The organism is Thermococcus sp. (genome assembly GCF_027063845.1).
In the GTDB taxonomy this organism is placed as follows: domain Archaea; phylum Methanobacteriota_B; class Thermococci; order Thermococcales; family Thermococcaceae; genus Thermococcus.
In genome coordinates this window covers 1-41,684 of record NZ_JAMOQU010000029.1, presented here as the reverse complement: position 1 = coordinate 41,684, position 41,684 = coordinate 1, and the positions used below count along the sequence as shown (strand labels likewise).

Below are 41,684 nucleotides of genomic sequence, written 5' to 3'. Positions count from 1 at the left end.
CCAGTGCTGAGGAGGTTAGTTCTGCTGTTGAAGAGCAGACTGCTGCCACTGAGGAACTCGAGAGAGCAGCAAACGACCTCAAAAACATCGTGGCCCAATTACGCGACATCATCAGCAGATTCAAGCTCTGATATGGTTCCTCTCGTATTTTCTTTTTCTTCTGACCTCTTCCGAAAGGTCTTTTTGGAGAAGATGCGTACCATAATCCATGAAGCCCTATCGAGGACTGGCGATAATATTCGGTTTCTACGCGCTTGGCGAGATAGTCAGTTCTGCCCTTCACCTTCCAGTTCCGGGTAGCGTTCTCGGGATGCTGTTCCTGCTCTCGGCGCTTCTGAGCGGTGCCGTGAAGCTTGAGTGGGTTGAAAACGAAGCCGAGCTCTTCGTGAAGAACATGAGCGTCCTCTTCATCCCGCCGGGACTCGGGATAGTCACTTACCTCGGCCTGATAAAGGCCCAGCTCGTTCCGATATCGGTCGCTCTGGTTATCAGCTTCGTCGTCACCCTCTTCGTGACCGCAAAAACCGTGGAGGTCGTTCGGAGATGAACCCCTACGGGATAGCCCTAACGCTCGTGGTGTTCTACGTCTTCTCGGAGCTCCACGCGAGGAGAAAGGCGTTCTACACGAACCCAGTCCTGCTTTCGATAATCACAATCGCCGTGGTTCTCAAGCTCGGAAACGTTTCCTACGACTCGTACATGGAGAGCGCGGTCTTCCTCAAGTTCCTGCTCGGACCTGCAGTTGTGAGCCTGGCAATCCCTGTTTACAAGAACAGGGCGCTTATAGCCAGGTATGCAAAGGAAATCTCGCTGGGAATTCTAATCGGCGGAACCACCGCGGTGCTGAGCGCCTACTGGACGGCCCAGTTACTCGGCGCGAGTGAAACCGTTCTTCGAAGCATAGCCCCCAAGAGTGTAACGACTGCCATAGCCATAGGCGTGAGCGCGAAGATAGGCGGAATCCCATCGCTGACGGCAGTTCTGGTGATAACGACCGGACTGCTCGGCAACGCCTTCGCGCCGGAGTTGCTGAACGTCTTTGGGGTCAAGGACAGAATAGCGAGGGGTTTGGCAACGGGGGTTTCCTCACACGGCCTCGGGACGGCGAGGATAATAACCGAGGACGAGTTGGCCGGAGCCGTGAGCGGGTTAGCCATGGCCCTGAACGGGGTCTTTATCGCCCTCCTTCTTCCGTATCTCATCGAAGTCATCTAAGATGCACTCGCTGACGCGAAGCCTGTCGTTGGCGTCGAGGAAAAGAGTGAAGTCCCTCTTCGCCAGCCTGTCGTCAACCGGTGCGTGCTCGACGAGAAAGGCTATTATCTCGGCCGTGCTGTAGGGCACCTTGACGCCGAGCTCGTCGGCCTTGCTGAAGAGCTTGTCGGGAACGTCAAAGATATCCTCGCCGCGTTTGACCTCGACGCTCACCTTCGAGTTAATCTGCTCCCAGATTAGGAGGGTGTTCCGGGCCTTCTCAATCTTCTCCAGGGCCCTTCTCTCCAGTATGCTGACGTTGGCCCTGCTCGTGCCGAGAAGCTCGGCAATCTCGCTCTGCTTGAGGCCCCTCGCGCGGAGGCGGAGAATCTTAATCTGCTGTTCGGTTAGAAAGCTCTTCATTGTAAACACCAAAGCTTAACAGAACGTAGAAGGTTAAAAGTTTTTAGGTCTGGGTAGCGGTGGGGCATTCTCAAGGGCACCTCTAACTCTGATGAAACTTTCACCCCGCCTTTGAGAAAGGCTGCGAACAAGCTTTAGGAAAGCTTGACCAAAAGGGTTAAGCCCCCAAAGGGGGCAAAGATAAGTTGCATGCTTCTCCAAGTGACCCGTTGGTTTTTAGGTTTGCTTTAATTGGGAAAGGTGTTTGACCTGAAATGCGCCTGAAGGGCGCTAAGGGTGAAAACACGCTCGAGAACAGCAAATTTAAGAGCAAACCTACCCGAAAATGAACCCTCTAAAACGCATGCCTAATTTTGATGAAACTTTTCACCAGAAAAGTTTCCCCGCCAGCGCTTGCGCAAGCAAGGGCTGTTATGGGGCCGGGGCCGGGATTTGAACCCGGGCTAGGGGATCCACAGTCCCCTGTGCTGACCAGGCTACACCACCCCGGCCACGTCCAGCTTAAGCTTTTGGGTTAGCTTTATAAAGTTTTCGTCAGATGGCGGGAGCAGAGGTGGTAAATCCCGCCTTCACCTGAGATTAGGGCGCGCGTGCAGTTAAACACCGATTGAAAACCTCGCCGGGGGCTGAGGAATGAAGGCAAAGCGGGAAGCGCTGGTCAGCCTTTTCACGGCAATGAGAGAAGGTAAGGTTGACGAGGACATAATAGACCTCCTTCTGCTCATCAACTCCATCAGGGGAATCTACACGACGAGCTCGTGCTCCGGCAGGATAGGAATCATCGAGGAGCCAGCCTTAGGCGCCAAACCCCTGAGCAGGTGGCTGATTAAGGTTCACCGCGAGATGACGTTTCCTGAGGCAAAGAAGGCCCTTGAAAAAGCCAAGGAAGGACTGATATTCCTCAAAAGCCAGCCCCCGATTTTCCACGTCGTGGCTGAAGACCTTGAGCGGGCTAAAAAGCTCCACGAGCTCGGTTTAGCCAGCGGTTTCAAGTACACGACCTTCAAGGTAATCTCCAACCGTTACCTCGTCGAGATAAACGCCACAGAGTATCTCACGGCACCGCTCGGCAGGGATGGAAAAATCCTCGTAAGCGACGACTACCTGCGTTTCGCCCTCGAAATAGGCAACTCGATGTTGAGACGCTCGAAGGGCAGGCTTCCGAGGCTGATGAAAAACTTCGAAAAACTCCGCGAGGAGCTCGGTGAGGACGAGCTGTTCTACGAGCTGGCGGAGGAGTTTAGTGTGAAGGTATGGACTGCGTAAACTTTATCCCTCCTTAATCAAACTCTCAACCATGAGGACATTGAAGGAGATTGAGGAAATCCTGAGGGCCCACAAGCGTGAGCTTGAGGAGCGCTTCGGCGTCCGTGAAATCGGCATATTCGGGTCGTACGTACGAGGGGAAGCAACCGAGGCGAGCGACGTGGACATTCTCGTGGATTTCTACGAGGTGCCATCCCTTCTGAAGTTCATTGAGCTTGAGGAGTACCTTGAGAGTCTCCTCGGGATTAGGGTAGACCTCGTCCTGAAATCCGCCCTCAAACCAAAGATTGCCGAAGGTGTGGGCAGGGAGGTCGTCTACGTATGAAGAGGACCCACGAGGATTATCTTAACGACATTGTAGAAGCGATAACTCTCATTGAAGAATTTACTAAGGGAATGTCCTTTGAAGAGTTCCAACGGGATAAAAAGACTCAGTTTGCCGTTATCCGTGCGTTGGAGGTTATTGGAGAGGCATCAAAAGCAATCCCGCCCGAATTTAAGGAACTGCACCCTGAAGTGCCCTGGCGGGAGATGGCACGAATGCGGGACAAGCTCATCCACGCGTATTTTGGCGTTGACCTTCGAGTTGTGTGGAGAACAATTAAAGAGGACATCCCTCGGTTGAGAGAGATTTTTGAGGGACTCCTTTAGCGTGTCTCACTTCATCTCGTTCCACTCTGGATTTCCGTAGCGCTTCTCTATCAGCTCCTCTGCGAGTTCAAGCTCGTAGTCGGTGAGCTCACCCTCCTCAAGCTCGAATGCGTTGAAAAAGCTCTCCTTCAAAAGCTCGTAGGCCTCCCAGCGGTTCAGCTTTATCCCCTCGCGCTCGAGGGTTGTTACCCTTTCCCAGATGCTCGAAACGCCCTTGTCAGCGAGCTTGGCCTTGGAGACCCTCAGGACTTTTCCGAGGAGTTCAACGCGCGTCGCGTACATGAACGTGCCGTGCTGAAGGATTACCCCCTTCCTCCTCGTTTGAGCGGAGCCGCTTATCTTCTTCCCGTTGGCGACGATGTCGTTGAGGCCAGAGAAGCCCGCTTTAAGCCCGAGGTCGTTGAGGGCATCTACAAGCGGACCGGCTAAGTAGCGGTAGCTCGTCTCGACGTTTTTCAAAGCCGGGTGAAGGTCCTCGCCGACGACGACCGAATAGGTTATCTCGCCGAACTCGTCGTGGAAAACGCTTCCTCCGCCGGTTATCCTGCGCACGACGGGAATACCGAGCCTTCTGGCTTCATCAAGGTTGACGTCGTGAACGACGCTCTGGAAGCGGCCTATCGTCACGGAGCTCGGTGAAAAGGTGTACAGCCTGACGGTGTCGGGAACCCTTCCCTCGATTCTGGCAATCATTATCGCCTCGTCTATCGCCATCTGAACCTCCGGTTTAGCGACGATGAGCGGGATGAAGCGCATGACCACCACCACTGTTAAAAACCCGGGAGTGTTTTTAAGCCCAGCGATGATGACGCCCAAGCCCTCCTGAGGGTGTGATGAGAGCGGTCACCACTGAGCACATGGCATATACCAAAACTTTTTAAAACCCCGGGCACTCCACTATAACCGGGAGTGGGCCGGTAGCTCAGCCTGGTACGAGCGCCGCCCTCGCAAGGCGGAGGCCGCGGGTTCAAATCCCGCCCGGTCCACCACAAAACGTTTTTACGCTTAACTACGGACTTCATAATTAGGTGGTGGGATGGTAGACCTTGAGTTGTTTTCAAAGCCCGACGAAGTTGAGAGGCTACTCCAACAGCTTAAGGACGTTTCTAAATTGTCCCCTGGAGAAATCTTCTCGTACTTGATTGAGCTTTCTGAGGCCACGTTGTCCCTTTACATCGTTATGCGAGATTCACTTCCCAGAAGTTACGGCAGGGTCAAGTTCTCGCGTTTTGTAGAAAAGAAAAGGAAACAAATCGAGAACATGCGCCACATTGCCAGAGAATTGTACCCGGGGCTGAAGACGAGGAAATTTGAGTTTTCTGAGGAGTTCAAAGTGGAGACGGTTGAAGACTACGTTAAAGTTCTCAGAAGTGCCATGAGCTTAGAACTGATGGGTTTGAAGGCCTTTGAATACCTTTCTGAGTTTTCTGAGGAAGGGTTGCTCTTCAGAGACCTGGCCGAGGAAATAGAAAACAACGTGAATGAGCTAAAGAAGGAGCTTGAAAAGGTTGAAACCTTTGAGCGGAAGGCCAAGTTCGCTGATTTCGTTAAGGAGCTGGTTGGTGATAGGGATGGACGAGTTTGAACTCCTTAAAAAGCTCGTTGCCATTGAGTCTCCCTTCGGCAGGGAAGGGGAAATTTCACGCTTTATAGCGTCCCTGCTGGAGGAGCATGGCTTCGACGTTGAAACACTTCCTGTTGAGGGCTTTGGTGACGACGTGCTGGCATATCTTCCAGGGAGGGGCCTAACGGTCGTCCTCAACGGCCACATGGACACGGTAAACCTCTCGCCGGGCTGGACGAGGAACCCGAAGGGCGAGCTCGACGGTGACCGCTTCTACGGCCTTGGAAGCGCGGACATGAAAGCTGGCCTGGCCGTTCTGCTGAGCCTCTTCGTTGAGATGGGTGGGCTTTCAAAGCGGGAGAGGCCGAACCTAATCTTCACCGCCGTCAGCGACGAGGAAGGTTACTCGCGCGGAACGTGGGAGCTGATAAAGAGCGGGAAGCTCGAGAAGGCCGACCTGGTTCTCGTGGCAGAGCCGACGCGTGAGAGGCTGATGCTCGGCGCAAGGGGTCGCTTTGTAATCACAGTTAGGGCCAGAGGAAAGAAGGCCCACGCCGCGAGGCCATGGCTTGGTGTAAACGCCATCGAGGAGCTGGCAAAGCTCGTTTCGAACCTTGAAAGGATAAGGCCGAAGAGCCACATAAAGCTCGGCAGGGGCTCGTACTGCACGCTCTATATAAGGGGCGAAGCCGACGGCCTGAGCGTTCCTGACTATGCAGAGGCGATAATCGATAGACACACCGTCATAGGGGAGGACTGGAAGCGCGTTGAGGCCGAGCTGAGAAAGCTCGCGGAGCGGGTTGGCGTTAAAGCTGAGCTCGAAATCGAGAAGTTCCCGAGGCCAACGCCGAACATGCTCCCCTACGTTGTGAGGGAGAACCTCCACGAGGTCAAGCTCTTTAAGAGGGCCTACACCTCGGCGACGGGCGAGGACCCTGAGGTAACCTACGGCAGGAGCGTCGGCGACTTCAACTACTTCGCGACCTACCTCGGTAAGCCAACCCTCGTCTTCGGGCCAGAGGGAGGCAACTGGCACGCGAGCGACGAGTGGGTGAGCGTTTCGTCGATGAGAAGGGTGAAGGAAACATACAGGGCCTTCCTCGCGTCGCTGGTGTAGCCTCGGGAAAGCCGGTCTCATCACCGCTCAGGGCAGGGAGTTATCCTCATCGGCGCGAAGACTTTTAAGCTTCCCCTTTTAACCCCTTCCATGTTCACCATTATAGCCCGAGCCAGAAAGGACGCGAAGGCTCTAAGCTACATAAACGAGAGGAACTACGGGGGCTTTCTTAGGGTTGAGAGCCTCGGCGGGGGCAGAACCAAGGAGGAAGTCCTCGAGAACCTTGAGAGAGCCCTCGAAGGGCCTTACATCCCGGTTCTCCTCCTTGGCGAGAAGGAGAGAGACCTCATGGAGGAGCTCCTCCCCGTTTTGAGAGAGTCTGGGAAGCCCTTCTACGCGAGAGTTCTGAGGACGAAGCGCGTTAGAAACATGCGCGTTGACGAGCTCTACTCCCACATCGAGGAGATAAAGGCCCTCTTTCGCCTCGGCATCGAGTGGCGGGGAACCTACGCCCTCAACCCCGAGAACCCCTTCGGCCTCGAAATTAACCCGGACTACGACGTTTACCTTGCCCTCGGCGACGGCTTTAGAAGGGCCATGCGCTCGCTCCTCGACGTCGAGCTCGGCGAGAACTCGCTCGTCCTGAGGAAGACTATGAACCAGGAGGTCTATTTCTCGGGCCCGAACAAGGTGGCCGAGGTGAGCAAAAAGCTCGGCTTTCCGACCGAGGTCCTCTGGAAGTGCCCCTGCATCGAGGACGTCTCGCTCGACTCGCTCATCTCAGCTAACAGGGACTACATAGAGGCCTTTGCCGAGGCTTCGAAAGCATTTCTCAGGGCTTTTGAGGACTATGACATCGTGGTTCCATGGAGCGGAGGAAAGGACTCGACGGCCACACTTATCTTAGCGAAAGAGGTCTTCGACGAGATTACCGCTGTCTACGTCAGGATGGAGTACGAGATGCCAGGAACGGACGAATACGTTGAAGAACTCGCGGAAAAGCTTGGCGTTAACCTCGTTCGCGTCGACGTTCCGATGCCCGTTGAGAAGTACGGCATGCCGACCCATGGGAACCGCTGGTGCACGAGGAAGAAGGTCGAGGTCCTCTATTCAGTTGTTTCGGAGTTTGAAAACCCAGTTCTCCTCGTCGGCGACCGCGACGGGGAGAGCGCGAGGAGAAGGCTTAAGCCACCGGTCGTTGAGAGAAAGACGGATTTCGGAAGAATCCTTGAGGTTATGCCCATAAAGTTCTGGAGCGGGCTCATGGTTCAGCTCTTCATCCTCATGAGGGGCTTTAAACTGCACCCGCTCTACTACGAGGGCTTCTACCGGCTCGGCTGTACAATCTGTCCGAGTCTGGCGGAGTGGGAGGTCGAGCTGTTAAAGAAGAGGGGAGTGAGGGCGCTCCCTCAGAGCTTCCTTCCAACCACCAGACCGACGACGAAGGCCACAACAGCGAACAGGCCGATGAGCCCGTAGTCCGAATCGCCCGTTGCAGAGCCGGGGGAACTCTGGGTCGGTGAGTTGGTTGCAGTCGGAACGATGACCTCTGGAACGGTCACGTTCTCCTCTGGAACGTTTGGAACCGGGCTGAGGGGCGTTGAGAGGAACAGGTTTGCGGTTTCCTTGGCGTAGGTGTAGAAGGTCATTGCTGTTTGCAGGTCGTCCGTGCTCTGGTTCTTCTTTGCGAGCTCTTCAAAGCTCTGGGCGAACTCGTAGTAGGCTATGGCAAGTATGGGGGTTATTCCCTTCTCCTCGGCGATGCCTATCGCGGTCTTGGCGTCGCCCTTGACCATGTTGAGCTTGTCCATCAGAACTGTCCAGTTGGTTATCGCGAGGGTATCGAGGAAGACCTCGCCCTGAACGCGCGCCTGCATGGCCGTGAACAGCGCCGCGGAGTACTTTCCGTCGTCATAGTACTGCTGGGCCTTCTCTATCGTGTCGGTGAGGCTGTTTCCGAGGATGTCGCCGTACATGGACTCGATGTAGGCGACGATTAGGTCGGACTCGTCTATGTAGTCCCTCGCCGTGGCTTTGATTAGGTCTTTCTTGATGGGCTCGCCCTTGGCGAAGCGCTTTCCGAGGTCTGTCCAGAATATGGCAGTCTTGGCCCTCTCGTAGGCGTAGGCCGCCTTTCCTATTGCGTCCCAGTAGTCCCCCGAGTAGTAGGACTTCCACGCCTGGTCAAGGTTGCTCTTCGCGTCCTCAACCCTCTGTTCGGCCGCGGCAACTGCCTGGAGCATGGTGATTCCTCTAATGCTCTGGTTCTCGACGTGGGCTTCGGCGCTCTTGATGGTCTCGCCGGTGTTCTTCAGGAGCTCCTCAACGTCCTTCGGAGTGCTGGTCTGGAGGTACCAGTCAACGTGCCTTATCACTATCCTCGCCTGGAAGTCCTTGCTGAGGGCGGTGTAGTAGAGACCTTCGTCTATGTACCCCTTCGACTGGTTGAGCAATTGCCCGGCGTTGTTCAAAGCCGCGAGGAGCGTCATGTAAGTGTCGTAGCCGACGTTGCTTTCCTTCAGTTCCTTCATGACCCTCTGGTAGTAGTCGGTTGTGTTCTTGTAGTCGCTCAGGGCGTCGTTTCTGAGGAAGGAGGTGTCAATCTGGACGTTCTGGGGGGCCTTCGGTTTCGGGAGCCTGTGTCCAGTGAAGTAGTATACCGCCTCGTAGATGTCCTTAACTTCCACCACTTTGAGTCCCCAGCGCTCTTCCGCGTACTTGACGACGTCAACGGGCTTGGTCTCGGTGTTTATCTCAATAACGCCACCGATTTCCCTCTTCTGGGTTTCCTGGACGTACTGAATCCTCTGGCCTTCGGGAATCAGGAAGAGCTTTACCCCTGCCTGGTGGGCGGCGGCCGCCTTCTCAAGGATTCCGCCGACGGGACCTATGCTGCCGTCCGGGTTAATCATTCCCGTCATCATGACGTTTGGGTTTACCTTCCAGCCCCTCAGCGCCGCGATTATTCCGACGGTCATTGTTCCGCCAGCCGAAGGGCCGCCGATGATTGAGGTGTTCGCGCGAACCTGGATAAAAACGTCGTAGTGACTCATGTTGACTCCGAGAACCCTTCCCGCCACTCGAGTGGCCAATCTGGCGCTGGCCTGCATGTCAACCTGAGCCAGTGGCCAGGTCTCTATGTAGACGTGTCCGCTTCCGGGGGTTACTGTAATCACGAACTCCGTGACGACACCGGTCAGCTCTCCAGTTGAGGTCTTGGCGACGGCTGGAGCGTGCATTATCACCGTGTGCCCCTCGCTCGGGCACTGGGCCATCACTGGCGTCGCTAACGGAAGCAGAAGGAGCACTGCCAGAACTAAAACGACCGCTCTCTTCATCCTTTCACCCGTTTGGAGAATTAGAAAGGCCAAATAAAGCGTTTGTGGTTCCCCCCTCTATGGCAAGCCATATTAAGGTCTTCCCCTTTATGCCCTGCGGTGGGAGCATGGAGTGGCTGATTAAGAGGGCCGAGGAGCTTGCGGGAAAGCACGGCGTTGACTACTATGAAATCAGGCTCGTTAAGGTAACTTCAAGGAGGCTCGTCATGAGCAACGGCCAGCTGAGGGAGCTCTCAAGCAACTCCGAGCTCGGCATCGGCGCGAGGGCTTTTAACGGGACCTGGGGCTTTTCGAGCGCCAACGACCGCGAGAGGTTTGAGAAGGCAATAGAAACGGCGATGAAGATAGCCAAGCTGTCGCGCGGGGACGCGGAGATTTACCTCGGCGAGCCCGTGAGAGACGAGGTTGAACTTAAGGTCAAGAAGCCCTTCACGGAAGTTGACATCGAGGAAAAGCTCTCGCTCGTCAAGGAAATCGACGGCCTCCTCAGGGGCGAGAAAATCGTCAGCAGGACCGTCAACTACGGCGACTCAATCGTCGAGACCTTCTACTTCAACTCCCTCGGGAGCGAGATAAGAACCGTCGTCCCGAGGATACGGCTCGGCTTCTCGGTAACGGCCAAGGAAAACGGCGAGATGCAGGACTTCTGGAAGAGCTTCGGCGGAACCCTCGGCTGGGAGTTAATTGAGGGGATTGACCTCCACTACTGGACGGCCCACGTAAAGGAGAAGGCCCTTGAGCTTCTGAGGGCATCTTCACCGCCCTCCGGGGAGATGGACGTCATAGCCGACCCCGAGCTGACTGGGGTTTTCATCCACGAGGCCCTCGGCCACGCCGTCGAGGCGGACTCCGTTAAGAACGGCGACAGCATCTTAGCTGGAAGGCTCGGGGAGAAGATAGCGGTCGAGGGTTTGAACGTCGTTGACGACCCCACTCTGCCGGGCAAGTTTGGGAGCTACCCGTACGACGACGAGGGGATTAAAGCCAAACGCGTTGAGATTATCAAGGACGGCGTTCTCGTCAGCTACCTCAACGACAGGGAGACGGCCGAGTATTTCGGCCTCGAACCCAACGGCCACGCGAGGGCGGAAAGCTACTCCCATCAGCCCCTCGTGAGGATGGGCAACACCTACGTCGAGCCCGGCGACTGGTCGTTTGAGGAAATCCTTGAGGAGGTTAAGAACGGTCTCTACATGCTCGGCGACAAGGGTGGTGAAGTTGATACAGCCAACGGGACGTTCACCTTCGGAGCGAAGCTTGGCTACATCGTGGAGAACGGAGAGATTACGGAGCCCGTCCGCGATGTTGCGCTCTCGGGCAAAATCCTCGACGTTTTGAAGAACATAATGACCATCGGAAACGATACGCGCGTTGAGTTTCCTGGCTACTGCGGAAAGGGCCAGTGGGTTCCAGTGGATGATGGCGGGCCCCACATACTGACAAGGGCCCTCGTGGGGGGATTGAGATGATTGAGGCCGTTGAGAGACTCGTGAAGCTCCTTGAGAGCGAGAACGTCGAGTGGGAGGTATTCTACCAGTTCGGGCGCTCGGGCTCGTTCAGAATCGAGAGGGAAACCCTTGAGCGCTCCCAGCGGAAGTTCTACTCGGGAATAGGCCTCAGGGTTGGGTTAAAGGGCAGGCTCGGCTTCTCTTACATAACGGGCCTTCACCCGGGCGAGGAGGAACTTAAGAAGCTGGTGGAGAGGGCGGTAAAGCTGGCGAAGATAAGCGAGGTTCCCTTCAGGGGCTTTCCTGCAGGTGAAAGGGTGAACCGCGTCAAGGGAATCTACGATAGGGCAATAGACGAGATTCCCTTCGAGGAGGCTCACAGGCTCGCCCTCGAATACGCCGAGCTGATGCGGGAGAAGAAAGGCGAGGAGACGCTCTCGGGTTCGCTCTCCCTCGCGGTCGGGACGAGCGGGGTCGTCAACTCCAACGGAATCGAGCTTGAGGAGCGTTCAACTTACATGGGAGTTTCGGCCTATGCGGTGCTCAGCGAGCCCCCGGGGACGGGCTCCTACAGGCAGAGCTTCACCTCCCTCCAGCCGGTTGAGGAGCTTGAGCGCGCAGTTGAGAAGGCCATTGACGAGGCGAGGCTTAGCGCGAGGGCGAGGAAGCTCGAACCCTACTCAGGAGAACTCGTTCTGGAGCCCAACGCTCTGGCTTCAATCATGGAGGTCTTCCTGAGCAACCTCTACGGCGATGAAGTGTATCACGGCAGGAGCAGGTTCTCGAAGCCTGGTGAGGTTATCGGCGACTTCTCGCTCGTGGACGACTCGACCCTTCCGGAACTGCCTGGGAGCTACTCCTTCGACGGCGAGGGAACTCCCGGCCAGAGAACCCTTCTCGTTGAGGACGGTACTGTCAGAAACTTCCTCCTCGACCACACCTATGCCTCTTTCCTCGGCATGGAGAGCACGGGAAACGCGCTGAGGACCTTCAGGAGCGTCCCGTACATCGGAACGAGCAACCTAATCCTCGAGCCAGGGGAGGAGAGCCTTGAGGACTATGAGGGGGTCATCGTTAGAAAGGTCTTCGGCGAGCACACGGCCAACCCCGTGAGCGGTGACTTCTCGCTGACGGTCGAGCTCGGCTACGTGGTTGAGAACGGTGAGCTGAAACCGTTTAAGGACAACATGCTCGTCGGCAACGTCTTCGAGCTTCTCAGAACGCTGAAACCCGGGAGAAAAGCTGAGAGGATTTCGAGCTTCGTCTCTCCGAGGGGCCTCGTCGAAGGGAGGCTCGTTTGACAACGTTTTTATATTTTCTCGCTTAACCCTATTTAGGGGATGCTCCATGACCAGCGATGAGCTTGATGAGATTCTATCCCTTCTCAAACCCGGTGAGACAGTGCTCGTTGAGTACACTCAGGATTCTCCATCTGAGCTCCTCCTGTGGTTGCTCGTGGGGTGGGCAAAGGCAAACGACAGGGCGATTCTCATTGACGACGTCCTCGACACTTTTCCAGAGGTGCTTGCCAGACTCGAAGTTCTCGGCTTCGACGTCTCCGGCTTTGAAGAACTGCCTGTAGTCAAAATCGGTGGTTCAAGGAACGTTGGAAACGTAATAGGAACAATAGACGTTGACAGGCACTCAATCGACTTCCGCTACTATGAGAGGATATACTCCAAGGCCACCGATGGCGTCATGGTGAACCCCGTCCTTGGGTTCCACAAGCTCTTTATGGTCCTCACTGAACGGGAACTCTTTCGGCTAATCCGCAACGTTGCGAGCTCCGTTGGGAAGAGGGACAGGATAGCCCTGTACCTCGTCAACTCCGACGTCATAGCTTCAAAGTCCGGTGGCTTCGGAGCCCTCTTCAGGGAAATCGCAACGACAGTCTTGGCGCTTTACCCAACGGAAAGTGGCTATGTTCTCGGCGTTGTAAAAACATCGAGAAGGGAGCTCCTCGGGAAGGAGGTCGTAATCCTCTAAATCTCTTCCAGCAGTTTCTTCCGCTTTTCCTCGTACTCTTCCTGGCTTATGACGCCCATGTCGTATAGTTCCTTCAGCTTCTTCAGCCTATCCATCGGGTCTTCCTTCCTCTCCTGAACCGGTGCAGTGTGCGAGATTGGGGCCGTTCTCGTGACGAGCTCCTTCGGCTTGTTGAGAATCCATTCCTCGCTGGTGAGGCCCTTCTTAACCGATATGCTCACGGGCTCGACCGCTATCGCGTTGAGGGCCTCCTTGATGGCGTTTATGGTCTTCCTGGCTTCCTCCTTGTCCATCCAGCCGAGCTTCAGCGTTATGCTTTCCTCGCCCTCTATTATGAACTCTGAGCTCATTATGCCGAGCTTGACCGTGACCCTCTCGAGCTTCTGGTAGGGCAACGCCCTGACGTCGTACCTCCCGAGAATCTTCTCATCGAGATAGATAATCCTCCTGTCCGTAACGAGAAGCCACTTGGGCTTTTCGAGGCTTACCTTCTTCTTGACCGAGTAGAGGACGCGCTCCCCGGGTTCAATAACCTTCCCGAGGGCCTTCGGAAGTTCGGGCTCTCCCATGGATAACACCTAACCTAATTTGGCGGTGGAATATATTAACCTGCCGGAAACCGTTTAAGGAAAAGTCCCCTACGGTTGGGGAGGTGTTGGTATGGACTTCGAGAGGAAACCGCTCATCGGCATGGTTCACCTCAAGCCCCTTCCTGGCTCGTACCTCTACGACGGCAACCTTGAGGGGGTCATTGAGTTCGCGGTGAAGGACGCCAAGACTCTCGAAGAGGCGGGCTTCGACGCGATAATGATTGAGAACTTCGGCGACGTCCCGTTTCCAAAGACCGTTGACAAGGTGACGGTCGCTTCCTTTACCGCCGTAGCAAAGGCCATCAGGGACGAGGTGAGCGTTCCAGTTGGGATTAACGTCCTCAGGAACGACGGGATAGCGGCCTATTCAATAGCCTACGCGATTAAAGCGGACTTCATAAGGGTTAACGTGCTGAGTGGAATTGCCTTCACCGACCAGGGAATTATAGAGGGCATCGCCCACGAGCTGGCGAAGCTCAGAAAGCTCCTCCCGAGCAAGATTCAGGTCTTTGCCGACGTCCACGTCAAGCACGCGGTTCACTTCTTCGACTTCGAGGATGCGATAAGGGACACCGTCGAGCGCGGTCTGGCCGATGCGGTGGTGGTGAGCGGAAGGGCAACCGGAAAGCCCGTAGATTTAGAAAAGCTCGCCCTCGCGAAGAGAATCTCGCCAGTTCCGGTTGTGGTCGGCTCGGGAACAACCTACGACAACCTGCCCGAGCTGTGGAAGCACGCCGATGCCTTCATCGTCGGCACGTGGCTCAAGCGCAATGGAAAGGTCGAGAACGAGGTTTCCCCTGAGAGGGCCAGAAAGCTCGTTGAGCTGGCGGAGAAGCTGAGGAGAAGTTCTTAGCTTTCCTTCGGCATTCTCCAAATTTTCTTCTCCGAAAGGCTTATTACCCCTAAGCGAGTAAGTTGTAGAAACGGCCCTGTCCCGCTTTTCTCTTCCGCGAGATGGGTTGTTATTTGGAGGTGCTAAGTTTGGGAATCCTGAAGAAACTGATGGTTAGCTTCTTCCTGCTCCTCTTCATCGGGGTCGCGGCAATCTTCGGAATGCAGTACTACTACGAGACGGCCTACAACAAGGTCCCGGTCGAGGTCAAGACCGAAACCGTGAGTGGCGACGTCTTCTACCTCAGCCACGTGCTCGAGCCTGGAAAGTACAAGATAACGGCCGATAGCGAGGGAACCGTTGAGAAGATAACGATACTCGACGAGAACGGTAACGTCTTGACCGAGTCCGAGACAGACAGCTTGATATACGGCTCCAGCGTGCCGTTTCAGGTGAGAGTTGACTACAAAGCTCCGGTTAACGTGGACAGCTACACGGTCTCTGTCGGAATATACAGGCTCGTGAAGAAGTGACGAAAGCATTATATTTTCTTTCCTTTACTTCTTCTCGTCTCATTACTCACTCTTACCTTGGGTGATGCTTATGGGGAAGTACTTCGGCACAAGTGGAATCAGGGGACTCTTCAACGAGTGCGTTACCCCCGAGCTGGCACTGAAGGTCGGAAAGGCTGTCGGGACTTATCTTGGGGGAGGAAGGGTCGTCGTTGGAATGGACACGAGAACGAGCAGTGAAACCCTCAAGTCGGCTCTAATCAGCGGACTTCTCAGCACGGGCGTTGAGGTGATAGACATAGGCCTCGCCCCCACACCGCTCACGGGCTTTGCGATAAAGCTCTACGAAGCCGATGCGGGCGTTACAATAACCGCAAGCCATAACCCGCCGGAATACAACGGGATAAAGGTGTGGCAGTCCAACGGGATGGCCTACACCCCCGACATGGAGGCCGAGCTTGAGAGAATTCTCGAATCCGGAAACTTTAGAAAGGTTCCCTGGAACGAGATTGGGACGCTCAGAAGGGCCGACCCGAGGGAGGAGTACATAAGAAAGGCCCTCGAGATGGTGAAGCTCAACGATTCCTACACAGTTGTCGTTGATTCCGGCAACGGCGCTGGCTCAATCCTCAGCCCATACCTCCAGCGCGAGCTGGGCAACAAAGTTATTTCGCTCAACTCCCACCCGAGCGGTTTCTTCGTGAGAGAGCTCGAGCCGAACGCGAAGAGCCTTTCAGGGCTGGCGAAAACCATTAGGGTCATGAAAGCGGACGTTGGGATAGCGCACGACGGCGACGCCGACAGGATTGGTGTCGTTGACGACGAGGGAAACTTCGTCGAGTACGAGGTCATGCTCTCCCTCATAGCCGGCTACATGCTCAGAAAGTTCGGAAGGGGCAAAATAGTCACCACCGTTGATGCTGGCTTCGCTCTGGACGACTACGTCCGGCCTTTAGGCGGGGAAGTGATAAGGACGCGCGTTGGAGACGTGGCGGTGGCCGATGAACTGGCTAAACACGGGGGAATCTTCGGTGGCGAGCCGAGCGGGACGTGGATAATCCCCCAGTGGAACCTAACCCCCGATGGAATCTTCGCGGGGGCGCTCGTCATCGAGATGATAGACAGGCTCGGGCCTATAAGCGAGCTCGCAAAGGAGGTCCCGCGCTACGTAACTCTAAGGGCGAAGATACCCTGCCCCAACGAAAAGAAAGCTAGGGCGATGGGAATCATAGCGCGCGAGGCTTTGAAGAGCTTCGACTACGAGAGGCTGATTGATATTGATGGAATAAGGATTGAGAACTCCGACTGGTGGATTCTGTTCAGGCCGAGCGGAACCGAGCCGATAATGCGCATAACCCTCGAGGCGCACACGGAGGAGACGGCGAAGGAGCTGATGGAGAGGGCTGAAAAGCTGGTAAAAGAGGCTGTGAGGAGGGCTTAACCCATTATGGCTCTCCTGAGCCTTTCCGTACTTCCCTCGACGTCGTCCTTGTCGAACTCCAGGAACTCAGCCTCCGGGAAGCGCTCCATGAGCTCCTCGAAGAGCAGTCCCGACCCTTCCTTCACATGGAATTCAAAGCGCTCGATGATTTTCCTGCTCTCCTCAAGCCTCTTTTCCTTGTCCATGTAGAAGAACGCCGGAATCAGGCCGTAGTCGAAGGAATCAGGGTCGTTCGAGGTCGTGTGGAAGACACCGCAGGTTGGGGAGCCCCTAACGCCGACGAAGACCACCCGCTCCGGCTTCTCTTCAGTTAGAACCCTCCCTATGAAGTCCGCTACGACCTGAACCCTCTCGCGCATGCCGAGTCTCTCAAAGCTCTCCCTTCCCATCGGGGGCCTTGGCCAGCCGATTAGCTCGAACTCGGGGCATGGATAAGCCAGAACCTGCCACTCGTTGCCGAGCTCTCCAACCAGCTTCCTTAGCTCTCTTGCCGTCATGTATTCCTTCTCCTTCGGCCCGCGGTAGACGTAGAACGGGCTTAACAGGCAGGGGGCGATGATTAGGAGGTTCACGGTAATCACCCGATAACTTTTATCAGAGGAATCTTCTCGAAATCCGAGTCAAAGGTTAGAATGCGCTCAATCTCGTGTTCCACGCAGGTTGCAACGATGAGGGCATCGTTGGGAAGCAGTTGATACTTCCCCTCGATCTCAGAGCGACTCATAGTACGCCTCCTTAAGGCGCTTGTAGTCGATTTTCTTGACCTTTCTGATGACCATGGAGTCGAGTATCTCATCAATGTCGGGGGTTATCACTATCCTCACCCTCGCGTGCTCCGGCAGGTTGAGCTTCTTCAGGGGCTTCAGCACGCCGTTCTCGTAAACCGCATCAACAACCTCCATGTTCCCACCAACTTCCTTTACCCCAACTCCCTTTAAGCCTTGCTCAGCTCCTCAATAATCCGCTCCACCTTCTCCCTCAGCTCCTCTAAGGTTCCCTCGTTGACTATGACGTAGTCGGCCAAGTCTTTCAGCTCACTTGTGTGATAAAGCCTCTCTTCGGCGTCGTCCATCGCCCTAAAGTCTTCGAATGTCTTGATTCCCCTGTCCTTGCTGGCTTTGCGTTTCATCAGGCGTTCGAACCTTATCTCGGGTTTGGCTTCGACGTAGATGACCTTTCCACTGAGCCTTTTTATCGCCTCGATTTCCTCCCGCGAGCGGACGCCGTCTATGACGACCTTTTCGCAGTTCCTCTTCTTGTCAACGGCGAGGCGGATGAGTATGTCCCCGCCGTATTTGTCCTTGAGGTACTTCCCGAACTCTATGAGTTTCTCGCGCGTCGGCTCGGCCTTCTCGGGCAGTTCCGGAATCCAGGAGTAGTCGGAAACGTTGTGAGTAAGGAGGTCTATAAGAGGGTCACTGCACGAGACCCTGCAGAAGCCCTTCTTCTCGAAGAACTTGGCAACGGTAGTTTTCCCGGCGGCAATCTTTCCAACGACCCCGATTATCATATTCTCCGCCTCCAGTAGCGCCATACAACCTTGGCCCCATCTGTGGACTCCATAAGGCCGTCGTAGGTGAGTTTTGCGACGAACTCAAGGAGGGCCTCTTCATCGACCATCGTGGGGAACTCGAAGCCAAAAAGATATTTCAGCTCGAAGAAGCCGATGTGGAGAAGCCTGAAAGGATTGAGGAGGTAAACTCCACCCTTCTCGTCCAGCGGGAATGGAAAATCCGCCAGAACCAGCCTTGCGTCCTTTTCCCCCGCGATTCTCACGAGCTTGTCCTCGTCCGGGAAGAACAGCTCCCTAAGGTTCCCTTCAACGGCCTCATACTCGAGCCTTGGAAAAGTATATCTCAGTCCGACTGCCTCGTAGGGGAGCTTGAGGGCCCTGGCAAAGCCGAGGAGTGGTTTGGCGGAGAAGCTCAGGAAGACGAGCGTTTTCAGGTTTCCCCTAACTTCAGGCCATTCTCTCGGTGGAAACCTCCGCTCCGCCTTGATTATCGGCGTTAGGAACTCAAGCTCTTTGGGAAGGAGCCTTTCTGCCTCGTCCAGCCTTTTCCGCTTTATCTCAAGGTCGAGGTTTGAGTAAACCGTAACCTGCTTGACTCCGAGCCTCTCGCGGAGCTTCCCGATGACGAGGCTGTTGCCGATGACGACGCTCTTGTCAGTCCTGTCGTGGGCTATTATGAAGAGCTTGTTCCCCCTTGGGTCGTAGCGAACCTCGTCTATCCTGAAGGGGCTCTCCGGAAGACCGTGCTCAAGCCTTATCTCCCGAACGAGCTCAGATATTGCTTCCGGCGTGAACATCGGGCTCCCTTATCATGGGGGCTTTTAAGGAGATTGTTCCTTTTTTGGAACAAAGATTTTAAAATTGTGGAACAAACTTGGCTCGGTGGTTGAGATGAAAATCGGACCCAAGGAGATAGCGATTTCAGGTGTGATGCTGGGACTCGCGCTCCTCCTTGACGTCGCCCCGATAGACTTCCCGACGGTTTGGGGCATGAAGATTGACGTCGTCGCCGTGCCGATAGTAATCGTTTACTTCATCCTGGGCTTCTGGGGAAGCCTATTCGCCCTCGGCCTGCTCTTCATGGGTCTGAGTGTGGTTTCGTCTGCGAGCTGGCTTGGGGCAATGATGAAGGTAACGGCAACCTTCGCCGTCATACTCGGCCTTGAGTTCTCGAGGAGGACGGTCGGCATGGACTTCAGAAACCCGCGCAGGTTGTTCCTCTTCGGCGCCGTCGCCTACATCGTCGGCGTTGCCATAAGGGTCCCGCTGATGCTCCTGTTGAACTACTATGTGGCCCTTCCGATATGGCTCGGACTTCCGAGGGAGCAGGTTGTTCAGGCCGTTGAAAACTGGACTCACGTTCCCTTCTGGATGGCTATAGGCCTTCCGAACGCGGTTCAGAGTGTCATAGATGTCTTCCTGAGCCTCGCGGTTGCGGTTCCGGTTCTCAAAAGACTTCCCCACCTTGGCACGATGGACGTTTCAACCGGTGACATCGAGGAGAACGCCTTTTGATTCTCAATTTTTGAAAAAAGAGAAGGAATTCAGAGGTTCCCCAAGATTTCATCTCCCTCAATCGTTCTCTCGCAGTAGTGGCAACGGAGCTTGAGCGGGTCCCTACTCTCGACTTTGAAGCGTGGCCTCACGTACTCATCGTTGCTGACGCAGTTTGGATTGGGGCAGGTGAGGATTCCGATTATCTCGTCCGGAATCGAGACCTTGAACTTCTCCACTATCTTGTAGTCCCTGACGATGTTAACGGTAGCGTCCGGCGCGATGAGGGCAATCTTGTTGACCTCTTCCTCGCTCAGGTAGCGTCCCTCGACCTTCACGATGTCTTTCCTGCCGAGCTTCTTACTCGGGACGTTCGAGGCTATGAGGAGGGTCCCCCCGTTCGGTTTCGTCAGGCCGAGGATTTCGATGACCTTGAGCCACTTTCCTGCCGGAATGTGGTCTATGACCGTTCCCTCGGGGATTACCTCAACCTTCAGCTCAGGCATTTTAGAGCACCCCCATAACAGCCCTTGCTTCGCAAGCGCTGGCGGAAAAGTTTTGGGATCTTATCAACACTCCAAACTCTCCATGCATCCCCTCCAGAGTTTTGAAGGGGATGCGCCTTCAAACTTGCAACCATTCAGAGCACCCCCAGCGTTAGACCCAGAAGAGCCATCCTAACAGGCACGCCGGAGAAAACTTGCCTGAAGTAGAGCGCGTGCTCGCTCTTATCGACTTCTGGGTGAATCTCGTCCACCCTCGGGAGCGGGTGCATGACCTTTAACGTTTCCTTGGCGTTCTTCAAAAGCTTGCAGTCCACCTGGTAGCTGCCCTTGACCTTCAGATACTCCTCCTCATCTGGGAAGCGCTCGCGCTGGATTCTCGTGACGTAGAGCACGTCGAGTTCAGGGATTGCCCCCTCAAGCTCGGTCGTCTCGTGGACTTTAACGCCCCTCTCCTTCAGCTCCTCGACGATGTGCTTTGGCATCCTCAGGAGCTCGGGCGATATCAGGTAGAGCTCGACGTCGTAGAAGGCTAAAGCCTCCGCGAGGCTGTGAACGGTTCTCCCATACTTGAGGTCGCCGAGCAGGCCGATTGTGAGGCCGTCAACCTTCCCGAAGGCGCGCTTTATCGTGTAGAGGTCGAGGAGGGTTTGAGTTGGGTGCTGGTTGCTTCCATCGCCAGCGTTGATGACCGGAACCTCCGCCACCTCTGCCGCCAGACGAGCGGCGCCCTCAAGCGGATGCCTAATCACAATCACGTCGCTGTACTGCTCGACAGTTCTTATCGTGTCTGCCAAACTTTCACCCTTCTTGACGCTCGTGCTCGAGGCCGAGGAAAAGCCTATCACCGAACCGCCGAGCCTGTGCATCGCGCTCTCGAAGCTCAGCCTCGTTCTTGTTGAGGGCTCGAAGAACAGCGTCGCGAGTATCTTCCCGCGCGCGTATTCGAGCGAGCCCTTCTCCCTGAGTTCTTCCTCGAGCCTCTCTGCGACCTTCAAAACGAACTCAATGTCGCTTTTCGAGAAGTCCCTAATGCTTATAACGTCCCTTCCTTTCCAGTCCATAAGAGCCCTTCTGGTGTAAAAAACGATGGGTTTTTAAGTCTTTTTTGACATCTATCTGTTGAGTCAATGATTTAAACCCTGGTTAGAACATCCAATAACCTGGTTTTAGGGTGATGGTATGAAGACGCCGAGCGTTTATATCACTGAAGAGCTTATGCCCTACCTGCGAGCGAGGATAGCGGGCATTCTCTACCGCGAAGGTCTTAGACAGTCGCGTATAGCGGGCTACCTAGGCATAACCCAGGCGATGGTGAGCAAGTATCTTGGGGGGATGTATAAGCGCCCTCCCGAGGAAGTCGCCGTGCTCTTAGATGCGATAGCAGAGGAGATTGCCGGGCTAATCCTAACGGGTGCTGCGAAGGATGAGATTATAGTCTTCACCTCAAGGAGGCTCTTTGAGCTTTTCTCCTCCGGTAAACTCTGCAGACACTACGCCAAGTACGCCGGAGTGAGCGAAGATATCTGCCGGTCTCTCTTTGCTCCCACCCACTCTTCGGCAGTTGAAGAGATGAGGCTGGCCCTCCGCGAGCTCCTCTCGTTGCCCGGGCTTCCAAAGCTCATCCCTGAGGTCAGGAGTAACCTGGCCTACGCGCCCCCAGGAGCGAAGAGTCCCGCCGACGTAATCGCGATTCCCGGCAGGATAACCCTCGTCAAGGGCAGGCCATACGCCCTTCCGCCGGAGCCCGGCGCGAGTAAGTTCACGGCTTCGTTAATCCTCTCCGTTTCCGGGAGGGCTCCGGAAGTGCGGAGCGTCATGAACGTCCGCCTCGACCACGAGATTGCCGAGGCAGTTGGGAAATTGGGTCTCAAATACTCCGAGATAAGGACCGGGGGCCTGAGTGACGAAGAGGCCATAGAAAGGATAGCGGGCCTGTTTGAGAACGATTCCCCTGACTTCATCCTCGACTGGGGTGGGGAGGGCGTTGAGCCACTCACCTACGTCTTCGGCAGGAATCCTCTAGACGTCGTCGGGAAGGTTAAGGTGCTGTTGGAGGTGATGAAATGATTTACCAGAAGGAGCTCCGGTTTTCAACGAGGGGCGAGATTGACCTCGTGGACATAACGGCCGAGGTTGAGAGGGTCGTTGAGGAGAGCGGAATCCAGAACGGCATTGCTCTCGTCTTCGTTCCTGGGGCAACGGGCGCGATAGTCACGATAGAGCACGAGTCGGGCCTCTTAGAGGACTTTAAGAGGGCGTTGATGGAGCTGATTCCCAAAGGCAAAGGCTACCTTCACGACAGGATAGACGACAACGCCCACAGCCACCTGCGAGCGACCCTGCTCGGCGCGAGCGAGTGCTTCCCGGTCGTTGACGGCAGGCTCGTGCGCGGAACCTGGCAGCAGATTTTCTTCGTCGAGCTCGATGTAAGGCCGAGGCACAGGCGCGTTATCGTGCAGGTTGTGGGGGAGTGAGGGGCTTTCACCGTTAAAAGGTGGAAATGTCCAAAAAGGGTATCTTAGGTTTCTTTTGCCCTCTCCATTCCGATTTCAACGCCCTTGGCGATGGCCTCTTGGAGGAGTATTTCCTTGTAGCGGTCGTTCAGTTTTTCCAGAGGTAGAGCTTGTATATCAGCCTAGCCCAAGCTCCAAAAAGCATGACCACGACAAGTAACGGACCCCAAGTACTATTTGCATAATCCTCTGAAAGAACCGGGCCAAAAGATGCCCAGAATGAGAAAGAGGGCACCGTCACGAGTGACGTGAATAGTATGTCCTTAATGATGTTGTCTTTTTGAGCCTGAATCTCCATGGCAGTTTTGTAATCTTCAACATTTAGCGTTGGCTCGAAGAAACCGAACATAACGTCCCACATACCAAATCATTCCTACGCCTGAATATAGAGCAAAGGCAGTAAATACGTCCATTTCCCTCCTCCCGGAGGGTATAACATCTGGAGCGGAGGTAAAGCCATCAGCCTTCCCACAGCTCCAGCAGGAAGAAGGGCACGTCCTCCCTTTCAAGCACGATTACGTTTCTTGGATACCTCCTGTGGGCCTTCCCTGCCTTCACTTCAACCTTCAGGTCTCCAGCGATTGCATCAACCTCGTAGGAGTTACGGTAGTAGTAAACCTCCCCGAACTTCCGATACAGGTTCTCCTGAACGAGCCACTCGTAGAGGGCGTCTTCCCTCAGCTCGGCCCCGCTCCAGGCAGAGAAGAGCCTCGCCAAAAGTGGGTCGCGGAAGAAGAACTTCTTCTCCCTCTTGTACAGGACCCTGTTTCCCTCCCTCAGGTATGCGATTCCGATGATGTACAGCTCCCGGAAGAACTCGATGTAGTCCTGCACGACCTTGTAGGAGTAGCCTGATGTCATTCCCGCTAAAGCCCGGAAGCTCGTAGCTGAGGGCGCGCTTTGAATCAGCGCGTGGAAGGTTTCCTTTGCTATTTCGAGGCTCTTCCCAAAGCGGACGAATTCACCTATGTATGCTCCGAGCAGGTCTTCCATCGGCAGACCGTTTATCGAACCGGGGAATCCGCCGGTTTTCAGGTACTCCTCGAACAGTTCCAATGTCTTTTCCCTCTGAAGTCTTGGCCTCTTCAGGCCCATAACCTCAACGTATTCTGCAAAGGAAAGTGGCATGACCTCGAGCGTCTTTCCCTCTCCCCTCCTGCCCGGAAACATCTCGATGTCCCGCTTCACCCTTAGGGAGCTTGAGCCAGTAACCGTGACCACGTCGTTCTCCAACATGCCAGCATCGATGAGCGGTTTGAGGCCCCTCCACCAGCCGTCGAGCGACGTTACCTCATCGAGGAAGATGTATCCCCTTTTGATTCCCTCCCGCTTTTTCATTCCTTCGAACTCCCTGAGGAGAGACGCCAGTTCCCTGTGGTCTGGAAGAATCTCCACGTTAATGTAGAGAATCGACTCCGGCGGGTTTTCCCTCAGGAGTCTCTCGATGAGGAGCTTTATCCCCGTCGTCTTTCCCACCTGCCTCGGACCGAGGACGAAGTTAAGCGAGAACGGTTCGAGCGATAGCTCCTCAGCCCATCTGGGCCACCAGTGGATTTTCTGCTCATTCCAGCGCCTTACATGGTAGTCCTCTTTCCCCTCCCACCAGGGGTTCATGTACGTCAAATCACCAAGCCTCATATCAACACCTGAGAACTGTTAGTTCTCACCCATTTATAAATCTTGAGAACTTGCACTTCCCATGATTTGTGACTCTTAAAGAGACACCCTCGGTTCCAGTATTGAACCTCCAAAAACACCGTGAAAGGGGGTAATAACCCGCCCGAGTTCATTGACTCCGCCCTCGGCGGTGCTCCCCGGGCGATTTGAGTTGGGTGCTTCACAATAAAAGGCTTTCTACCACACTTTGACATCTTCGTTCTCCTTCTTCTCGAACTCGACTTCCTCATACTTCCCGCTCAGCTTAATTGAGATGGCGTAGACGAGGGCAACAAAGGAGCCAAACAGAAACGCCATGAAAATCCAGACGAACCTCTCGGATTCCGGCATAAGCTTCTGATTCTTAACGACGTCGTAGGTGACCCACGCGAAGCCCGCGATGTTGAGAACCCAAATCAGGCCCCAGATTCCAATGACCACGTCGAACATGAAGAAAAATTAGGAGCGGAGATTAAAAACTTCACTCCTTCTTGAGCTTCTCGCAGTTCTTGACCCAGTTCTCGAGGATATCCTTGAGCTTGGGCTGGCCGATTTCCTCGAGCTCGTAGCGGACCCTTACAGCTGGCTTGTTGAGGTTCATGAACCTGCGCAGGTCAACTGGGGTGCCCATGATGACGACGTCGGCATCGGCCCTGTTGATGGTCTCCTCAAGCTCCTTAATCTGCTTCTTGCCGTAGCCCATAGCAGGGAGGATGACGTCGAGGTGCGGGTACTTCTTGTAGGTCTCGACGATTGAGCCGACGGCGTAGGGCCTCGGGTCGATGATTTCCTTCGCTCCAAACTTCTTGGCGGCGACGTAGCCGGCTCCGTACTTCATGCCGCCGTGGGTGAGGGTCGGACCGTCCTCGACGACGAGAACGCGCTTGCCCTTGATGAGCTCGGGGTTGTCCACGAATATCGGCGAGGCGGCCTCGATGACGGTGGCGTTCGGGTTGACCTTCTCGATGCTCTCACGAACCTTCTGGATGTCGTCCCTGTTGGCGGTGTCAATCTTGTTGATGATTATGACGTCAGCGGCCCTGAAGTTGGTCTCACCGGGGTGGTACTTGAGCTCGTGGCCGGGCCTGTGCGGGTCGGTGACGACTATCCAGAGGTCGGGCTCGTAGAACGGGAAGTCGTTGTTTCCGCCGTCCCAGAGGATTATGTCGGCCTCCTTCTCGGCCTCGCGGAGAATCTTCTCGTAGTCAACGCCCGCGTAGACAACCATACCGCGTTCGATGTAGGGCTCGTACTCCTCGCGCTCCTCGATGGTGCACTCGTACTTGTCGAGGTCCTCGAAGGTGGCGAAGCGCTGGACGACCTGCTTCCTGAGGTCGCCGTAGGGCATCGGGTGTCTAATAGCCACTACCTTGTAGCCCATCTCCTGGAGGAGCTGGGCGACCTTTCTTGAGGTCTGGCTTTTTCCACAGCCGGTTCTGACGGCGGTGACCGCAACGACAGGCTTGCTGGACTTGAGCATGGTGCTCTTGGGTCCAAGGAGCCAGAAGTCGGCACCAGCGCTGTGGGCCCTGCTGGCGAGGTGCATGACGTGCTCGTGGGAGACGTCGGAGTAGGCGAAGACGACTATATCAATGTCGTGCTCCTTGATTATCTTCTCCATGTCGTCCTCGCTCCATATCGGGATTCCGTTCGGGTAGAGCTCGCCCGCGAGCTCGGGCGGGTAAAGCCTGCCCTCGATGTCCGGAATCTGAGTGGCGGTGAAGGCAACGACCTCGTATTCAGGGTTGTCCCTGAAGAACACGTTGAAGTTGTGGAAGTCCCTTCCGGCCGCTCCAAGAATCAGAACCCTCTTCTTTTTCTTCTCGGCCATTTTTGTTCACCTCTAAAACTTTGTCCGCTGGCGTATCGAGCTTTACACTTATAACGGTTTTCGTTTAATAATACAAGCTCTAAGCGGGATTTATTCGATAAAGCTATTATTGAACTGAAAAACATCCAAACACAGCTGAATATTCCCCGTTTGAATTTACCTGTGGGGTTGATAACTGGCCCGATTACTCCCTAACGTCCATTATCTCCGCCCGCTGGTACTCGACGATTCTCTCGGGCCTTATCCTGATGAGTTTGTCAACGGCCCCTCCCCCGCCGATGACGTGCTCGTTCTCCAGAACCCTTTGGTCTATTATCGTCCTGAGCGGCACGCCGACGGGAGGAACGCCTCCAACCTCGTAGCCTGTAAGTTCCTTGACCTCTTTTGGCTTTGCAAACCTGCACTTTCCGAATTTCTTTTCTAGCTTCGGAAGGCTGACCCTCGACTCGCCGTCAACTATGACGAGAAGGGGCCCACTCTCGCTTACGATGACGAGCGACTTTATAACCTGCTTTCTGGCAACGCCCGTCTCCCTCGTGGCCTGCTCGACTGTCCTGACAGGCCTTCCAATTTCAAGGATCTCAGCTCCCAGTTCTCTCACAATTTCCTCAAGCTTCACCATGACAATCCTCGCACAACTTCGCTGCAATCGTTAATAAATCCTCCGCAGACGCTCTATGTCGTCTTTCCTATCCAGTGGGAGTAGCTCTAAGGGTTATGGCCATTGGAGGCTGAACATCAACGCGTGCAGCAAAGGACACACAAAAACAACGGGCGAAATAGGGGAGATAAGAATCAGAAAGGTTCGCTTCAGGAGGGGCAAGGAGCTTTTGGAGATTGGCTTCGAGTTATTTTAAGTGATTTAACGAAATGTTTATAACTTTTAACCACTGTATTACTGATCGGTGGTTACAATGGAAGAATCTAACGATCCAAGAGGATACTACGAGTGTGAATATCCAGATGAGTTTAGATATCTGCCTCCTGAGATAGTTAATGAGATCGTCATGGAGGTAACTAAGATTAAAAGAGATATAGAGAACGAATACGGACCATCTCTTGAAAGCCATATTAAATGTATCCAACTTGAGGCTAATAAAATCAGTGAAGACCCTAGTGCGTTTCGCAAGTTTGTTCAGTACGTATCAGCACGACTAAATCATGTCTCGTTGATTTTTAAGAGTGCTTTTTCTAGTGCAAAACGTCGTCTTCAATATCGTTTGCGGTGGGCTGAATATGAACTTAGGAAAGTAATTAAAAAGACGGGTAAAACTATCTCATTGTTATATAGTGAGCTTGCAATGAAAGCCATTGAGGATATGTTTGAGTGGTTTCTCGCAAAGTTGAATAGTATCTTGGACTGGGTTAAGAACAAGATTGAAAACATAAATTGGCATGAATCTCCGGATAGCATCTCACTTGGAATTAGCACGGGTATTCCACCAAGTATTTCAATTTCTCTTTCGTGGAATACGAACAAAAAACAAAGGTAAATTTTTCTCATTGCCTAATTCTATTTTTCTATCCTTTCCGCACCCAAAGCGCCCCTGCCATGCCGAAGTAGGTGGGGCAGGCATAGGCACTCGCCTTTAACTCGAACTCCGCTTTTCTCATCGCCCCGAGCATTATTAACATCTGCCAGTAGCTGTCCACGAGGGCCTTCCTAACGAGGTCCTCGGGGATGATGAGAAGCTCCTCAAGGCGGTCTTCGTTGATGAGCTTCATTATCAGCCTGTCGTACTCCTCGCTCTCCTTCACCTTCCCGTAGGGGCCGTTTTCGCTATGACCGTGCCCGTGGTCCGCGCTGATTATCAGCGCAACCCTCTTCTCCTCTCGCTCAAGGACTTCGCCGAGGATTTCACCGAAGCGGACGAGCGTTTCCCTGCTAACTCCCCTCGACGGCGTCATCAGGACGAGCGGTTTCCTTTCGAGGAACTGGAGCGGAATCAGCTCGCCCCAGCTCAGGGGCCAGCGCGAGTATTCTCCCCTTAGAGATGCAAAGTTCAGGTCAACGACTGGCATTCCCGCATTTTTCTCGGCCTCGTAAATCTTCTTGGCCAGTTCCCCCTCTGTCTTCCACTCGCCGGGCAGTTCCTTTCCCTCGAAGCCGAGCCACGAGACAAGGTTTTCAGCAAGGACGACGCCGAGGTGGTCGCTCATTCTGACGTTATGCGGGCTTATCAGGACGTAGGAGTCCACGCCTTTGAACTCCTCGCCGATTCCCCTCAGGACTTCCGCGAGCCTCTCGGTTTCCTCGTCTGGGGGCTCAAGAACCGGGTTGCCGTGGGGCATCAGACCTATTCCGACGAGCATCTCAATCACCTCAGGCAGTTTTTAAGCCCCTCGAGCGGGCACTCTGTTATCTTTCCCGCCGGAGCATCCTTTAGGGCTCTCAATCCAGAACCGGTGAGAATCGAGACGACCTTGGCTCCTTCGGGAAGGTTTAGCTTTTTCAGAGCCGCCACCCCAGTCGCGCTCGCCGGCTGGACGAAGAGGCCCTCTGTGGCTAGTTCCGTTTGGGCTTTTCTGATTTCATCGTCCGAAACTGAGACACAACCCCAGCCGAACTCCCTCAGGAGTCTTAGAACGGCGTTTCCGCTCGGTGGGTAGGGGTTCGCTATTGCCTTGGCTATTGTTTCTGGATTCTCAAAGCGCTCCACCTTTTCCTTCCCCTCGAGGAAGGCTTTGCATATCGGAGAACAGCCCTTGGCCTGAACGGCTATCAGCTTTGGAATGCTGTCAATAAGCCCATTCTCGTAAAGCTCGATGAAGCCCTTCGCCACTCCCCTGAAAAGGCCGCCCGAGCTGGTTGGGATTAGAATGTAGTCCGGAGTAAGCTCCTCGGCTATCTCGAAGGCTATTCCCTTGTAGCCCTCGATTCTGAAGGGGTTGTCTGAGTTGATAAAATAGACCCCGAGTTTTTCTCCCAGCTTGAGGCTCTCGAAGTAGAGCCTCCCGTAGTCCCCGAAAACCCTTATCACTTCTCCGCCGTAGACCGAGACGGCCTTTAATTTCTCGTCGCTCGCGCTCTCGGAGACGAGAATCTTGGCTTTAAGCCCGAAGCGTGAAGCGTAAGCCGAAACGCTCGCCGCCATGTTTCCAGTCGAGACCGTCCCAACGGCCTTGTAGCCCGCTTTGAGTGCGTAGCTCATTGCCAGAAAAGTTCCCCTGTCCTTGAAGCTCCACGTCGGGTTCACCGTTTCGTTCTTGAGGTAGAGCTTAACGCCGAACCCGTCGCCGAGCCTCGACTTCACCAGCGGGGTGTCGCCCTCGCCGAGGGAAAACTCAAGGGCCGGCTCGACCGGCCAGAAGTCCCAGAACCGCTCCCAGACGCTCTTTCCGATGTAGGGTTCTCCCTCAAAGAGCTCGAACTCGACCGGCTCACCGCACTCGCACCTCTGGACGGGCTCATCGTATGTTTTTCCGCAGATTGGACACCTAAGCTTCAACCCGAACCCTCCTCACGGCTTTTAGGGTGACGGTCTTTCCGTCGAGGATGATTGTGAGCCTTGCATAGGTGTTCTTTTCGGCGAGCCCCTCGAGGGTTTCGGCGAAGGTTTTAGAGGCGTTCTCGTCCGAGAACTCAACCTTCCACAGGAGGACGTAGTCGGTTCCGTTGGTCGCGAGGACGAGGTGGTCACCGAGCCACGCGCTTGAAACGTTCCACGCGGTCTCGTTGTCGAGCTTGGCAACGTCCCTGAGGAGGACGTGGACGTAGAACTCGCCCATCCTGTCGTCCCTTATGACGCTCCAGTTCGCTGGAACGCTCAGCGACACGTTCACGGGCGTTATTTTCTCCAGATAGAGTTCAGGATGCATTATCTGGGCCGTTGAGATTGGATAGTGCCTGTAGGCCTCGTTTACAAGATTCCATCCACCTTTTTCGTAGAGGTAACGGACGAAAGAATCGCCGAAGACGTAAGGAAAGATACCGATGTCCGTTAGCGGGTTCCCGCTGAGGGAGCGTATCTTGTATACAGGAATCCCGTTCCGCTCGCAGAAGATGTCCGCTACGAGGTCGGCGTCGCCCTCCACCAGTGCCCTCACCGCGAGGGTTCCGTCGAAGGTGCTGGCCCCGTACTTTGCATCGAACCACTGCTTTTGCAACACGTGCGTGAGCTCATGCGCCAAAGCCCTCTTCGCCATCTCGGGGTTTCCCTCAAAGTTCTCCTCGATGACGTAGATTGTGTTTCCAACCGTGAGGGCAATCCAGCCGGCGCTCTGCTCCTCCTTCGCCTTGATGAAGGAGTAGTTCCCAGGAAGAAGGAGTGTCATCTTGTAGGTGAGCTCCTGAACCTTCAGCTCCTCCTCGTTCTGGCTACCTGGCCCGAAGAGCCTTATCGCCTCCGTCCTGCTGATGACGATTACCTTCGGCTTTTCCTTGAAGCTCAACCCCCTGATTTCCTGAACCTGTTCGATTATGTCGTTAATCTGGTCGAGAATCGCGTTGGTGGAGTAGGCTAAGTCAACCGCTGAGTAGAGCGACAGAACGACCGTCGCGACGAGAAGAACCGCGAGCGCTTTCTCCCTCATTCTCACCGGAGAAGATTGGGGGGAGAGTTAAAAAGGGATTTGGTGCAAGTCTAAAACTCGACGAACTCCTCCTTCATGCCGTCCTTCGTGATGACGACGACCTGGACCTTCCTGTCCCCGGTGTAAACGTCGCGCTTTCCGGCGGTTCTGACTGCCCTAACGGCGAGCTCCTTTGCTTCTTCGACGCTCATGTCCTTTTTGAAGCCCTCTTCGAGGACGGCTATTGCGAAGGGACTTCCAGAGCCAGTGGCCGTGTAATCGTCGAATATAAGGCCCCCGAGCGGGTCGAGGTTGGCCAGCGTTGGCTTTTCAACGTAGCCACCTATGATAATCTGCACCATGTAGGGATACCCCTTGTTCTCGTTGAGGATGTTGCTGAGCAGGTGTGCCATCGCCTTGGCCGTCATCGGTCTTCCCCACGTGAACTGGTAGTAGCGCGCCTCCGCCTCAAGTTGCCTGGCCAAGGCCTGAACGTCTCCGACGCTTCCCGCGGTGGTTATCGCTATTCTGTCGGTTATCGGGATTATCTTCTTTATGTTCAGGGTTTCAACCATGTGGTCAAGCGAGGCCTGAGTGTCAGCCGCGAGAACCACCCCGTCCTTGGCCTTTATTCCCACCGTTGTTGTTCCGGTCTTCTTCTCCATGCTCTCACCTGAAGTAAGAAACGCGCCGAAGTTTTAAACATTAGCCCTTCATAGGAACGAGGAGGCGCTTCCCCTCGACCTCGATTATCTTCGCCCGTATCCCGTAGGTGCTCTCTATCACCGTTGGCTCCAGCTTCCTTGACGGTCCCTCCCAGACCTTCTCGCCGTCCTTCAGGACGAGAACCCTGTCGGCGTAGCTTAACGCGAGGTTGAGGTCGTGGAGAACTGCAACGATAATCTTCTCCCCTTTGAGCTCGTTCAGGAGCTCCATAACCATGAGCGCGTGGTTTACGTCGAGGTGGCTCGTGGGCTCGTCGAGGAGGATTGCCCTGCTCCCCTGTGCCAAAGCCCTCGCGATGAGGACGAGCTGGAATTCCCCACCGCTCAGGCTGGTTACCTTCTCCCTTCTCCTCTTCCAGAGGCCGACCCTCTCAAGGGCTTCCCTCACGCTCCCCCGCGTTATGTATGCTCCCATCTCGACGAACTCCTCGACGGTGAAGGCGAACTGGGGGAGGGAGCTCTGGGGCACGTAGGTTATCAGCCTCGCCCTTTCAGCAGGCCTGAGCGATGTCAGCTCGACGCCGTCGAGCCTTGCAGTTCCCCTCGGCCTTAAAATCCCGACGAGGCACTTGAGGAGCGTGCTCTTTCCGGCTCCGTTGGGCCCGATTATCGCGAGAAGTTCGCCCCTCTCGGCTTTGAGCTCTACGTTTTTCAAAACTTCCCTCTCGCCGTATGCGAAAGAGATTCTCGCCTCAAGCAACGAGCTCACCCCTTTTGTGCCTCATCAGGAGGTAGAGGAAGAAGGGCGCGCCCATGAGGGCCGTTACTATGCCGACCGGGATTACCGTCGGCTTCGCCACCGTTCTCGCGAGCAAATCCGCAACTACGAGCAGAACCCCGCCGAAGAGGGCCGTTGCAGGGGTTAACTCCCTGTGGTTCGGCCCGAGAAGGAGGCGCATTATGTGGGGGCTTACCAGTCCGATGAAGCCGATTATTCCGGCGGTGTAAACTGCGAAGGCCGTAAGCGTCGCTATGACGCCGAGGAAGATTTTTCTGTACAGGTGGAGGTCGAGACCGAGGGCTATGCTCTCCTCGCCGAGCAGAATAAGGTTGAGCTCGCGCCAGCGCCAGCTGAGGAAGCCAACGCCGAGAACAGAGACTACGAGCATTATCCCGACGTCCCGCCAGGTGCTCCCATTAAAGCTCCCGAGGAGCCACATCCAGCTTAGATGGCTCTCTTGAGGGTGCGTGACGTAGATGTACCACGTTATCGCGTTTGCAAGGAAGCCGTACGCTATTCCCGCCAGAAGGAGGGTGTCAACGGGAACCGCGCCGTTGGTCCTCGCTATCGTGTAAACTATGAAGACCGAGAGAAAGGAAAAGACGAGCGCGAGGGGGGCTATGTAGGCAGGATTAATCAGCGTTCCGATGGCGGAGCCGAGCGCGGCTCCGGAGCTTATTCCGATTATGTAGGGCTCCGCGAGAGGGTTCCTGAATAGGGCCTGGCTCGCAACCCCCGCACTCGCCAGCGCGAGGCCGACGAAGTAAGCGAGAAGAACCTCAGGTAAGCGGAGTTGCCACACTATGGTGAAGTACTCTGGGGGTTGCCCTGAGGCGTTCTCCCTTATTGACTCGGCAACCTCTGTAAGGACGTCCGAATGGATGAGCTGGGCAAGTTTGTCAAGAGTCCACGAGAGCCAGCTCGCGAGGGTTGTTTTTACCCCGTAATCCACGCTCTCAACGACATCGTGAAAGCTCAAACTAACCGGGCCGAAGTAGACGCCGAGGAAAACCGAGAGGGCTGAAAGGATGAGTAGGGCCGGAAGCCATTTCCGCATGTGCTGGAGTTTTTGTCCAGCCTTTTTAAAGTTGATGCATCAGCCAGGAATCCGGTCATCATCCCTAGGTCAGGTTCGAGAGTGCTCATCACGTCGGGGTACTCATCATAGGGAGTCCCCTCAAGCCTTAAAAGCCTTGGGGGAGAGTTACTAACATGAGCGTCTCAGCGAGGGAAGTGAAGGCCAGAATACCGCTGGCACTCGTCACGATACGGCCGGCGAAGCTCTTTGACATAAGCGAAGTTATGAGGATTGAGAGGGAGTCCTTCCGCGAGGCCTACCCGAGGGGAATCTTCCTCGTCTTCCTTGAGAACAATCCGGACACTTTTCTCGTTGCAGAATACAACGGCAGGGTAATCGGCTACGTCATGGCCTACCTCCGCCCGGACCTTGAGGGCCACATAATGAGCATAGCCGTTGACGAGCGCTATCGCGGAAACGGTATTGGCTCTGCTCTACTTGCAGAGGCCATAAACAGGCTCATCGCGAGGGGGGCAAGGTACATAGGCCTCGAAGTCAGGGTCAGCAACGAAAAGGCCATAAAGCTCTACGAGCGCTTCGGCTTCAGGAAGGTGAAGCGGATTATCGGCTACTACTCGGATGGCGAGGACGCCTATTACATGCTCCTGCCTGCTGAGGAATGGAGGGGAAGCTGATGATAGTCTTTTACCTGAGCGGAGACAGGGTCTTCTCGACCGACCAGAACGCGATAAACGGCCTCTACAACAAGCGCCACTTCGGAAAGCTGGTGGAGGGCAAGCTCTTCCTTTCACTGCTGGAAGCTACCTACCTCGTCGAGAGGGGCAAGATAGAGGTCAGGGATGGAAAGAGAAAACTAACCGTCGAGGAGCTCATGAACCTCGGAAGGGAGAGGGACGAGCTGTTTGACGCGAAGTACCTCGTCTACAAGGATTTGCGCGACAGGGGCTATACCGTCAAGTCAGGTTTAAAGTTCGGCTCCCACTTCCGCGTTTACAGGCGCGGAATGGACGAGCACTCCCAGTGGCTCGTGTGGGTTCTCCCAGAGAACTCCCGCCTGAGCCCGAACGACATAACGGCGAGGGTTAGGGTTGCCCATGGCGTCAGGAAGAACATGATTATGGCGATAGTTGATGAGGACGCCGATGTTACCTACTACAAGGTCGAGTGGACGAAGTTTTGAAGGCAGAAATTTTAGTGGTGTTTCTTCATAATGTTTTTTGCAGCGTTTTCTTGATTGCTGGCCTGTTTTTAAGTAGGAGCTTTCTATTTTCACGATGTTCGGAGCTCTTTGTTCATCCTAGGATAATTACGTACCCAAGAGAAGATAGTGGAAATCATGTGGATACATTTGGATTATTAGCATTGTTCTTATACTAATGCTTAGGGAATTGGAGGATTTAACGTAGACTTCCGTGGGGTTTATTAGCATTATTTAGCGTCCCCGTTATTGTATCTGTTGATTCCGGGGGATGAGTGTTTTATCCCTCCTTCACCCATAAATAAAGCAAACAAAATTAGCTTGAATCCTCAATGATTTTGAACTCTCGGCTTAAAAGTCTTAACTCCTTCTCCTCAAGGGACTTCGTATCTATTGGAACAAGGATTATAGTGTTGTTTGTTAATGCGTAATCCTTTAGATGTGAGAGAAATTTAAAAACTGTAATAAACCCGTTCTCAAGGATAAGGTATTCTAAACCATCCAGATATACAAGTTTTTCGGCTTCACTTCCCTTCATAAACTGAACGAGCATGTGGAGGATGTATTCCAATCTTTTGGGATTGACTGAATTCTCTTCAGGAAGAGCCGTTAGCCACATTATTGGGGTTTTTTCAACTCCTAGAATGCGCTTCATTACACCTGGGGGTTTTCTTGATATGATCACCGCGGCCCTTCCAGAAAGATACTTCTTTAGAATGCGGAGGGGGTTCTGGTCACTAACCAGATACAATCCCGGGGAGATTGTGTACCTACCTCCATCGTGTTGGAGCTCCACCACTGGCACGAGTTCGTATTTGCCTATGATTTCCCTCAGGATATAGAGCCATCCATACATCAGGATACCTACTGAAATACCGCATATGACGTTCGATATCATCCTCATAAAGTACTCTTCAGTTTCTGAAAACTTAACGAGGCTAAAGCCTTCCAGATTAAGGGGTATGGAAGTAAGCTTGGCGAGAGAGAATCCTGCCCATGCTATTATCATCAGATCGTATGCTCTGGCCAGTCGGGGATAGTGTATCCTAAATTGCTCTCTGTATTTGAGGCTCGAAAAAAGCAGTATGAGCATTACTGTTAGTACTAATGATTCAATAACTACATTTAAATACGTGCCGCCTCCCCCCACGATTATCACCCGGTTATACATCTCTGTTCGAAGAGATATTTAAACCTTTTGAAAAAACCAAGATAGAACAGCCTTTTATGAAAAATTAGACGGATATAGTCTGTATTTGCTTATTTTGGAGAGGGTATAAAACTTTAAAATTTGAAAAAAGGTCTTAAACAGTTCTAGCCATGCACTCACTTCAAAAATCCGGTCTTCTTCCCCAAATCCTCGAACGCGTCTATGACGTACTGGAGGTCCTCCTTGCTGTGGGCCGCTGAGGGTTCGAGCCTTATACGAGCGGTTCCGAGCGGGACTGTCGGATAGACGATGGCCTGCGCGAAGATGTTGTACTCGTCGTAAAGCCTCCTGCTGAACTCCTGGGCGAGCTTCTCGTCGTAGAGCATAACCGGCGTAATCGGGTGCTTGGTGTTTCCGAGGTCGTAGCCTAAATCCCTCAACCCGTTCTGGAGGAAGTGGGTGTTGTCCCAGAGCTTCTTGACGAGTTCGTCGCTCCTCTGGAGAATCTCAACGGCAGCTATGGCCGCCGCGACGTCAGGTGGGTTGGGAGCGCTTGAGAACAGGAACGGCCTCGCCCTCTGGCGGAGGTACTCGATGGCCTCCTCGGGACCGGCAACGTAACCGCCGATGACACCGAAGGCCTTGCTCAGCGTTCCCATCTCGAAGTCAACCCTGTCGTGGAGCTTGAAGTGGTCAACTATACCCCTTCCGCTGTCACCGAGGACACCCTCACCGTGTGCGTCGTCTATGTAGAGTATGGCATCGTACTGCTCGGCCAGCTCGGCCATTTCAGGAAGCGGGGCGAGGTCACCGTCCATGCTGAAGACACCGTCGCTGACGATGATTTTCTTCTTCTTGTCCTTGTTCTCCTCCAGCCTCTTCTTGAGGTCCTCCATGTCGATGTGCTTGTAGATGACCTTTGGCGCACCGCTGAGGCGCATTCCGTCTATGATGCTCGCGTGGTTGAGCTCCTCACTGATGAAGACTCCGTCTTCCCCTTTCTTGAGGAGGGCGCTTATCGCTCCGAGGTTCGCGTTGTAACCGCTCTGGAAGAGTATGGCCGCTTCGCGCTTCTTGAACTTCGCCAGCTTTTCTTCAAGCTCGACGTGGAGCTCCATTGTTCCCGCTATCGTTCTAACCGCTCCAGCGCCAACGCCGTAGTCGAGGATGGCCCTTATGGCCGCGTATCTAATCTCAGGATGCGCGGCAAGGCCGAGATAGTTGTTGGAGCACATGTTGAGAACCTTCTTGCCGTCGACGATGACCCACGGGCCCTGGGCGCTCTCAAGCTTCCTTATGGTCACGTAGAGGCCCTTCTCCTTGAGCTCCTGGAGCTCTTCCCTAATCCAGTCAAGCTTCCCCATGAGAACCACCGTTTACACATGGTCATCGAGGTATAAAAGTTTTGCACTGAACCTGTTAGTTCAGTCTAATTATTGCCGTGAGGATTGCCAAAAGGGCGAGCGCGAAGCTTCCGCCGATTTCCAGCCTGTAATCATGCTTTCTGTCAGGGTACCTTTCGATTAGTCGGAGCTCAACTCCAAAATTTCCCGGCCCTGTTACGACAATTGACAACCCCCAGCCCCTCCGCGAGAGCGGGTAAGCAACGGGCACGACGCCGGTGAAGAAGTCGAGGAACAGATGACTCCCCCAACCGAGGGCGAAGAGGAGGAAGGGACCGCCGAGGTGCAGGCCGAGAAGAAGGACAGGAAGGAAAGGCATGAGGGAGTGGAGGTATGAGCGGTGCTCCTCAGCTAAAGCATCGAGGTCGGGAAAGACCGCGCCGAGGACGAGTGCTGTTAGTCCCGTCAGCGTCGGCTCGCTTGAGAGTGCGAGGTAAACGAGGCTCGGAATCGAGGCGTGCTCAAGCGGGTCCATGGCAAAGCCCTTAAACTCTTGGCTCTCATAAAGGTTTAGGTGGAATACATGACCGAGGAGATTAGAGAGGTTAAGGTTCTCGAGAAGCCCTGGGTTGAAAAGTACCGCCCTCAGAGGCTCGATGACATCGTTGGTCAGGAGCACATAGTCAAGAGGCTCAAACACTACGCTAAAACCGGGTCGATGCCCCACCTGCTCTTCGCTGGACCGCCAGGCGTTGGAAAAACGACCGCCGCCCTTGCTCTCGCTCGCGAGTTATTCGGCGAAAACTGGCGCCATAACTTCTTAGAACTTAACGCGAGCGATGAGCGCGGAATAAACGTGATTAGGGAGAAGGTCAAGGAGTTCGCGAGGACGAAGCCGATAGGCGGGGCAAGCTTCAAGATAATCTTCCTCGACGAGGCCGACGCTCTAACCCAGGACGCCCAGCAGGCCCTGAGGAGAACGATGGAGATGTTCTCCAACAACGTCCGCTTTATCCTGAGCTGCAACTACAGCAGTAAGATAATCGAGCCGATACAGTCGAGGTGTGCAATCTTCCGCTTCAGGCCCCTCAACGACGAGGACATAGCGAAGCGTATAAGGTACATCGCCGAGCAGGAGGGGCTTGAGCTCACCGAGGAGGGCCTTCAGGCGATTCTCTACGTTGCCGAAGGCGACCTGAGGAGGGCCATCAACGTCCTCCAGGCGGCGGCCGCTCTGGACAAGAAGATAACCGACGAGAACGTCTTCCTCGTTGCGAGCAGAGCCCGCCCGGAGGACGTTCGCGAGATGATGACCTTAGCGTTGGAGGGTAACTTCCTGAAAGCGAGGGACAAGTTGAGGGACATACTCCTCAAGCAGGGCCTCAGCGGTGAGGACGTGCTGATTCAGATGCACAAGGAAGTGTTTAACCTGCCGATTCCGGAGGACAAGAAGGTAGCTCTGGCAGACAAGATAGGCGAGTACAACTTCCGCCTGGTTGAAGGCGCCAACGAGATGATACAGCTCGAAGCTTTACTCGCTCAGTTCACGATTATGGGTGACAAGAAGGGCAAGTGATTGCCATGACCGAGGTTCCCTGGGTTGAGAAATACCGCCCGAGGAAGCTGAGCGAGATAGTGAACCAGGAGAAGGCAATAGAGCAGGTGAGGGCCTGGGTCGAGGCCTGGCTTCACGGCAACCCCCCGAAGAAGAAGGCCCTAATCCTCGCCGGACCTCCAGGCGTCGGCAAGACGACCACAGTCTATGCTTTGGCGAACGAGTACGGCTTCGAGGTCATCGAGCTGAACGCGAGCGACGAGAGAACCTACGAAAAGATAGAGCGCTACGTTCAGGCCGCTTATACGATGGACATCCTCGGAAAGCGCAGGAAGCTAATCTTCCTCGACGAGGCGGACAACATAGAGCCGAGCGGTGCTCGCGAGATAGCGAAGCTCATCGATAGGGCCAAGAACCCGATAATCATGAGTGCCAACCACTACTGGGAGGTTCCCAGGGAGATTAGGAACAAAGCCCAGATAGTTGAGTACAAGCGGCTAACGCAGAGGGACATCATAAAGGCCCTCGTGAGGATTCTCAAGCGCGAGGGCAAGACGGTTCCGAAGGAAATACTCTACGAGATAGCCAAGTGCGCGAACGGTGATTTAAGGGCGGCGATAAACGACCTCCAGACGGTGGTTACGGGTGGTGTCGAGGACGCAAAGGAAGTTTTGGCCTACCGCGACGTCGAGAAGAGTGTCTTTCAGGCTCTGGCCCAGGTCTTCGCGACTGACAACGCCAAGAGGGCGAAAATAGCTGTCCTCGGCGTGGACATGTTCCCCGACGAGCTCCTCCTCTGGATTGACGAGAACGTGCCCTATGTCTACTACAAGCCCGAGGACATAGCGAGGGCTTACGAGGCCCTCAGCAGGGCCGACATATACCTCGGCAGGGCGAAGAGGACGGGCAACTACTCGCTCTGGAAGTATGCAACGGACATGATGACAGCTGGAGTGGCGGTTGCGGGAGTCAAGAAGAAGGGCTTCGTGAGGATTTACCCGCCGAAGACCATCAAGCTACTCACGGAGAGCAAGACTGAGAGAACGCTCAGGGACTCGATAGTCAAGAAGGTCATGAAGGAGATGCACATGGCCAGGCTCGAGGCCTTGGAGACCCTCCACTACCTCCGCGTCATCTTCGAGAGCAACCCAGATTTGGCCGCTCATTTCACGGTCTTCCTCGACCTCAGCGAGAAGGAGGTTGAATTCCTCGCTGGAGACTCCAAAAAGGCAAAAACAATCTGGGGCAAAGCCATGAACATCGAGAAGAAGCTCAAGGAGCGGGGCAGGTTGGAGACGAGCGTTCGCGAGGGCCTTAGGAAGGCTAAGGAGAAGGAAGAAGAGGAGATGGGGTCGGAAGAGGCCGAAGAAATCGGGGAGACAGAGGAAGTTTCTGAAGAAGGACCCGGGGAAGAGGAGGAACTCAGCGGGGAAGAGCTTGAGGAGGCCGAGAAGGAGATAGAGCCCGTGGGGAAGAAGGAGAAGAAGCCCGAAAAGAAGAAGGGCAAGCAGGCGACGCTGTTTGATTTCCTGAAGAAGTGAAGGTGCTAAGTCCCCTTTTCTTCCACTTTGATATCTGCACACACCTTAAACACATGCGGCTTGAAGTCGCTCACCTTCTTTACCCTCACGGAGCACTCCCTTCCAAGCTTTTGGCATTCCTCAAGTATTCTCTGCCTGAATGCTTCAATTTCGTTCTCGTGAACGAAGTCGTAGTAGTGAAGCCAGCGCTCGGCCTTTGAGAGAGTCAAGCTTAGCGCGTCAACGCCCCTCGGCGTTGGGCTTATAACTCGGTCGTAGCTCGGGAGCTCGGGCAGAACCTTGAAGGCGTCGCCGTGAATGAACTCTATCTCGCCCTTCAGCCTCCTCCTGTTGCGTTCTATGTTTTCAAGGCCGAGCTCATACGCTTCCCTGTTCAGCTCGACGGCAGTTATCTTGACCTTTCTATACCTTGCTATCACGAGCGCGTAGGGCAGGACACCCGCAAAGGGAATCAAAATCCTTTCTCCGTCCTGAACGAGCTGGGCCAATCTGTACCGTTCCCCTTTCATTCGCGGGTTGAAGAAGGCTTTGCTCAGGTCAACCTTAATCTCGACGCCGTTCTCCCTGTGGACAGTGTCGAGCCTCTTTTCACCCCAGATTATTGAGTAGTCCCTGATTCGGAAGGCCCCCTCGTGAAAGCCCTTCCTCGCTATCACCTTGAGGAACGGGTGAACCTTCCTCAACGCGAAAACGATGTCCTCAACGCGGTGCTCCAGCTCGGGCGGGATTTGAATAACGGCGATGTCGCCTATAACGTCGTAGCGCCTGAGGTACTTCAGCTCATCCTCGCTCAGTCTCTCCGTCAAAACGCTCTCCAGATTTTTGTATATCTGCCTCTCTGGCCGAAATGGAAGCTCAACGGGCAAGACCTCGTAGCCGAGGGTGTAAATCCTCTCGTCTTCGATGACTGGTAAGAGAACGAAGTCATCTTCCCTCTTCGGTCGTCTCTTCCCCTCGTAGAGGCCGAGCTTCTTCAGCCTTCTCTTCACCGGCTCCGCTTCCCTCTTCGGAACCCTCAGCGCTGGCATTGAACTCCCTCCGCTTTCTGTTCGGAATAGCCCCGAACAACGCGGGCCCCATGAGCTTTTCGAGGATTTTCTCGACGTCTATCTCCTCAAACTCCTTTTTCAGTATTGCCATCTGCTCTGGGCTGAGGGTGTCCTCGTTGGCTAGTATGAGTACGTGGGCGCTCTCTATCATTGCCGCGTCTCTGATTGAAAACAGAAACTTCGCAACGGCTTTGAAATCCGAGTAGAAGAGCATGTACTCGATACCCTCGATGTAAACTACCCCGCCGGGGTTGTCCCTTATGAATCCTATTACCTTTCCGCTGAGAACGTGCAGGCTGCTCGGGCTTACCGCCTTTTTGTGCTCAACCCTCGTGAGCCAGATGTAATCGTCGGGTTCTACTCCCATTTTGTTTCGCCACTCCTCTGGATGTTCCCTTCCGATGACGAGCAGTGGGAGGTCAGCATAACTGTCTATTGCCTTCAGCAATGTGATTGCGTCATCACGGGACTTAATGATTCCGGCAACGGGGAGGGTGCATTTTACTTTCCTCCTTTCGTGTTTCTTCTCAGGAATCCGTAGCTTTTTGAGTATGCTCAGGGATTCGTTGGCGAGGATAAGGTACCCACTCGTGACTGCTATCGCTGTTAGAACCCAGAACTTAATGTTAATTGAGATTGTTAAGAACACTCCAATGCCCCCAATGAGTCCAAAAAGAACAAACGATACTATTAGAGTCAGAGCGAATCTCTTGGCGGGCTCATCGTGACTTTTCCATTCCCGGTATGATTTAAAGATGCCGTAGAGACCCAGAAAAATTAGTATTGCCCCTGAGAGGTATGAAATGAAGTCCCCAAGTCCCACAGTCCCACCGTTCAAAACTGCGTGATATTCTACAAAAACCTTTCTACCGCCAGTAGGGTTCCCGTTCCAATACCGCTCTTTTGAAAATATCGACGAGCTCCGCGTCGCTTGCACCGTTTCTCATCGCGCTCAGGAAGTCTATCAAATCATCGTTCCTCAGCAGGCAGGTCTTGAACTTCCCGTCGGAGGTGACCCTCAGCCTCGTGCAGTTGG

At 54.4% G+C, this 41,684-nt stretch carries 49 protein-coding genes, 2 tRNA genes and 2 pseudogenes; 24 read left to right on the top strand and 29 right to left on the bottom strand.

Features of this window, described 5'->3' with window-relative positions; translation table 11 throughout:
* Window positions 1-208: 208 nt before the first annotated feature.
* Window positions 209-547, top strand: coding sequence for a CidA/LrgA family protein (locus MVO87_RS02625; protein ID WP_297515310.1), 339 nt, complete (start codon window positions 209-211; stop codon window positions 545-547).
* Complete coding sequence (locus MVO87_RS02620) at window positions 544-1,215, top strand: CidB/LrgB family autolysis modulator (protein ID WP_297515313.1); 672 nt, start codon at window positions 544-546, stop codon at window positions 1,213-1,215. The genes MVO87_RS02625 and MVO87_RS02620 overlap by 4 nt, the downstream gene beginning before the upstream one ends.
* On the opposite strand, the gene enfR is transcribed toward MVO87_RS02620, so the two are convergent.
* Together enfR and MVO87_RS02610 are read right to left on the bottom strand one after the other, a co-directional pair.
* Entirely contained in the window at window positions 1,150-1,617 is a 468-nt protein-coding gene (enfR, locus tag MVO87_RS02615) for a transcriptional factor EnfR (RefSeq protein ID WP_297515327.1), read from the bottom strand. The genes MVO87_RS02620 and enfR overlap by 66 nt on opposite strands.
* 414 nt (window positions 1,618-2,031) lie before the next feature.
* Window positions 2,032-2,108 (bottom strand) — tRNA-His (locus tag MVO87_RS02610).
* A 142-nt stretch (window positions 2,109-2,250) separates the two neighbouring features.
* On the opposite strand from MVO87_RS02610, the gene taw3 reads away from it, so the two are divergent.
* Genes taw3 through MVO87_RS02595 form a run of 3 tightly spaced genes read left to right on the top strand, consistent with a single transcriptional unit; the run spans window position 2,251 to window position 3,534 of the window.
* Window positions 2,251-2,883: a tRNA(Phe) 7-((3-amino-3-carboxypropyl)-4-demethylwyosine(37)-N(4))-methyltransferase Taw3 gene (gene taw3, locus MVO87_RS02605; RefSeq protein WP_297515316.1), complete on the top strand. Its 633-nt coding sequence runs from the start codon at window positions 2,251-2,253 to the stop codon at window positions 2,881-2,883.
* A 31-nt stretch (window positions 2,884-2,914) separates the two neighbouring features.
* Entirely contained in the window at window positions 2,915-3,208 is a 294-nt protein-coding gene (mntA, locus tag MVO87_RS02600) for a type VII toxin-antitoxin system antitoxin protein adenylyltransferase MntA (RefSeq protein WP_042690912.1), read from the top strand.
* On the top strand, window positions 3,205-3,534 hold the full coding sequence (locus MVO87_RS02595; RefSeq protein ID WP_297515321.1) for a HepT-like ribonuclease domain-containing protein: 330 nt from the start codon (window positions 3,205-3,207) through the stop codon (window positions 3,532-3,534). Before mntA ends, MVO87_RS02595 begins: the two co-directional genes overlap by 4 nt.
* 6 nt (window positions 3,535-3,540) lie before the next feature.
* Here the strand turns inward: MVO87_RS02595 and lplA are convergent, their stop codons facing one another.
* Entirely contained in the window at window positions 3,541-4,290 is a 750-nt protein-coding gene (lplA, locus tag MVO87_RS02590; RefSeq protein ID WP_297515329.1) for a lipoate-protein ligase large subunit, read from the bottom strand.
* Window positions 4,291-4,445: 155 nt separating this feature from the next.
* Here lplA and MVO87_RS02585 point away from each other — a divergent pair.
* From MVO87_RS02585 to MVO87_RS02570, 4 genes are all read left to right on the top strand, one after another.
* A tRNA-Ala gene (locus MVO87_RS02585) sits at window positions 4,446-4,523 on the top strand.
* 47 nt (window positions 4,524-4,570) lie between these two features.
* Entirely contained in the window at window positions 4,571-5,119 is a 549-nt protein-coding gene (locus tag MVO87_RS02580) for a hypothetical protein (protein ID WP_297515324.1), read from the top strand.
* Window positions 5,106-6,215 (top strand): M20 family metallopeptidase, encoded by a 1,110-nt coding sequence (locus tag MVO87_RS02575; RefSeq protein ID WP_297515332.1) that lies wholly within the window; start codon window positions 5,106-5,108, stop codon window positions 6,213-6,215. Before MVO87_RS02580 ends, MVO87_RS02575 begins: the two co-directional genes overlap by 14 nt.
* A gap of 90 nt (window positions 6,216-6,305) precedes the next feature.
* Entirely contained in the window at window positions 6,306-7,634 is a 1,329-nt protein-coding gene (locus tag MVO87_RS02570; protein ID WP_297552067.1) for a phosphoadenosine phosphosulfate reductase domain-containing protein, read from the top strand.
* Here the strand turns inward: MVO87_RS02570 and MVO87_RS02565 are convergent.
* On the bottom strand, window positions 7,565-9,493 hold the full coding sequence (locus tag MVO87_RS02565; protein ID WP_297552065.1) for a S16 family serine protease: 1,929 nt from the start codon (window positions 9,491-9,493) through the stop codon (window positions 7,565-7,567). The two genes, MVO87_RS02570 and MVO87_RS02565, sit on opposite strands and share 70 nt — an antisense overlap.
* Before the next feature lie 107 nt (window positions 9,494-9,600).
* Here MVO87_RS02565 and MVO87_RS02560 point away from each other — a divergent pair, with 107 nt between their 5' ends.
* Genes MVO87_RS02560 through MVO87_RS02550 form a run of 3 tightly spaced genes read left to right on the top strand, consistent with a single transcriptional unit; the run spans window position 9,601 to window position 12,927 of the window.
* Window positions 9,601-10,962 carry a TldD/PmbA family protein gene (locus tag MVO87_RS02560; protein WP_297515135.1) on the top strand — a complete coding sequence of 454 codons (1,362 nt, stop codon included), beginning with the start codon at window positions 9,601-9,603 and terminating at the stop codon, window positions 10,960-10,962.
* A complete protein-coding gene (locus MVO87_RS02555) occupies window positions 10,959-12,242 on the top strand; it encodes a TldD/PmbA family protein (RefSeq protein ID WP_297515133.1) in 1,284 nt (427 codons plus the stop codon). Before MVO87_RS02560 ends, MVO87_RS02555 begins: the two co-directional genes overlap by 4 nt.
* 46 nt (window positions 12,243-12,288) lie before the next feature.
* Window positions 12,289-12,927 (top strand): DUF257 family protein, encoded by a 639-nt coding sequence (locus tag MVO87_RS02550; RefSeq protein WP_297552063.1) that lies wholly within the window; start codon window positions 12,289-12,291, stop codon window positions 12,925-12,927.
* Here MVO87_RS02550 and MVO87_RS02545 read toward each other — a convergent pair.
* Window positions 12,924-13,496, bottom strand: a complete 573-nt coding sequence (locus MVO87_RS02545; protein ID WP_297552061.1) for a PH domain-containing protein — start codon at window positions 13,494-13,496, stop codon at window positions 12,924-12,926. The genes MVO87_RS02550 and MVO87_RS02545 overlap by 4 nt on opposite strands.
* A gap of 91 nt (window positions 13,497-13,587) precedes the next feature.
* Between MVO87_RS02545 and MVO87_RS02540 the strand changes: the two genes are divergently transcribed.
* The 3 genes from MVO87_RS02540 (at window position 13,588) to glmM (ending at window position 16,302) form a co-directional block, all read left to right on the top strand.
* A complete protein-coding gene (locus MVO87_RS02540) occupies window positions 13,588-14,370 on the top strand; it encodes a BtpA/SgcQ family protein (protein ID WP_297515126.1) in 783 nt (260 codons plus the stop codon).
* A 128-nt stretch (window positions 14,371-14,498) separates the two neighbouring features.
* The gene (locus MVO87_RS02535; protein ID WP_297515124.1) at window positions 14,499-14,882 is read left to right on the top strand and encodes a hypothetical protein; all 384 of its coding nucleotides are present in this window, start codon (window positions 14,499-14,501) and stop codon (window positions 14,880-14,882) included.
* Between the two features lie 70 nt (window positions 14,883-14,952).
* Window positions 14,953-16,302 (top strand): phosphoglucosamine mutase, encoded by a 1,350-nt coding sequence (gene glmM, locus MVO87_RS02530; RefSeq protein WP_297552073.1) that lies wholly within the window; start codon window positions 14,953-14,955, stop codon window positions 16,300-16,302.
* On the opposite strand, the gene MVO87_RS02525 is transcribed toward glmM, so the two are convergent.
* The 5 genes from MVO87_RS02525 to MVO87_RS02505 are packed head-to-tail and all read right to left on the bottom strand — an operon-like array spanning window position 16,299 to window position 18,612.
* Entirely contained in the window at window positions 16,299-16,874 is a 576-nt protein-coding gene (locus tag MVO87_RS02525; protein WP_297514257.1) for a hypothetical protein, read from the bottom strand. The genes glmM and MVO87_RS02525 overlap by 4 nt on opposite strands.
* A 5-nt stretch (window positions 16,875-16,879) precedes the next feature.
* Entirely contained in the window at window positions 16,880-17,026 is a 147-nt protein-coding gene (locus MVO87_RS02520; RefSeq protein WP_297514259.1) for a PIN domain-containing protein, read from the bottom strand.
* Complete coding sequence (locus MVO87_RS02515) at window positions 17,013-17,204, bottom strand: antitoxin family protein (protein ID WP_297514262.1); 192 nt, start codon at window positions 17,202-17,204, stop codon at window positions 17,013-17,015. Before MVO87_RS02515 ends, MVO87_RS02520 begins: the two co-directional genes overlap by 14 nt.
* Before the next feature lie 32 nt (window positions 17,205-17,236).
* Window positions 17,237-17,812 (bottom strand): AAA family ATPase, encoded by a 576-nt coding sequence (locus MVO87_RS02510; protein WP_297514264.1) that lies wholly within the window; start codon window positions 17,810-17,812, stop codon window positions 17,237-17,239.
* Window positions 17,809-18,612: a hypothetical protein gene (locus tag MVO87_RS02505; RefSeq protein WP_297514267.1), complete on the bottom strand. Its 804-nt coding sequence runs from the start codon at window positions 18,610-18,612 to the stop codon at window positions 17,809-17,811. Before MVO87_RS02505 ends, MVO87_RS02510 begins: the two co-directional genes overlap by 4 nt.
* 94 nt (window positions 18,613-18,706) lie before the next feature.
* On the opposite strand from MVO87_RS02505, the gene MVO87_RS02500 reads away from it, so the two are divergent.
* Complete coding sequence (locus MVO87_RS02500; protein WP_297514288.1) at window positions 18,707-19,330, top strand: ECF transporter S component; 624 nt, start codon at window positions 18,707-18,709, stop codon at window positions 19,328-19,330.
* 29 nt (window positions 19,331-19,359) lie between these two features.
* On the opposite strand, the gene pyrI is transcribed toward MVO87_RS02500, so the two are convergent.
* Together pyrI and pyrB are read right to left on the bottom strand one after the other, a co-directional pair.
* The gene (gene pyrI / locus MVO87_RS02495) at window positions 19,360-19,815 is read right to left on the bottom strand and encodes an aspartate carbamoyltransferase regulatory subunit (RefSeq protein WP_297514269.1); all 456 of its coding nucleotides are present in this window, start codon (window positions 19,813-19,815) and stop codon (window positions 19,360-19,362) included.
* Between the two features lie 134 nt (window positions 19,816-19,949).
* Entirely contained in the window at window positions 19,950-20,876 is a 927-nt protein-coding gene (gene pyrB / locus MVO87_RS02490) for an aspartate carbamoyltransferase (RefSeq protein ID WP_297514272.1), read from the bottom strand.
* Window positions 20,877-20,994: 118 nt separating this feature from the next.
* Between pyrB and MVO87_RS02485 the strand changes: the two genes are divergently transcribed.
* Together MVO87_RS02485 and MVO87_RS02480 are read left to right on the top strand one after the other, a co-directional pair.
* Entirely contained in the window at window positions 20,995-21,882 is an 888-nt protein-coding gene (locus MVO87_RS02485; RefSeq protein WP_297514275.1) for a thiamine-phosphate synthase family protein, read from the top strand.
* A complete protein-coding gene (locus MVO87_RS02480) occupies window positions 21,879-22,289 on the top strand; it encodes a secondary thiamine-phosphate synthase enzyme YjbQ (protein WP_297514277.1) in 411 nt (136 codons plus the stop codon). The genes MVO87_RS02485 and MVO87_RS02480 overlap by 4 nt, the downstream gene beginning before the upstream one ends.
* A 127-nt stretch (window positions 22,290-22,416) precedes the next feature.
* Here the strand turns inward: MVO87_RS02480 and MVO87_RS02475 are convergent, their stop codons facing one another.
* The 5 genes from MVO87_RS02475 to MVO87_RS02455 form a co-directional block, all read right to left on the bottom strand.
* Window positions 22,417-22,689, bottom strand: a complete 273-nt coding sequence (locus MVO87_RS02475; protein ID WP_297514280.1) for a hypothetical protein — start codon at window positions 22,687-22,689, stop codon at window positions 22,417-22,419.
* 98 nt (window positions 22,690-22,787) lie between these two features.
* A complete protein-coding gene (locus tag MVO87_RS02470) occupies window positions 22,788-23,966 on the bottom strand; it encodes an ATP-binding protein (protein ID WP_297514283.1) in 1,179 nt (392 codons plus the stop codon).
* Window positions 23,967-24,182: 216 nt separating this feature from the next.
* Window positions 24,183-24,434, bottom strand: coding sequence for a hypothetical protein (locus MVO87_RS02465; protein WP_297514286.1), 252 nt, complete (start codon window positions 24,432-24,434; stop codon window positions 24,183-24,185).
* 31 nt (window positions 24,435-24,465) lie between these two features.
* A complete protein-coding gene (locus tag MVO87_RS02460) occupies window positions 24,466-25,815 on the bottom strand; it encodes a cyclic 2,3-diphosphoglycerate synthase (RefSeq protein ID WP_297552059.1) in 1,350 nt (449 codons plus the stop codon).
* Between the two features lie 184 nt (window positions 25,816-25,999).
* Window positions 26,000-26,437 carry an aminoacyl-tRNA deacylase gene (locus MVO87_RS02455; RefSeq protein ID WP_297552057.1) on the bottom strand — a complete coding sequence of 146 codons (438 nt, stop codon included), beginning with the start codon at window positions 26,435-26,437 and terminating at the stop codon, window positions 26,000-26,002.
* 112 nt (window positions 26,438-26,549) lie between these two features.
* On the opposite strand from MVO87_RS02455, the pseudogene MVO87_RS02450 reads away from it, so the two are divergent.
* Together MVO87_RS02450 and MVO87_RS02445 are read left to right on the top strand one after the other, a co-directional pair.
* Window positions 26,550-26,672 (top strand): annotated as a pseudogene (locus tag MVO87_RS02450) (alanyl-tRNA editing protein); the annotation flags it as partial.
* Between the two features lie 48 nt (window positions 26,673-26,720).
* Window positions 26,721-27,308, top strand: a complete 588-nt coding sequence (locus tag MVO87_RS02445; protein ID WP_297513138.1) for a hypothetical protein — start codon at window positions 26,721-26,723, stop codon at window positions 27,306-27,308.
* A 28-nt stretch (window positions 27,309-27,336) separates the two neighbouring features.
* Here the strand turns inward: MVO87_RS02445 and MVO87_RS02440 are convergent, their stop codons facing one another.
* Genes MVO87_RS02440 through MVO87_RS02415 form a run of 6 tightly spaced genes read right to left on the bottom strand, consistent with a single transcriptional unit; the run spans window position 27,337 to window position 32,830 of the window.
* Window positions 27,337-28,128, bottom strand: coding sequence for a DODA-type extradiol aromatic ring-opening family dioxygenase (locus MVO87_RS02440; protein WP_297513136.1), 792 nt, complete (start codon window positions 28,126-28,128; stop codon window positions 27,337-27,339).
* Window positions 28,129-28,133: 5 nt separating this feature from the next.
* Window positions 28,134-29,264 carry a threonine synthase gene (gene thrC / locus MVO87_RS02435; protein ID WP_297513134.1) on the bottom strand — a complete coding sequence of 377 codons (1,131 nt, stop codon included), beginning with the start codon at window positions 29,262-29,264 and terminating at the stop codon, window positions 28,134-28,136.
* Window positions 29,254-30,348, bottom strand: coding sequence for an eCIS core domain-containing protein (locus tag MVO87_RS02430; protein WP_297513147.1), 1,095 nt, complete (start codon window positions 30,346-30,348; stop codon window positions 29,254-29,256). The genes thrC and MVO87_RS02430 overlap by 11 nt, the downstream gene beginning before the upstream one ends.
* Window positions 30,349-30,398: 50 nt before the next feature.
* Complete coding sequence (gene psmB, locus MVO87_RS02425) at window positions 30,399-30,992, bottom strand: archaeal proteasome endopeptidase complex subunit beta (RefSeq protein ID WP_297513132.1); 594 nt, start codon at window positions 30,990-30,992, stop codon at window positions 30,399-30,401.
* A gap of 40 nt (window positions 30,993-31,032) precedes the next feature.
* Window positions 31,033-31,752, bottom strand: a complete 720-nt coding sequence (locus MVO87_RS02420; protein WP_524540267.1) for an ABC transporter ATP-binding protein — start codon at window positions 31,750-31,752, stop codon at window positions 31,033-31,035.
* Window positions 31,745-32,830: a FecCD family ABC transporter permease gene (locus MVO87_RS02415; protein ID WP_297513128.1), complete on the bottom strand. Its 1,086-nt coding sequence runs from the start codon at window positions 32,828-32,830 to the stop codon at window positions 31,745-31,747. Before MVO87_RS02415 ends, MVO87_RS02420 begins: the two co-directional genes overlap by 8 nt.
* A 155-nt stretch (window positions 32,831-32,985) precedes the next feature.
* Between MVO87_RS02415 and rimI the strand changes: the two genes are divergently transcribed.
* The gene (gene rimI, locus MVO87_RS02410; protein WP_297513125.1) at window positions 32,986-33,486 is read left to right on the top strand and encodes a ribosomal protein S18-alanine N-acetyltransferase; all 501 of its coding nucleotides are present in this window, start codon (window positions 32,986-32,988) and stop codon (window positions 33,484-33,486) included.
* Window positions 33,486-33,992, top strand: a complete 507-nt coding sequence (endA, locus tag MVO87_RS02405; protein ID WP_297513123.1) for a tRNA-intron lyase — start codon at window positions 33,486-33,488, stop codon at window positions 33,990-33,992. Before rimI ends, endA begins: the two co-directional genes overlap by 1 nt.
* Before the next feature lie 334 nt (window positions 33,993-34,326).
* On the opposite strand, the gene MVO87_RS02400 is transcribed toward endA, so the two are convergent.
* From MVO87_RS02400 to MVO87_RS02390, 3 genes are all read right to left on the bottom strand, one after another.
* Complete coding sequence (locus tag MVO87_RS02400; protein WP_297513121.1) at window positions 34,327-35,169, bottom strand: DUF835 domain-containing protein; 843 nt, start codon at window positions 35,167-35,169, stop codon at window positions 34,327-34,329.
* Between the two features lie 167 nt (window positions 35,170-35,336).
* On the bottom strand, window positions 35,337-36,524 hold the full coding sequence (gene kbl / locus MVO87_RS02395) for a glycine C-acetyltransferase (protein ID WP_297513145.1): 1,188 nt from the start codon (window positions 36,522-36,524) through the stop codon (window positions 35,337-35,339).
* Between the two features lie 55 nt (window positions 36,525-36,579).
* On the bottom strand, window positions 36,580-37,038 hold the full coding sequence (locus MVO87_RS02390) for a metal-dependent hydrolase (protein WP_297513119.1): 459 nt from the start codon (window positions 37,036-37,038) through the stop codon (window positions 36,580-36,582).
* A gap of 48 nt (window positions 37,039-37,086) precedes the next feature.
* Between MVO87_RS02390 and MVO87_RS02385 the strand changes: the two genes are divergently transcribed.
* A complete protein-coding gene (locus tag MVO87_RS02385; protein ID WP_297552071.1) occupies window positions 37,087-38,079 on the top strand; it encodes a replication factor C small subunit in 993 nt (330 codons plus the stop codon).
* Window positions 38,080-38,084: 5 nt separating this feature from the next.
* Complete coding sequence (locus MVO87_RS02380) at window positions 38,085-39,599, top strand: replication factor C large subunit (RefSeq protein ID WP_297552069.1); 1,515 nt, start codon at window positions 38,085-38,087, stop codon at window positions 39,597-39,599.
* Between the two features lie 5 nt (window positions 39,600-39,604).
* Here MVO87_RS02380 and taw22 read toward each other — a convergent pair whose 3' ends face one another.
* From taw22 to MVO87_RS02365, 3 genes and pseudogenes are all read right to left on the bottom strand, one after another.
* Window positions 39,605-40,627 (bottom strand): tRNA (guanine(37)-N1)/4-demethylwyosine(37)-methyltransferase Taw22, encoded by a 1,023-nt coding sequence (gene taw22 / locus MVO87_RS02375; RefSeq protein ID WP_297516006.1) that lies wholly within the window; start codon window positions 40,625-40,627, stop codon window positions 39,605-39,607.
* On the bottom strand, window positions 40,524-41,471 hold the full coding sequence (locus MVO87_RS02370; RefSeq protein WP_297516003.1) for a DUF835 domain-containing protein: 948 nt from the start codon (window positions 41,469-41,471) through the stop codon (window positions 40,524-40,526). Before MVO87_RS02370 ends, taw22 begins: the two co-directional genes overlap by 104 nt.
* Before the next feature lie 43 nt (window positions 41,472-41,514).
* Window positions 41,515-41,684 (bottom strand): annotated as a pseudogene (locus tag MVO87_RS02365) (GTP 3',8-cyclase MoaA); the annotation flags it as partial.

Bases quoted from the DNA above. Each gene is read 5' to 3' on its own strand.
- MVO87_RS02620 (WP_297515313.1), top strand. From the start codon at position 544: ATGAACCCCTACGGGATAGCCCTAACGCTCGTGGTGTTCTACGTCTTC.
- MVO87_RS02470 (WP_297514283.1), bottom strand. From the start codon at position 23,966: ATGAGGCTTGGTGATTTGACGTACATGAACCCCTGGTGGGAGGGGAAA.
- MVO87_RS02390 (WP_297513119.1), bottom strand. From the start codon at position 37,038: ATGGACCCGCTTGAGCACGCCTCGATTCCGAGCCTCGTTTACCTCGCA.
- MVO87_RS02560 (WP_297515135.1), top strand. From the start codon at position 9,601: ATGGAGTGGCTGATTAAGAGGGCCGAGGAGCTTGCGGGAAAGCACGGC.
- enfR (WP_297515327.1), bottom strand. From the start codon at position 1,617: ATGAAGAGCTTTCTAACCGAACAGCAGATTAAGATTCTCCGCCTCCGC.
- rimI (WP_297513125.1), top strand. From the start codon at position 32,986: ATGAGCGTCTCAGCGAGGGAAGTGAAGGCCAGAATACCGCTGGCACTC.
- MVO87_RS02570 (WP_297552067.1), top strand. From the start codon at position 6,306: ATGTTCACCATTATAGCCCGAGCCAGAAAGGACGCGAAGGCTCTAAGC.
- MVO87_RS02555 (WP_297515133.1), top strand. From the start codon at position 10,959: ATGATTGAGGCCGTTGAGAGACTCGTGAAGCTCCTTGAGAGCGAGAAC.
- MVO87_RS02500 (WP_297514288.1), top strand. From the start codon at position 18,707: ATGAAAATCGGACCCAAGGAGATAGCGATTTCAGGTGTGATGCTGGGA.
- MVO87_RS02475 (WP_297514280.1), bottom strand. From the start codon at position 22,689: ATGTGGGACGTTATGTTCGGTTTCTTCGAGCCAACGCTAAATGTTGAA.
- lplA (WP_297515329.1), bottom strand. From the start codon at position 4,290: ATGCGCTTCATCCCGCTCATCGTCGCTAAACCGGAGGTTCAGATGGCG.
- MVO87_RS02440 (WP_297513136.1), bottom strand. From the start codon at position 28,128: ATGCTCGTCGGAATAGGTCTGATGCCCCACGGCAACCCGGTTCTTGAG.
- MVO87_RS02505 (WP_297514267.1), bottom strand. From the start codon at position 18,612: ATGTTCACGCCGGAAGCAATATCTGAGCTCGTTCGGGAGATAAGGCTT.
- endA (WP_297513123.1), top strand. From the start codon at position 33,486: ATGATAGTCTTTTACCTGAGCGGAGACAGGGTCTTCTCGACCGACCAG.
- taw22 (WP_297516006.1), bottom strand. From the start codon at position 40,627: ATGCCAGCGCTGAGGGTTCCGAAGAGGGAAGCGGAGCCGGTGAAGAGA.
- mntA (WP_042690912.1), top strand. From the start codon at position 2,915: ATGAGGACATTGAAGGAGATTGAGGAAATCCTGAGGGCCCACAAGCGT.
- MVO87_RS02580 (WP_297515324.1), top strand. From the start codon at position 4,571: ATGGTAGACCTTGAGTTGTTTTCAAAGCCCGACGAAGTTGAGAGGCTA.
- pyrI (WP_297514269.1), bottom strand. From the start codon at position 19,815: ATGCCTGAGCTGAAGGTTGAGGTAATCCCCGAGGGAACGGTCATAGAC.
- MVO87_RS02595 (WP_297515321.1), top strand. From the start codon at position 3,205: ATGAAGAGGACCCACGAGGATTATCTTAACGACATTGTAGAAGCGATA.
- MVO87_RS02545 (WP_297552061.1), bottom strand. From the start codon at position 13,496: ATGGGAGAGCCCGAACTTCCGAAGGCCCTCGGGAAGGTTATTGAACCC.
- MVO87_RS02485 (WP_297514275.1), top strand. From the start codon at position 20,995: ATGAAGACGCCGAGCGTTTATATCACTGAAGAGCTTATGCCCTACCTG.
- MVO87_RS02515 (WP_297514262.1), bottom strand. From the start codon at position 17,204: ATGGAGGTTGTTGATGCGGTTTACGAGAACGGCGTGCTGAAGCCCCTG.
- glmM (WP_297552073.1), top strand. From the start codon at position 14,953: ATGGGGAAGTACTTCGGCACAAGTGGAATCAGGGGACTCTTCAACGAG.
- MVO87_RS02480 (WP_297514277.1), top strand. From the start codon at position 21,879: ATGATTTACCAGAAGGAGCTCCGGTTTTCAACGAGGGGCGAGATTGAC.
- MVO87_RS02550 (WP_297552063.1), top strand. From the start codon at position 12,289: ATGACCAGCGATGAGCTTGATGAGATTCTATCCCTTCTCAAACCCGGT.
- MVO87_RS02455 (WP_297552057.1), bottom strand. From the start codon at position 26,437: ATGGTGAAGCTTGAGGAAATTGTGAGAGAACTGGGAGCTGAGATCCTT.
- MVO87_RS02430 (WP_297513147.1), bottom strand. From the start codon at position 30,348: ATGAGGGAGAAAGCGCTCGCGGTTCTTCTCGTCGCGACGGTCGTTCTG.
- MVO87_RS02510 (WP_297514264.1), bottom strand. From the start codon at position 17,812: ATGATAATCGGGGTCGTTGGAAAGATTGCCGCCGGGAAAACTACCGTT.
- MVO87_RS02565 (WP_297552065.1), bottom strand. From the start codon at position 9,493: ATGAAGAGAGCGGTCGTTTTAGTTCTGGCAGTGCTCCTTCTGCTTCCG.
- MVO87_RS02380 (WP_297552069.1), top strand. From the start codon at position 38,085: ATGACCGAGGTTCCCTGGGTTGAGAAATACCGCCCGAGGAAGCTGAGC.
- MVO87_RS02415 (WP_297513128.1), bottom strand. From the start codon at position 32,830: ATGCGGAAATGGCTTCCGGCCCTACTCATCCTTTCAGCCCTCTCGGTT.
- kbl (WP_297513145.1), bottom strand. From the start codon at position 36,524: ATGGGGAAGCTTGACTGGATTAGGGAAGAGCTCCAGGAGCTCAAGGAG.
- psmB (WP_297513132.1), bottom strand. From the start codon at position 30,992: ATGGAGAAGAAGACCGGAACAACAACGGTGGGAATAAAGGCCAAGGAC.
- MVO87_RS02625 (WP_297515310.1), top strand. From the start codon at position 209: ATGAAGCCCTATCGAGGACTGGCGATAATATTCGGTTTCTACGCGCTT.
- MVO87_RS02385 (WP_297552071.1), top strand. From the start codon at position 37,087: ATGACCGAGGAGATTAGAGAGGTTAAGGTTCTCGAGAAGCCCTGGGTT.
- MVO87_RS02520 (WP_297514259.1), bottom strand. From the start codon at position 17,026: ATGAGTCGCTCTGAGATCGAGGGGAAGTATCAACTGCTTCCCAACGAT.
- MVO87_RS02465 (WP_297514286.1), bottom strand. From the start codon at position 24,434: ATGTTCGACGTGGTCATTGGAATCTGGGGCCTGATTTGGGTTCTCAAC.
- taw3 (WP_297515316.1), top strand. From the start codon at position 2,251: ATGAAGGCAAAGCGGGAAGCGCTGGTCAGCCTTTTCACGGCAATGAGA.
- MVO87_RS02460 (WP_297552059.1), bottom strand. From the start codon at position 25,815: ATGGCCGAGAAGAAAAAGAAGAGGGTTCTGATTCTTGGAGCGGCCGGA.
- MVO87_RS02575 (WP_297515332.1), top strand. From the start codon at position 5,106: ATGGACGAGTTTGAACTCCTTAAAAAGCTCGTTGCCATTGAGTCTCCC.
- MVO87_RS02540 (WP_297515126.1), top strand. From the start codon at position 13,588: ATGGACTTCGAGAGGAAACCGCTCATCGGCATGGTTCACCTCAAGCCC.
- pyrB (WP_297514272.1), bottom strand. From the start codon at position 20,876: ATGGACTGGAAAGGAAGGGACGTTATAAGCATTAGGGACTTCTCGAAA.